The 57,671-nt window shown below is 59.0% G+C and carries 50 protein-coding genes, 1 tRNA gene and 2 pseudogenes (2 of these 53 cut by a window edge); 28 read left to right on the forward strand and 25 right to left on the reverse strand.

Annotated features, from left to right (window positions below):
- On the reverse strand, nt 1-94 hold the 5' portion of the coding sequence (locus BR41_RS13250; protein WP_035057460.1) for an RluA family pseudouridine synthase. 854 nt of this gene lie to the left of the window's left edge; the window shows 94 of its 948 coding nt (coding positions 1-94); the start codon lies at nt 92-94; the stop codon falls past the left edge of the window.
- Nucleotides 95-643: 549 nt separating this feature from the next.
- Between BR41_RS13250 and BR41_RS13255 the strand changes: the two genes are divergently transcribed.
- From BR41_RS13255 to BR41_RS13270, 4 genes are all read left to right on the forward strand, one after another.
- The gene (locus tag BR41_RS13255) at nt 644-3,769 is read left to right on the forward strand and encodes an Rne/Rng family ribonuclease (RefSeq protein WP_084187153.1); all 3,126 of its coding nucleotides are present in this window, start codon (nt 644-646) and stop codon (nt 3,767-3,769) included.
- Nucleotides 3,770-3,986: 217 nt separating this feature from the next.
- A complete protein-coding gene (locus BR41_RS13260) occupies nt 3,987-4,799 on the forward strand; it encodes an HDOD domain-containing protein (protein WP_035057463.1) in 813 nt (270 codons plus the stop codon).
- Nucleotides 4,800-4,984: 185 nt separating this feature from the next.
- Nucleotides 4,985-5,740 carry a basic amino acid ABC transporter substrate-binding protein gene (locus tag BR41_RS13265; RefSeq protein WP_156970688.1) on the forward strand — a complete coding sequence of 252 codons (756 nt, stop codon included), beginning with the start codon at nt 4,985-4,987 and terminating at the stop codon, nt 5,738-5,740.
- Between the two features lie 126 nt (nt 5,741-5,866).
- Nucleotides 5,867-6,667 (forward strand): amino acid ABC transporter permease, encoded by an 801-nt coding sequence (locus BR41_RS13270; RefSeq protein ID WP_051710907.1) that lies wholly within the window; start codon nt 5,867-5,869, stop codon nt 6,665-6,667.
- A gap of 103 nt (nt 6,668-6,770) precedes the next feature.
- Here BR41_RS13270 and BR41_RS13275 read toward each other — a convergent pair whose 3' ends face one another.
- From BR41_RS13275 to rlmD, 3 genes are all read right to left on the reverse strand, one after another.
- Nucleotides 6,771-8,021: a DUF3443 domain-containing protein gene (locus BR41_RS13275; RefSeq protein WP_035057684.1), complete on the reverse strand. Its 1,251-nt coding sequence runs from the start codon at nt 8,019-8,021 to the stop codon at nt 6,771-6,773.
- A gap of 8 nt (nt 8,022-8,029) precedes the next feature.
- Nucleotides 8,030-8,476, reverse strand: a complete 447-nt coding sequence (locus tag BR41_RS13280) for a DUF2844 domain-containing protein (protein WP_035057465.1) — start codon at nt 8,474-8,476, stop codon at nt 8,030-8,032.
- A gap of 128 nt (nt 8,477-8,604) precedes the next feature.
- Nucleotides 8,605-9,906: a 23S rRNA (uracil(1939)-C(5))-methyltransferase RlmD gene (gene rlmD, locus BR41_RS13285; RefSeq protein ID WP_035057467.1), complete on the reverse strand. Its 1,302-nt coding sequence runs from the start codon at nt 9,904-9,906 to the stop codon at nt 8,605-8,607.
- A 212-nt stretch (nt 9,907-10,118) separates the two neighbouring features.
- Between rlmD and BR41_RS23000 the strand changes: the two genes are divergently transcribed.
- On the forward strand, nt 10,119-12,767 hold the full coding sequence (locus tag BR41_RS23000) for a hybrid sensor histidine kinase/response regulator (RefSeq protein ID WP_051710912.1): 2,649 nt from the start codon (nt 10,119-10,121) through the stop codon (nt 12,765-12,767).
- Complete coding sequence (locus tag BR41_RS13295; RefSeq protein WP_035057470.1) at nt 12,764-13,678, forward strand: ChbG/HpnK family deacetylase; 915 nt, start codon at nt 12,764-12,766, stop codon at nt 13,676-13,678. The genes BR41_RS23000 and BR41_RS13295 overlap by 4 nt, the downstream gene beginning before the upstream one ends.
- A gap of 143 nt (nt 13,679-13,821) precedes the next feature.
- Here the strand turns inward: BR41_RS13295 and nadC are convergent, their stop codons facing one another.
- The 4 genes from nadC to BR41_RS13315 form a co-directional block, all read right to left on the reverse strand.
- Nucleotides 13,822-14,676, reverse strand: a complete 855-nt coding sequence (gene nadC, locus BR41_RS13300) for a carboxylating nicotinate-nucleotide diphosphorylase (RefSeq protein WP_035057472.1) — start codon at nt 14,674-14,676, stop codon at nt 13,822-13,824.
- A 42-nt stretch (nt 14,677-14,718) separates the two neighbouring features.
- Complete coding sequence (locus BR41_RS13305; RefSeq protein ID WP_373278347.1) at nt 14,719-16,080, reverse strand: phosphomannomutase/phosphoglucomutase; 1,362 nt, start codon at nt 16,078-16,080, stop codon at nt 14,719-14,721.
- Nucleotides 16,081-16,098: 18 nt separating this feature from the next.
- On the reverse strand, nt 16,099-17,031 hold the full coding sequence (locus BR41_RS13310; RefSeq protein ID WP_245615891.1) for a YheT family hydrolase: 933 nt from the start codon (nt 17,029-17,031) through the stop codon (nt 16,099-16,101).
- Between the two features lie 264 nt (nt 17,032-17,295).
- The gene (locus BR41_RS13315) at nt 17,296-18,900 is read right to left on the reverse strand and encodes an ABC-F family ATPase (RefSeq protein ID WP_035057478.1); all 1,605 of its coding nucleotides are present in this window, start codon (nt 18,898-18,900) and stop codon (nt 17,296-17,298) included.
- An 84-nt stretch (nt 18,901-18,984) separates the two neighbouring features.
- On the opposite strand from BR41_RS13315, the gene BR41_RS13320 reads away from it, so the two are divergent.
- From BR41_RS13320 to BR41_RS13340, 5 genes are all read left to right on the forward strand, one after another.
- A complete protein-coding gene (locus BR41_RS13320) occupies nt 18,985-20,160 on the forward strand; it encodes a pyridoxal phosphate-dependent aminotransferase (RefSeq protein WP_035057480.1) in 1,176 nt (391 codons plus the stop codon).
- 115 nt (nt 20,161-20,275) lie between these two features.
- The gene (locus BR41_RS13325) at nt 20,276-21,817 is read left to right on the forward strand and encodes a cyclic-di-GMP receptor FimW-related protein (protein WP_035057482.1); all 1,542 of its coding nucleotides are present in this window, start codon (nt 20,276-20,278) and stop codon (nt 21,815-21,817) included.
- A 53-nt stretch (nt 21,818-21,870) separates the two neighbouring features.
- A tRNA-Ser gene (locus BR41_RS13330) sits at nt 21,871-21,960 on the forward strand.
- 548 nt (nt 21,961-22,508) lie between these two features.
- Nucleotides 22,509-22,775 carry a hypothetical protein gene (locus BR41_RS13335; protein WP_035057484.1) on the forward strand — a complete coding sequence of 89 codons (267 nt, stop codon included), beginning with the start codon at nt 22,509-22,511 and terminating at the stop codon, nt 22,773-22,775.
- Nucleotides 22,768-23,043, forward strand: a complete 276-nt coding sequence (locus BR41_RS13340; RefSeq protein ID WP_035057486.1) for a hypothetical protein — start codon at nt 22,768-22,770, stop codon at nt 23,041-23,043. The genes BR41_RS13335 and BR41_RS13340 overlap by 8 nt, the downstream gene beginning before the upstream one ends.
- Before the next feature lie 269 nt (nt 23,044-23,312).
- Here BR41_RS13340 and BR41_RS13345 read toward each other — a convergent pair whose 3' ends face one another.
- The 4 genes from BR41_RS13345 to BR41_RS13355 all read right to left on the reverse strand — a co-directional run bounded on the left by BR41_RS13345 (nt 23,313) and on the right by BR41_RS13355 (nt 26,503).
- On the reverse strand, nt 23,313-23,624 hold the full coding sequence (locus BR41_RS13345) for a hypothetical protein (protein ID WP_035057488.1): 312 nt from the start codon (nt 23,622-23,624) through the stop codon (nt 23,313-23,315).
- 143 nt (nt 23,625-23,767) lie between these two features.
- A complete protein-coding gene (locus tag BR41_RS24655; protein WP_169741304.1) occupies nt 23,768-24,070 on the reverse strand; it encodes a hypothetical protein in 303 nt (100 codons plus the stop codon).
- Nucleotides 24,071-24,087: 17 nt separating this feature from the next.
- Nucleotides 24,088-24,936 carry a glycoside hydrolase family 12 protein gene (locus BR41_RS13350; protein WP_156970689.1) on the reverse strand — a complete coding sequence of 283 codons (849 nt, stop codon included), beginning with the start codon at nt 24,934-24,936 and terminating at the stop codon, nt 24,088-24,090.
- Between the two features lie 94 nt (nt 24,937-25,030).
- On the reverse strand, nt 25,031-26,503 hold the full coding sequence (locus tag BR41_RS13355) for a glycosyl hydrolase family 18 protein (RefSeq protein WP_051710914.1): 1,473 nt from the start codon (nt 26,501-26,503) through the stop codon (nt 25,031-25,033).
- A 236-nt stretch (nt 26,504-26,739) separates the two neighbouring features.
- Between BR41_RS13355 and BR41_RS13360 the strand changes: the two genes are divergently transcribed.
- Nucleotides 26,740-27,627, forward strand: coding sequence for a helix-turn-helix transcriptional regulator (locus BR41_RS13360; RefSeq protein ID WP_035057492.1), 888 nt, complete (start codon nt 26,740-26,742; stop codon nt 27,625-27,627).
- 102 nt (nt 27,628-27,729) lie between these two features.
- On the opposite strand, the gene BR41_RS13365 is transcribed toward BR41_RS13360, so the two are convergent.
- Together BR41_RS13365 and BR41_RS13370 are read right to left on the reverse strand one after the other, a co-directional pair.
- The gene (locus tag BR41_RS13365) at nt 27,730-28,809 is read right to left on the reverse strand and encodes a glycosyl hydrolase family 18 protein (protein WP_211251743.1); all 1,080 of its coding nucleotides are present in this window, start codon (nt 28,807-28,809) and stop codon (nt 27,730-27,732) included.
- A 456-nt stretch (nt 28,810-29,265) separates the two neighbouring features.
- Entirely contained in the window at nt 29,266-30,531 is a 1,266-nt protein-coding gene (locus BR41_RS13370) for an ABC transporter substrate-binding protein (RefSeq protein WP_035057494.1), read from the reverse strand.
- Between the two features lie 496 nt (nt 30,532-31,027).
- Between BR41_RS13370 and BR41_RS13375 the strand changes: the two genes are divergently transcribed.
- From BR41_RS13375 to BR41_RS13395, 5 genes are all read left to right on the forward strand, one after another.
- Nucleotides 31,028-32,125 carry a substrate-binding domain-containing protein gene (locus tag BR41_RS13375; RefSeq protein WP_051710918.1) on the forward strand — a complete coding sequence of 366 codons (1,098 nt, stop codon included), beginning with the start codon at nt 31,028-31,030 and terminating at the stop codon, nt 32,123-32,125.
- Nucleotides 32,126-32,143: 18 nt separating this feature from the next.
- On the forward strand, nt 32,144-33,640 hold the full coding sequence (locus BR41_RS13380; RefSeq protein ID WP_035057496.1) for a sugar ABC transporter ATP-binding protein: 1,497 nt from the start codon (nt 32,144-32,146) through the stop codon (nt 33,638-33,640).
- 10 nt (nt 33,641-33,650) lie between these two features.
- Complete coding sequence (locus BR41_RS13385; RefSeq protein ID WP_035057498.1) at nt 33,651-34,628, forward strand: ABC transporter permease; 978 nt, start codon at nt 33,651-33,653, stop codon at nt 34,626-34,628.
- A 121-nt stretch (nt 34,629-34,749) separates the two neighbouring features.
- Entirely contained in the window at nt 34,750-36,360 is a 1,611-nt protein-coding gene (locus BR41_RS13390) for a glycoside hydrolase family 3 protein (protein ID WP_035057499.1), read from the forward strand.
- Nucleotides 36,361-36,569: 209 nt separating this feature from the next.
- The gene (locus BR41_RS13395) at nt 36,570-38,774 is read left to right on the forward strand and encodes a carbohydrate-binding protein (RefSeq protein ID WP_211251744.1); all 2,205 of its coding nucleotides are present in this window, start codon (nt 36,570-36,572) and stop codon (nt 38,772-38,774) included.
- A gap of 99 nt (nt 38,775-38,873) precedes the next feature.
- Here the strand turns inward: BR41_RS13395 and BR41_RS23005 are convergent, their stop codons facing one another.
- From BR41_RS23005 to BR41_RS13410, 3 genes are all read right to left on the reverse strand, one after another.
- Nucleotides 38,874-39,659, reverse strand: a complete 786-nt coding sequence (locus tag BR41_RS23005; RefSeq protein ID WP_051710920.1) for a helix-turn-helix transcriptional regulator — start codon at nt 39,657-39,659, stop codon at nt 38,874-38,876.
- A gap of 100 nt (nt 39,660-39,759) precedes the next feature.
- Entirely contained in the window at nt 39,760-40,428 is a 669-nt protein-coding gene (locus BR41_RS13405) for an amino acid ABC transporter permease (protein WP_035057501.1), read from the reverse strand.
- Nucleotides 40,429-40,497: 69 nt separating this feature from the next.
- Complete coding sequence (locus BR41_RS13410) at nt 40,498-41,280, reverse strand: transporter substrate-binding domain-containing protein (RefSeq protein ID WP_245615893.1); 783 nt, start codon at nt 41,278-41,280, stop codon at nt 40,498-40,500.
- Nucleotides 41,281-41,451: 171 nt separating this feature from the next.
- Between BR41_RS13410 and BR41_RS13415 the strand changes: the two genes are divergently transcribed.
- Complete coding sequence (locus BR41_RS13415) at nt 41,452-42,369, forward strand: hypothetical protein (protein WP_051710922.1); 918 nt, start codon at nt 41,452-41,454, stop codon at nt 42,367-42,369.
- 51 nt (nt 42,370-42,420) lie between these two features.
- Nucleotides 42,421-43,698, forward strand: coding sequence for a Bd3614 family nucleic acid deaminase (locus BR41_RS13420; RefSeq protein ID WP_035057503.1), 1,278 nt, complete (start codon nt 42,421-42,423; stop codon nt 43,696-43,698).
- 7 nt (nt 43,699-43,705) lie between these two features.
- Here BR41_RS13420 and BR41_RS25220 read toward each other — a convergent pair whose 3' ends face one another.
- The 5 genes and pseudogenes from BR41_RS25220 to BR41_RS13435 form a co-directional block, all read right to left on the reverse strand.
- Nucleotides 43,706-44,428, reverse strand: a complete 723-nt coding sequence (locus tag BR41_RS25220; protein WP_245615897.1) for an MFS transporter — start codon at nt 44,426-44,428, stop codon at nt 43,706-43,708.
- 58 nt (nt 44,429-44,486) lie between these two features.
- Nucleotides 44,487-44,987, reverse strand: a pseudogene (locus BR41_RS25225) (MFS transporter); the annotation flags it as partial.
- Nucleotides 44,988-45,201: 214 nt separating this feature from the next.
- The gene (locus tag BR41_RS24910; protein ID WP_211251745.1) at nt 45,202-45,741 is read right to left on the reverse strand and encodes an SRPBCC family protein; all 540 of its coding nucleotides are present in this window, start codon (nt 45,739-45,741) and stop codon (nt 45,202-45,204) included.
- Nucleotides 45,738-46,151, reverse strand: a complete 414-nt coding sequence (locus BR41_RS24915) for an SRPBCC family protein (protein ID WP_211251746.1) — start codon at nt 46,149-46,151, stop codon at nt 45,738-45,740. Before BR41_RS24915 ends, BR41_RS24910 begins: the two co-directional genes overlap by 4 nt.
- Nucleotides 46,135-46,491 carry an ArsR/SmtB family transcription factor gene (locus tag BR41_RS13435; protein ID WP_035057505.1) on the reverse strand — a complete coding sequence of 119 codons (357 nt, stop codon included), beginning with the start codon at nt 46,489-46,491 and terminating at the stop codon, nt 46,135-46,137. The genes BR41_RS24915 and BR41_RS13435 overlap by 17 nt, the downstream gene beginning before the upstream one ends.
- Nucleotides 46,492-46,681: 190 nt before the next feature.
- On the opposite strand from BR41_RS13435, the gene BR41_RS13440 reads away from it, so the two are divergent.
- The 5 genes from BR41_RS13440 to hepT are packed head-to-tail and all read left to right on the forward strand — an operon-like array spanning nt 46,682 to nt 50,574.
- The gene (locus BR41_RS13440; protein ID WP_035057507.1) at nt 46,682-47,839 is read left to right on the forward strand and encodes a trans-sulfuration enzyme family protein; all 1,158 of its coding nucleotides are present in this window, start codon (nt 46,682-46,684) and stop codon (nt 47,837-47,839) included.
- Nucleotides 47,840-47,862: 23 nt separating this feature from the next.
- Nucleotides 47,863-48,516: a hypothetical protein gene (locus BR41_RS13445; protein WP_156970691.1), complete on the forward strand. Its 654-nt coding sequence runs from the start codon at nt 47,863-47,865 to the stop codon at nt 48,514-48,516.
- Nucleotides 48,517-48,536: 20 nt separating this feature from the next.
- A complete protein-coding gene (locus BR41_RS13450; RefSeq protein ID WP_035057511.1) occupies nt 48,537-49,664 on the forward strand; it encodes a MalY/PatB family protein in 1,128 nt (375 codons plus the stop codon).
- Between the two features lie 54 nt (nt 49,665-49,718).
- Complete coding sequence (mntA, locus tag BR41_RS13455; RefSeq protein WP_211251747.1) at nt 49,719-50,168, forward strand: type VII toxin-antitoxin system MntA family adenylyltransferase antitoxin; 450 nt, start codon at nt 49,719-49,721, stop codon at nt 50,166-50,168.
- Nucleotides 50,158-50,574 carry a type VII toxin-antitoxin system HepT family RNase toxin gene (gene hepT, locus BR41_RS13460; protein WP_035057512.1) on the forward strand — a complete coding sequence of 139 codons (417 nt, stop codon included), beginning with the start codon at nt 50,158-50,160 and terminating at the stop codon, nt 50,572-50,574. The genes mntA and hepT overlap by 11 nt, the downstream gene beginning before the upstream one ends.
- Before the next feature lie 100 nt (nt 50,575-50,674).
- Here hepT and fosX read toward each other — a convergent pair.
- A pseudogene (fosX, locus tag BR41_RS25560) lies at nt 50,675-51,078 on the reverse strand (FosX/FosE/FosI family fosfomycin resistance hydrolase).
- A gap of 293 nt (nt 51,079-51,371) precedes the next feature.
- Here fosX and BR41_RS13470 point away from each other — a divergent pair.
- The 3 genes from BR41_RS13470 to fabI are packed head-to-tail and all read left to right on the forward strand — an operon-like array spanning nt 51,372 to nt 55,941.
- Nucleotides 51,372-53,993 carry a DUF3141 domain-containing protein gene (locus BR41_RS13470; protein WP_084187157.1) on the forward strand — a complete coding sequence of 874 codons (2,622 nt, stop codon included), beginning with the start codon at nt 51,372-51,374 and terminating at the stop codon, nt 53,991-53,993.
- On the forward strand, nt 53,990-55,168 hold the full coding sequence (locus tag BR41_RS13475) for an acetate/propionate family kinase (RefSeq protein ID WP_035057513.1): 1,179 nt from the start codon (nt 53,990-53,992) through the stop codon (nt 55,166-55,168). Before BR41_RS13470 ends, BR41_RS13475 begins: the two co-directional genes overlap by 4 nt.
- Complete coding sequence (gene fabI / locus BR41_RS13480) at nt 55,165-55,941, forward strand: enoyl-ACP reductase FabI (protein ID WP_035057515.1); 777 nt, start codon at nt 55,165-55,167, stop codon at nt 55,939-55,941. Before BR41_RS13475 ends, fabI begins: the two co-directional genes overlap by 4 nt.
- A gap of 18 nt (nt 55,942-55,959) precedes the next feature.
- On the opposite strand, the gene BR41_RS13485 is transcribed toward fabI, so the two are convergent.
- Nucleotides 55,960-56,751 (reverse strand): substrate-binding periplasmic protein, encoded by a 792-nt coding sequence (locus tag BR41_RS13485; protein ID WP_035057518.1) that lies wholly within the window; start codon nt 56,749-56,751, stop codon nt 55,960-55,962.
- A 327-nt stretch (nt 56,752-57,078) separates the two neighbouring features.
- On the opposite strand from BR41_RS13485, the gene BR41_RS13490 reads away from it, so the two are divergent.
- A complete protein-coding gene (locus BR41_RS13490; RefSeq protein WP_035057521.1) occupies nt 57,079-57,525 on the forward strand; it encodes a hypothetical protein in 447 nt (148 codons plus the stop codon).
- Nucleotides 57,526-57,616: 91 nt separating this feature from the next.
- Here BR41_RS13490 and BR41_RS13495 read toward each other — a convergent pair whose 3' ends face one another.
- A protein-coding gene (locus BR41_RS13495) for a LysR family transcriptional regulator (protein WP_035057524.1) crosses the window boundary here: on the reverse strand, nt 57,617-57,671 show its end. Its footprint extends 869 nt past the window's final position; only the last 55 of its 924 coding nucleotides appear in the window; its start codon lies off the right edge, out of view; its stop codon occupies nt 57,617-57,619.

Below are 57,671 nucleotides of genomic sequence, written 5' to 3' on the forward strand. Positions count from 1 at the left end.
TCAGGTGGCGCAGCAGGAAATTATCCAGCCGCTGACCGGCGACTTCCTCAGTGATTTCGATGAAGGTGACAGACGCTTTGCTCGTCTCAGTCATGTTGTCATATACTCTGTGTTGCGCTGCAGTTAAGACGATTCGTATGCAACGTAGCAGCTACATTCTGTGCTGCTTCGGCCAATCCGGCCTGAAAATCCCGCTCTTTTGGCTTTGTCGTGTCGCCAACGCTGGCGACTTGCCTTCCCGCCGCCCCACTGGGGCTCGTCCCGATTCACATCAACAAGGGATTGCACGCGCGGGTCTCGCCTGACGTCCGACTCGATCTGCCAATGCTGGGATGCGGTTAATTCAGCTCACCGCGAAAAAAAGTAGCGATGGTAATAGATTCGACCATACAACGCACTCAATCGGCTCTCCCTGCCTTGCCGTGTTTCAGGTTGCTGGATAGCAACTGGACCGGCGGGGCGGTCAAATGGCCCCTACGGCCTCGGCTTCAATCCATACAAGGATGTATACACTCGCGAACCCTACCGAATCCTGATTCGTCATTTTCGTCGCGCCGGCTTGTCCGTCGCGCATCGTGACCCGATTGGGTAGCTATCGCCCGTGCCGAGTCGCCCTGCCGTGTGAGTGCGTGCAGGAGCCTACATGAAACGCATGCTGTTTAACGCCACGCAAGCTGAAGAGCTACGCGTGGCGATTGTCGACGGTCAGAAGTTGATCGACCTCGACATCGAAACCGTTGGCAAAGAACAACGGAAGTCCAATATCTACAAGGGTGTCATCACCCGCGTCGAGCCGAGTCTTGAAGCGTGCTTCGTTGACTACGGCTGCGAGCGCCACGGTTTCCTGCCCTTCAAGGAAATCGCCCGCTCCTATCTCGGCGAAGACGGCGGCCGCGGCCGCGTTGCCGACTCCCTGCGCGAAGGCCTGGAAGTCATCGTCCAGGTTGAAAAGGATGAACGCGGCAACAAAGGCGCCGCGCTCACCACCTATATCAGCCTCGCCGGCCGCTACCTCGTCCTGATGCCGAACAACCCGCGTGGCGGTGGTGTTTCCCGCCGTATCGAGGGTGACGAGCGCCAGGAACTGCGCGCCGCCATGGATCAGCTCGAAACGCCAACCGGCATGAGCCTGATCGCCCGCACTGCCGCCATCGGCCGTGAAGTCGAAGAACTGCAGTGGGATTTGAACTACCTGCTGCAACTGTGGCGCGCCATCGAAGGTGCAGCCACCGGCCAGACCGGCGCTTTCCTGATTTATCAAGAATCCAGCCTCGTCATCCGCGCCATCCGCGATTACTTCCAGCCGGATATCGGTGAGCTGCTGATCGACAAGGTCGACATCTACGAGCAAGCCCGCCAGTTCATGAGCCACGTGATGCCGGGCAACGTGAACCGCGTGAAGATCTATCAGGATGACGTGCCGCTGTTCTCGCGCTTCCAGATCGAACACCAGATCGAAACCGCTTTTGCACGTGAAGTGTCGCTGCCCTCCGGCGGCGCCATCGTCATCGACAAGACCGAAGCGCTGTACTCGATCGACGTCAACTCGGCGCGCGCCACCAAGGGTTCCGATATCGAGGAAACCGCAGCGCGCACCAACCTGGAAGCGGCGGATGAAATCGCCCGCCAGATGCGTCTGCGTGACGTCGGCGGCCTGATCGTCATCGACTTCATCGACATGGAAAACCCGAAGAACCAGCGGGAAGTCGAAAACCGTCTGCGTGAAGCGCTGCATCACGACCGCGCTCGCGTCCAGACCGGCAAGATTTCGCGCTTTGGTTTGATGGAACTGTCGCGCCAGCGCCTGCAGCCGTCGCTGGAAGAAACCAGCCACATCGCCTGCCCGCGCTGCCATGGCACCGGCTTCATCCGTGGCACCGAATCGTCCGCCCTGCACATCCTGCGGATCATTCAAGAAGAAGCCATGAAGGAAAACACCGGCGCGATTCACGCGCAGGTGCCGGTTGAAGTTGCCACCTTCCTGCTCAACGAGAAGCGCAACGAGCTGTTCTCGCTGGAAGCCCGCCTCAAGGTCAGCGTCGTACTGATCCCGAACATTCATCTCGAAACGCCGAACTACAGCGTAACCCGCTTGCGTCATGACGATCTGAACCAGATCGAGGACGTACTGCCGTCGTACCGCATGGTCGAAGCGCCGCCGGAAGAAAGCTATCAGCCGGGCAAGGCCAAGGAAGAGATGGCCAAGCGTCCGGAAGCGGCCGTCAAGGGCATCACCCCGGCACAACCTGCGCCGATCCGCGAGGAAAAGCCGATTGCAGTCGCCAAGGCTGAGCCGAGCGAATCGCTGTGGGGCAAGATCGTCAGCTGGTTCCGTGGCACATCGGAAGCCGCGCCGGCACCGGTCGAACAACCGAAGCGCAACGAGCGCCCGCGTGGCGACGGTCGCCGTGATGGCCGTCGTGACGGCAATCGTGGAGAGGGTCGAGGTGAAGGCCGCGGTGATGGCCGTCGCGACCGTAACGAACAACGCGGCGATCGTGCCGAACGCCCTCAAGGCGAGCGCAATGAAAACCGTCGTGGCAGCAAGCCGCGCATCGAGGAAGATCAAGCCGCCCGCGCCGAACGCCAGCAGAGCCGTGATCGTGACCGCAACGAGCGGCAGGAACGCCAGCCGCGTGGTCAGCAAGCCGAGCGCCAGCCAGTAGAAGCGCAGCAGTCTGATCGCCCGCAAGCCGAGCGCCCGCAAGGGGAACGTAGCGAGCAGCAGCCACGCGCCGAACGTCAACCGCGCCAACCCCGTCAGCCCCGCGAACCGCGTGAGCCGCGTGAACAACGCCCGGTCGAGGCGCTGGAATCGCAAGTGCTTGAGCCGGTCGTCAACGCGGAAGGCGTAACGATCGAAGGCGCTCCGGTTGCACCGGCCGCGGAAGGTGGCGAAGGCCGTACCCGCCGCCGTCGTGGTCGTCGTGGTGGTCGTGGCGAACGCAACGAGTCCGTGAACGTTGAGGAAGGCACTGTCGACCAAGCCGAGCAGCAAGGCGAGCAAGCCCCTGCGGCTGCGCCGACTGTTGCTGCTGAACCGGTAGCCGTGGTCGCATCGCCTGCTGTCGAACCAGCGCCAGTTGCACCGCCAGCAGTCGAGTTGGCCCCGGTCGTAGCCGTCGCAGCAGTGGCAGTTGCAGCTGAAGCTGTCGTCGCCCAAGTGATCGAGCCGCAACAGGCTGTAGAAACGGTCGCTGAAGTCGTACCGCAAGCCGCTCCGGTTGCCCCCAAGGCAGTCGAAGCAGCGCCGGTCGAAGTCGCTGCTGTCGAACCAGCGCCGGTTGCAGCTGAAGTAGCTGCACCAGTTAAGGTTGAAGCACCGGTTGTCGTTGAAGCGCCAGTTGCTGCCCCAGTTGCTGTCGAAGCAGTCGCAGTCGTCGAAGAAGCCAAGCCGGCACAACCAGCACAAGCTGCCCTGCCCCTGGAAGCGCCAGTAGCAGCACCCGCTGCCCCGGCCCTGAAAGTGGCAACGCCGGAAGAAGCTGGCCTCGTCATGGTGGCAACACGTGCTGATGCCGCTCAGCCGGTCGTGGCAGAAGAAGTTGCAGCGCCGGCACGCCGCCGTCGTCGCGATAGCCAGAAGACCGCATCGGCAGCCAACGAAGCAGTTGAGCTGGTCATGGTCGAGACCGTCAACACTGCGTCGTCAGCCCCGGCTGAAGCAGTCGAAGTGCCGGCTCGCACCAGCCGTCGCGATGTCGCCCACGCCACCAACGCCGGCAGCGCTGCCGAGCCGCTGGTTCAAGTGGAAACACGCGATAAGTAAGTGACTGCACTCAGTCGCAGCAATAGAAAGCCGCTCTGTCATGGAGCGGCTTTTTTCTGGCCCACGTCATGGCAAAACACGCGCTGACAGCAGCTGAATGACCACATTCGCCACATTGTTTACGCGTGTGTTTGGCGCAGCCCGGGTTGCTGATCTAGCATGGTTTGTGCAGTGCACAGCTTCGAATAACACTGCCGTGAAAGGGGAGACAACAAGCATGAAACTCGAAGATATTTTCGAACAGACACACAAGCTGCCGACGATTCCAAAGGTTGTGCAGGAATTGATCGACAGCTTCAGCCGCGAAGACGTCGATATCGAATCGGTCGCACGCAAGATTTCGCTGGATCAGGTGATCACCGCCAAGGTGCTGCGCCTGGCCAATTCCGCGCACTTCGGCGCATCCCGTCTGGTGGGGTCAGTCAACGAAGCAGTCATCGTGCTCGGCTTCAACACCGTGCGTACGCTGGTGGTCGCGTCTGGCGTGACTGGCGCCTTTGTCGCCACGCCGGGGTTTGATCGCAAAGGCTTCTGGCAGCGCAGTTTCAAGGTTGCCAGCACCGCCAAGCACCTGGCCCGCCTCGCCCGCTTCAACCCGGAAATGGCCTTCGTGTGCGGCATGATCCACAACATCGGCGAAATGATGATTCATATCGTGGCGCCGGAAATCGCCGTGAAAATCGACCGCTATGTGGAAAGCGGTGGCAATCGCATCCTGCTGGAAGACAACAACATCGGCTTTGATTACGTAATGGTCGGCGAGGAACTCACCCGCCGCTGGAATTTCCCGGACGAGATTCAGTCGGCGGTCAAATACCAGAACAATCCGCAAGATCAACCCACGCTGACCAAGCTGACCGCCATCCTGTATACGGCGCTTTATCTGGTGGACCAGGAGGAAGATGAGATCAATTTGAGCGAGCTGCCGGCCAGCATTCTCGAAGCCTTGAATGCCACGCCGGAACAGATCGCGGAACGCTGGGAAACATCGAAATCCGAGCCCAGCGGGCTGGAAGAAATCGTGCTTTGATCCGTACCGATATAGCAATCCGGGCATACCCGTTATAACCATACAGCCGCCTAGGGTTTATCCCAATTGTGACCCCATACAGCGGTCCCTACCCTGCGTTCGGGCTGTAAGGTGGCTGTAGCATGTTTGCCACCTTCGCCGTGAACTCAATATCCAGAATTTCAACCTCGAGGGGATTTACCACCATGAAGCTGCGTCAACTCGGCCTCTTGGCCAGTGCATTCTGCGCCGCCGTACTCGCCACTAGCCCGGCCTTTGCCGCCGGCAAGCCGCTGCAAGTTGCAACCGATGCAGCCTATGCACCGTTCGAATCACAGAACGAGAAGAAGGAAATCGTCGGTTTCGATGTTGACGTCCTCACCGCCGTTGCCAAGAAGGCCGGCATTGAAGTGAAATTCATCAATACCCCGTGGGAAGGCATTTTCGCAGCGCTGGGCACGGGTGATCGCGATATCGTCGCCTCCGCCGTCACCATCACCGACGAGCGCAAGCAAACTATGGACTTCACCGAGCCCTACTTCGAAGCCAAGCAGCTGATCGCCATCGGCCCGAAGAGCAAGCTGGCCAAGTTCACCGACCTCAAGGACAAGAAGGTCGGCGTGCAAACCGGCACCACTGGTGATGAAGTGGTGCAAAAACTGCTGGGCAAGACCAACCCGAACATCAAGCGCTTCGAATCGACGCCGCTGGCCCTCAAAGAGCTGCAGAACGGCGGCGTTGACGCGGTAGTGGCCGACAACGGCGTGATCATCAACTTCGTTGCCAACAACAAGAGCGACAAGCTCAAGACCATCGATGATCCGACCTTCGCCAAGGAGTACTATGGCTTCGCGCTGAAGAAGGGCAACAAGGCGCTGGTCGAGAAGCTGAACAAGGGCATCGCAGCCATCAAGGCCGACGGCACCTACGACAAGATTTACAAGAAGTATTTCGGCAACTAAGCCAGACTTGATGTCCGATGAGAGAAGCGCAGACCGATCGCGGTTTGCGCTTCTTTTCTTGTTGGCGTCGTCGGCGACCCCCAACTTGCAAGCCTGCTTGCAATCAATTTTGAAAAAGAAATAAAGATGGATTTCATCCAATTCTGGACCAGCGTGCAGCACGCGGTTCCCTTGCTCGATCACTTCCAGCTGCAGATCATCTGGGAGTACCGGGAACTCTTCGTCAGCGGCATGAAGATGACGCTGGCCATTACCGTGATCGCCGTGGTGTTCGGTACGCTGATCGGCCTGATGATGGGCATGGCTCGCTTGGCGGAAGTCCGACACGGCCCGTGGAAATACCCGCTGATCGTCTTTGTCCGCTGGCCCGCCACCGCCTACGTGACCTTCTTTCGCGGCACACCGCTGTTCGTACAAATCCTGTTGATCCACTTCGCCTTGATGCCGGTGCTGGTCCATCCGGATGACGGTCTGTTGATCAGCGGCGACCTCGCCATCACGTTGCGCCAGGATTACGGCGCGTTCATGTCTGGCCTTGTCGCGCTCACGCTCAATGCCGGCGCATACATCACCGAAATCTTCCGGGCCGGCATCCAGTCGATCGCCAAGGGCCAGTTCGAAGCCAGCCGCTCGCTCGGCATGAACTACTGGCAAACCATGCGCTGCATCATCGTGCCGCAGGCATTCCGCCGCATGCTGCCGCCGCTCGGCAACGAAGCCATCATGCTGCTGAAAGACAGCTCGCTGGTCTCCGCCATCGGCCTGGCCGAATTGGCCTATGCAGCGCGCACCGTCGCTGGCGCGTATTCGCGCTATTGGGAGCCGTATCTGACCATCTCCTTCCTTTACCTGATCCTCACGCTACTCATGGCCAGCGGTGTGAGCCGGTTGGAGAAGCGCTTCAAGGCCAGCGGCGGGATTCATTGATTGCATCCGTTGCATGAGCCAATGGAGCAGCAAAAACGGCGGGATTTCCCCGCCGTTTTTTATTGCCTCAACACCGTCAAACGCAATCCATCTCGATCTATCTTCAATAGGCGAAATAAGGCCCCGTCTGCCCGCCGGCCATTCTGCCATTCAGCGCGGTGTAGACATTGCGCCCAAAGAAAAACGGCAAGCCCCAATCGAATTCACCGGCCAGTGGCCCGCCCAGGTTATTGAAAGCGGTGTTATTTGGGATGCTAAGCAAACTCACAAAATTCCCCACACTGAAATTCACCGGATTCGTGACCGCATTGGCCCCCAGCATCGTCGCCGACACGCTTTGGGTGCCGCTCGGGCAATACCATTCGCTATTGGGTGAAGCGCATACCGTCATGCTGCTGGGGAAGAACAGGCCGTTGGAGCCGCTATCGATAAAGCTGGTTGAGTAGTTCGTACCGTTGAAAAGGGTTGAAATCAAACCGGAGCCATTGGTCGTCAGCACCTTGGCATTGCCAAGTGCATTATTGGTCCGTGTGCCAATCCCAAACACCAGGGAACCCACCACATTGCTGGCCCCGCTCGCCGGCACCGCAGGCAGCCACAGCAGAACGCCATTGTTATCGGTGGCGAACTGCGCCACCGGGTTGATGATCTGCTTGGAGATGGGCACCTGTGCCACTTGGCAGGTCGACGACGTCGGGCAGTAGTAATAACCGCCGCCATTGGTCGGGCTCAGCGGTGTGGTGGCGCAGGCAGGGCAATCTTCGGCAAACAAGCCAACGCCCAAGACCCCGTTTACGCCAAATGCGGCCACCGAGTTGAGCGGCGTCCCCCCTGCGGCAGAGCACGCACTGGGAATGCTGGCGTAATTCTGGTCACCAATGATCTGGATCGGCAAGTTGCTGGCTTGCTCACCCGCCATGATCACGTCTGCCGTGCGCACGGAACCCCAGGTAAAGCCGGAACCGAACTGGGCGCACTCCGCCAGCGGCGAGTTGCCGCCGTTCGTGGCACCAGTCTGCTGGGGTAATGCAGACAGTGGCAAGGCATTGAACGTGGATGCCATGATGCGCAGACCATAAGACCCCGTATCGACCAACAGATGATCGATGGTCTGGCAGGTGTTGGTGCCCGGCTGGCAAATCGTGACCGAAGCAAACGGCCCGTTGACGTAATCGGCATTGGGGCCGCTATCGACAACGACCGACAAGACGTTCGGCCCGCCCGGCGGCGCAGTCGGGACAACCGTTGGGACTGGCGTCGGGGTTGGCGTGGTCGACGATCCACCACCGCCCCCACCGCACGCGGCCAACACAACGCAGATGGCGATAAGCCCGCTCAAGAATAATTTATGCATGAGGGCGCTCATCGCAGCGTTTCCGGATCGACGCCTTGCGGCACCAGTTGCGGCACATAGGCCCGGCCGCTCAGCGCGCCCATGTGGCCGCCCGATTGCAGCACCAGCCCGGATTGCTGCAGCCGTACCGGCCCGCGTCGGTGTGGCAGCTGATTGGCATTGGCGAACGAGGGAAAATAGCTGCCGAGCAGCTGCTGCATATCCGGCCGGGTCGGCCCTTGCCAGGTCACGGCAAAGACCACACCAGTGGATGACAGATACTCACGAATGATCTGACCGGAGCTGGTCTGGGTTTCTTGCACGCTGTATGGGGCAGCGCTGCCCGTTGCAGTGCTTCCTGCGCTACTCAGTACGCGGGCACTGCCCTGCACTGGCGATGCCTGCTGGCCCAAGGTGGCCCAGCACGGCAGACAACTGGCACAGAGCAACAAGGCCAGCCCAAGCGATTGCTTCATCACGCGGCGACTCCAGATTTGGCGAGACACCCGGCCATGTCGACCGGGTGATCCTTGCTTAACGCCATCAGGATATTCTACGCCGACCGGCCAGTGCACTCCGGCCTCAATCTCACCTCAGTCCCGGCTCAATCCTTCTCGAACAAGGCAATGCTTTCGACGTGCGCCGTATGCGGGAACATATTGATCACGCCAGCGGACTTCATCGTGTAGCCCTTCACATTCACCAGCACGTTGGCATCGCGCGCCAGAGTCGACGGGCTGCAAGACACGTAGACGATCCGCTTCGGGCCGTGCTCGATGCTGATCGACTTCACCAGCTCCATCGCGCCATCACGCGGTGGATCGATCAGCATCTTGTCGAACGAGCCAAGCTTGCTCAGCCATTCCTCGGTCATCTCGAACAGGTTCGCCACGGCAAAGTCGGTCAGATGATCCAGATCGTTATGCTTCGCGCCTTCAAACGCCCGCTCCACCAACTGCTTGCTGCCCTCCATGCCCAGCACCTTCGCGCCGCGACGCGCGATCGGCAGCGTGAAGTTGCCCAGGCCACAGAACATGTCGGCAATAGTCTCGCCCGGTTGCGGGTCCAGCAGATTGATGGCGCGCTCGACCATCACACGGTTCACCGCATGGTTCACCTGGGTGAACTCGGTCGGCTTGAACGGCATTTCGATACCGAATTCCGGCAGCACATAGGTCAGCGCCGGGGCATCGAGCGGATACAGCGGATAGGCGGTATCCGGGCCTTTCGGCTGCAACCAGATCTGCACGTTCCATTTGTCCGCATACGCCTTGAACAAGGCTTCGTCCGCCGCGTTGATGGCTTCCATATTGCGGAACACCAGCACGGTGACGTTCTCGCCAATGGCCAGCTCGATCTGCGGCATGCGGTCGAAAATCGACAGGCTTTTCACCAGCTCGCGCATGGCCGGCAACTGATCGGAAATCGCCTTGGGCATCACGCGGCATTCGGTCATGTCGGCAATGAAGCTGGAACGCTTTTCATGAAAGCCGACCAGCACGGTGCCCTTCTTTGCCACGTTACGGGCCGACAGCCGCGCCCGGTGGCGATAGCCCCATTCGGGGCCGTAGATGGCCGGTAGCATTGCATCCGGCTTCACGCTGCCGATGCGCTGCAGGTTGTCTTCCAGCACACGTTGCTTGGCCGCCACCTGAGCGGAAAACTCCATGTGCTGGATCGAACAGCCGCCGCACACGCCAAAGTGCGGGCACTTGGGCTGGGTGCGCATGAAGCTTTCGGTGTGGATTTCCATCGCCTGCGCGTTTTCGAACGCCGGCTTCTTGCGGTAGCTGCTATAGGTGACAGACTCGAACGGCAGTGCGCCGTCGATGAAGATAACCTTGCCGTCCACGTGGGCGACGCCGTGGCCTTCGTAGTCCAGCGATTCGATCTGAGCAATGGGCATGTTGCGAAAAATTCAGTAAAAACGGGCAATTATACGCGGCTATGCCCTATGCAGTTGTCTCGTGGCGTGCGCCCGCCCTGCCGACTGACAATCGGGGCCGGGCAGGCCCCGCAGGCATGGCAACTTGCTTATCACTTACCTAAGATGATCAGGTTTCCCCATCATTTAGAGCCCGCCCCCACCTTGTCACCGCTCGTTCCCTCAGGGCCGCCATGACCGAGTTCGCCCAGTTACACCACCTTGCCGTTCCGCAAGTGCCGGATGCATCCTGGCTGCATCTGGAACAATGGGTGCTGAACACCGATTGGGACCGGTTCTGCCTGGAACTCACCAGCCGCACCCTGAGCGTGTTTCAAGCCCGGCGCGTGTTCCTGTTGTTGCCGGAGGGCGATCAGCTCCTGATCCACGCCCAAGCGGTCAACGGCCAGCGCGCGCTCACCTTTGCCGAGGCACAGAACCCGGCCAACTTCTTTGGGCTTGCCCTCGCCGAGCTGGAACGCCAGCTGCGTGAGCCGGCGCTCTCCATCCAGCCGGTCGATTACTCGCCGCACGAGATTTGGGACGACCAGAACGAAGCAACGGTGACGTTGTATCGGGTCATCCTGCCGCTGCTGCAAAACAAGCAGCTGATCGGCCTGCTCTACATCGAATTCGGCGATCTCGATCATGTGAGTAATCTGCTCGATTCACCGGCATTCCGGCTCGAATGCGACACCGTCGCCATGCTGCTGGCCGAACGCCGCGAGGCCACGCGCCAAGGCCGCGTCAACTCGCCGGACGAAATCACCGAGCGCCTGCGCGCCAGCCTGCTGCATGCCGAAGAAGACCGGGCACAGCTGCAGAAGCTGCATCAGGTCACGCTCAAACTGACCGAAGCCACTGATCTGGATACGCTCTACCGGCTTGGCGTGACCATGGCGCTGTCTGAACTCGATATCGACCGCATGGGCATCTTCGAGATCGATGTCGACCAGAACGAAATGCGCGGCACCTGGGGCACCGACAACAACGGCGAGCTGACCGACGAACACTGGTTCAAGAGCCCGTTGCCGGTGCACTCGATGTTCGAGGAAAGCGTCAAGCGACCGGGCGAGGTCATCGTCAACGAAGATGCGGCCCTCTACTACAACAAGGTCGTGGTCGGACGCGGCTGGAATGCCATGGTCAGCCTGTGGATGGATGACAAGATGGTCGGCTGGATCGCGGCCGACAACTTTCTGCGCCGCCGGCCGCTGCAACCGTCGCAACGCGAAATGCTGCGGCTGTTTGCCGCCATCCTGGCGCAGCTGATCCGGGTGAAGCGGATCAATCAGGAAATCCGCGCGCTCAACCAAGAGCTGGCCGCCGCCCGCGATGCGGCCGAAGAAGCCAGCCGCGCCAAGAGCGAATTCCTCGCCACCATCAGCCACGAAATCCGCACGCCACTCAACGGCGTACTCGGCTTCGTACAGCTACTGCGCAATACGCCGCTGGACGACGAGCAAACCGAATACGTCGCCACCATTGCCTATTCGGGCGATACGCTGCTGTCGCTCATCAACGACCTGCTGGATTTCTCCAAGATCGAAGCCGGCAAGTTCGTGCTGGAAAACCAGCCGTTCGATCTACGCGTGGCAGCAGCCGAAGCCTGCGCCATGCTCGGCGCACGCGCAGCGGAAAAACGCCTTTCGCTCAAGCTCGTGATCGACCCCGCCTGCCCGACCGGTTACAACGGCGATGCGATGCGGCTCAAGCAGATTCTGGTCAATCTGATCGGCAATGCGCTCAAATTCACCGAAGCCGGCGAAGTGCGGGTCTCGCTGGAAGCCCACGCGAATGGAGATCAACAGGGCGTACGCATTGCGGTGGCCGATACCGGCATCGGCATCGCGCCGGACAAGCTCGACCAGCTGTTCCAGCGCTTCTACCAAGTCGACTCAAGCTCGACGCGTCGTTATGGCGGCACCGGTCTCGGGCTGGCCATCTGCAAATTGCTGGTCGAACAAATGAACGGCGAGATCGGCGTGATCCCGACCCCGGCGCAAGGCACCACGTTCTGGTTCACGCTCCCCGCCAATCCAGCCGATGCGGGGGACACCTGGGCCAAGCACTGGCAATCCAGGCCGGAAGAACTCGCCACACTGACTGGCCGCAAGCTGGCCTGGGTAGCCGCCAGCCCCTATCGCACCGAAATCGAGCAAGGTCTCGCCGACTGCGGAATCCAATGGGTGGAACCGGACGATGCCGAGCTGCTGCTGTGCAACGACGCCCCCATCGATGCCGGCGATGCGGCCCGGCTGATCCTGAGCTGGGATGTGCAGCATGACCTGCCCCCACGCACGGCGGCCGTCAAACTGCCACTGATCACCTTGCACCCGTTGGTGCATCAACTGGTTCGCCTGCTCGCACCACTGCCGGATCAAGTACGGCTGGCGCACACCATCGCCGTCATCGGCCACCGTCGCCGCGTGCTGCTGGCGGAAGACAGCCTGATCAACCAGCGCGTCCTCAGTTATTTCCTGACCAAACAAGGTTTTGACGTGGTGGTGGCAAATGATGGGCTCGAAGCCATCGACTGCGCCGCGCATCAGGATTTCGATCTGGTCTTGATGGATTGGCAGATGCCACGGCTCGACGGGCTCGAAGCGGCACGCCTGCTGCGTCAGGATGTGCGGACCAGCCGCTGGCCCATCATCGCCCTCACCGCCAACGCCAGTGCCGACAGCGAAGCACTGTGCCTGGAAGCCGGCATGAATGCCTTCATCCCCAAACCGGTCGACCTGGCCAAGCTGGATGCGATGATCCAGTTCTGGTTGCCACCGCTGCCGACCGATCCGCCCCAAACACCTTCAATCACCTCGCCCACCGAGCCAACTCAATGACCCGCCCCCTGCACGAACGCCTTGGCTATGCCGCCCACGACCGCCTGCTGATCTTGCATGCCGACGATGTCGGTGTGTGTGAATCCTCGGTCAGCGCATGGCGCGAACTGGTCGACTTCGGCCTGCTGACCTCCGCCTCCACCATGGCCCCCTGCGGCTGGTTTCCCGCTGCGGCCGCACTGGCGCGTGAGCTCGGCCCCCGTGCCGATCTTGGCTTGCACTTCACCCTCAACAGCGAGCGCGAGCTGTATCGCTGGGGACCGATCACCGGCAATGATCCGGAAAGCGGTCTGGTCGATGCCGATGGCTACTTTCATCCACGCGCCAAGCCGACGCACCAGCACGCCAAACCCGTCGCCGTGCGCCGCGAGCTGGAAGCGCAGATTGCCCGCGCAACCCGAGTCGGCGGAGCCGGTCTCGACCTCACCCATTTCGACAGTCACATGCTGACGCTCTGGCACCCGGCGCTGATGCCGATCTTTATCGAACTCGCCGTCCAGCATGCGCAGCCAGCATTGATTCCACGCTACAACGCAGCGCAAATCGCCGCGCAATGCGTGCTGGATATCGAAGCCGCCACCCAGATCGAAACGCAAATCCTCGCTGCCGAAGCTGCCGGCCAGGTGCTGTTGATCGAAAGCTGGGAGGTATTGCCGTTTAACCGCTATACCGATTTTCCGGAGCGGCTGGACTGGGCCTGCAATTACCTCGACACCCTTGGCGCAGGCGTGCATTGCCTGGTCGGCCACCCAGCCAACGACACGCCCGAGCTGCGCGCCTTTGCGCCTGACTGGCCCACCCGCACCGGCGACCGCGCGCTACTTGGCAGCGACGAACTGCGCGAGGCCATCACCGAGCGCGGTTTCAAATTGATCGGCATGCGGGAGATTCGGGATTTGCTGCGGGGTTGATTGGTACGTTTGGATGCAGCTACGTAGCTTGGACGGCTTGGCCTGCCGGAGCAATGATGCTGGCAGCCACTTATCGGGGCTAGCGCTACTATCCCCCCTCCCCCAGCCCCTCTCCCACAAGTGGGAGAGGGGAGCGTGTAGGCTCACCGCTCAACGCTGAACCGCATCGACAAATCCACCGCCTGTACGTCCTTGGTCAGCTTGCCGACCGAGATGCGGTCCACGCCGGTTTCCGCAATCGCCCGCAAGGTCGAGAAATCCACGCCACCGGAAGCCTCCAGCAGCGCCCGACCAGCGGTACGCGCAACGGCTTCGCGCAGCATGTCGAGGCTGAAATTATCCAGCAGCACGGCGGGCGCACCAGCAGACAGCGCCTCCTCCAGCTCGACCAGACTTTCGACTTCGATCTGCAAGGAAACATGGCTGGGGGCCAGCGCACGGGCCGCGCCCAATGCGGCCTTGATGCCGCCTGCCGCCATGATGTGGTTTTCCTTGATCAGGATGCCGTCATAAAGGCCAATGCGCTGGTTGGCGCCACTACCAACCGTAACCGCGTATTTCTGCGCTCGCCGCAGGCCCGGCAAGGTCTTGCGGGTATCAAGCACCTTGGCCTTGGTGCCGGCCACTACATCCGCATAACGCTGCGTGCAGGTCGCGACCGCCGACAGCAGTTGCAGAAAATTCAGCGCGCTACGCTCAGCCGTCAACAAGGCCCGCGCCGGGCCGGTGATCTCGCACAGCACGGTATCGGCAGCGACATGCGCGCCCTCCTGCACCTGCCAGTGGATCACGGCGTTTGGATCGACCTGGCGGAATACCTCGTTGAACCAGGGCTGACCGCAGATCACCGCGTCTTCACGCACGATCACCGTAGCGCGGCCCGCTTCGTCGGCGGGGATCAGGCGCGCCGTCCAATCGGCATCGCCGATGTCCTCGGCCAAGGCAGCAGCGACATTGGCAGCGATCAGGTGCTGCGGGGGGAGAATGGCTTGGGGCATGGTCAAATCCCGGATTGGATCGAATGGTTCACAGAGGGGTGGCTAACGGATTTCAAACGGCGGCAGCACCAGCGGTGCAATGGCTGCGGCAAGTTCGGCGCGAATGCGTGCCAGCGCGGCAGCATTGTCGGCCTCCAGCCGGAGCGTGAGCAAGGGTTGCGTGTTCGAGGCGCGGATCAGGCTGAACCCGTCGGCGTATTCGATGCGCAGGCCGTCGATGGCGGCCAAGCGCTGCGCGGTCGGGAACACGGCAGCTGCTGCGATCTGCGCCACCAGCGTGTGACCATCCGCGACGGGAATCTGCAACTCCGGCGAGGCCAGCGGCGTCGGCATGGCCGCCAGTTCCGCATCCAGATCGGCGTCTGCTGCCAACAGCCGCAACAGCTTGGCTCCGGCATACAAGGCATCGTCCACGCCCCAGCCGCCAAACGCGAAATGGCCAGACAGCTCGCCAGCGACGATGGCCCCCGTTTCCTTCAAGCGCTTTTTCATATGGCTGTGGCCGGTCGGAATCGCCTCGCAGCTGCCACCGTGCTGCATCACCCAAGCGGCCACGGCGCGACTGGATTTGACGTCGTACAGCACGTGGCCGCCTTCGTGCTCGGCCAGTTCGGCAGCGGCGAACAGCATCAACAGGCGATCACCAGGGATGGTCGCGCCGCGCTTCGTGACCACGCCGAGCCGATCCCCATCGCCATCGAATGCCAGCCCGATATGTGCTTTGTTCGCCGCCACCGCCGCTTTCAGATCAACGAGATTAGCTTCGTCCTGCGGATCGGGATGGTGATGCGGGAAATGACCATCGACCTCGCAATACAGCTCGATCACCTCGCAGCCCATGCGGCGATACAGTTCCGGCGCAAAAGCACCGGCAACGCCGCTGCCGCAATCGATCACGATTTTGAGCGGCCGTGCCAAGGGCAAACGGCTGGCGACGGCGGCGAGGTATTCATCGGCAATGGCCAGTGGCCGGATTCGCCCGTTGCCATCGCAAAAATAATCCGCTTCGATCCGGTCGCGCAGCGCCAGCAAGGCCTCGCCGCCCAGCGCGACACCGCCGAGCATGATCTTGATGCCGTTGTAATCGGGCGGGTTGTGGCTGCCGGTAATGACCGCACCGCAGCCATTGGCGGCGTGGTTGGCGGCGAAATACAGCAATGGCGTGGCGGCCAAACCGATATCCAGCACATCTACGCCGGACTCGGTCACGCCACGCGCCAGCGCGGCAGCCAGATCGGGGCTGGACAGGCGACCATCGCGGCCAATGGCCAGTTGCGCGAAGCCACGCGCCTGGGCCTCGCTACCAAGCGCCCGACCGATCAGGTAGGCAGCGCCAGGCGTCAGCAGATCGGTTTTGGCCCGGACGTCATAGGCTTTGAAAATACTGGCGGGAATGCGGGCGATCTGAGCCATGTTGCGGTGTCACCTCGGGCCGGGCGCATAGTGCAAAAAGAAGCGACTGAGCACATCCGGCAACCAGCCCAGCTTGCCCGGCGGCAGGCCGGTGACGAAGCCGACATGGCCGCCCTCTTTCGGCTGGATCAGCGTGACCCAGTCCGACACGTCCTCACGCTTGGGCAGGCTGGCTTCGGGAATGAACGGGTCGTTCCTGGCGTTGATGATCAACGTCGGCACGGCAATGTGCTTGAGCACCGGGAAGGCACCGGCGGTATCCCAGTAGTGATCGACGCTCTTGAAACCATGCAGCGGCGCGGTGACGAGGTCGTCGAACTCGCGCAAAGTCCGCACGCGCTTGACACGGGCGGGGTCGATGAAGGGGTTGCCGGTGACCTTGAGCTTGAGCAGCGTTTTGCGCTTGAGCGTGCGCAGGAATTCGCGCGTGTAGATATGGCGATTGACGCCAACATCGAGCGCCCGGCCGCATTCGGCCAGATTCAACGGCGCGCAGATGACCGCCGCCCCGCTCACCACTTCCGCCGCTTTTTCGCCTTGCTCGCCCAGCCATTTGGCCAATGCATTGCCACCGAGCGAAACGCCAACCGCGAACAAGGGCGAATCGGGATTGAAGTCACGGATGCGCCGCAGAATCCAGTCGATCTCGGCGCTATCACCGGCGTGATAAGCCCGTGGCAGGCGATTCGATACGCTGCCGCAGCCCCGAAAATGCGGGATCGCGCTGCGCCAGCCACGCGGATAGAAATGCTGGCTGATCGAGAGGGAGTAATGGCTTTTCGAGCCGCCCTCCAGACCGTGGAACAGCACGACAATGGGTGTGCCGACCCGGCCATCGACCCAATCGACCACGATGCTATCCAGATCAGGCGTCACCCAGCTTTCGCGCCGGTAGCGCATTTGGCGCTGCCATAGGAACAACGCAGGGAAAAGCGTTTGCATGTGCCCGCCGGGCAACCAGGCTGGCGCGTGATAGGGGGGCAGGTCGAGATGGCGTTCGCGATGCATGGCGGAAGGCTAGGTTTTTTCTAGAGGTCACACAAGGTTCACAAACAAGAAAGGCCACCAGAGGGTGGCCTTTCCGCACAGCGATGCTGTAGTTGATCCTGTAGGGCGGGTTAGCGGCTTGCCGCGTAACCCGCCGCATGTCGGCGAAACCACAGCGTCGTCCGGCGGGTTACGGCATACGCCTAACCCGCCCTACATTTATTCCACGCCCTTGCTGGCCAGATAGTCTTCATAACCACCAAGGAAGTGCTCATACGAACCATCGCCATGCAGTTCCAGAATCTGCGTCGCCAGCGAGGACACGAACACGCGGTCGTGCGAGACGAAGATCAGCGTGCCCTTGTACAGATCCAGCGCCAGGTTCAGCGACTCGATGGATTCCATATCCATGTGGTTGGTCGGTTCATCCATGATCAGGACGTTCGGCTTTTCCAGGATCAGCTTGCCGTACAGCATGCGGCCCTTCTCGCCGCCAGACAGTACCTTGACCGACTTCTTCACGTCGTCGCCGCCGAACAGCAAGCGGCCGAGGATGCCGCGAATCACCTGATCATCGTCACCCGGCTGGCTCCATTGCTTCATCCAGTCGAACAGCGTCTGGTCTTTTTCGAAGTCCGCTTCGTGATCCTGCGCGAAGTAACCAGGCTCTGCCTTGTCGGCCCATTTGATCGTACCGGCATCCGGCTTGAGCTCGTCCACCAGCAGCTTCATCAGCGTCGATTTACCGACGCCGTTGCCGCCGATCACCGCCAGCTTCTGGCCGGCTTCAAAAATCAGGTTGAGGCTCTGGATCAGCGGTTTATCGAACGACTTGGACAGATTGGCCGCCTCGAAAGCCGCGCGGTGCAGCTTCTGCTTGTCGTCCATATCGAAGCGGATATACGGGTTCTGCCGGGACGACGGCTTCACCTCGATCATGTTGTCCTTGATCTTGTCCGCCAGCTTCAGGCGCGACGTGGCCTGACGGCTCTTGGACTTGTTGGCAGCGAAGCGCGCGGCAAACGCCTGCAGCTCGGCGACCTTTTCCTTGGCCTTGCTGTTGTCGGTCAGCAGGCGCTCGCGGGCCTGGGTGGACGCCAGCATGTAGTCGTCGTAATTACCCGGATAAATACGGATTTCGCCGTAATCAACGTCGGCAACGTGGGTGCAGACCTGATTCAGGAAGTGACGATCGTGGGAAATGATCAGCATGGTCGAGTTGCGCTGATTCAGCGTTTCTTCCAACCAGCGGATCGTGTTGATGTCCAGGTTATTGGTCGGTTCGTCCAGCAGCAGCACATCGGGATTGGAGTACAGCGCTTGCGCCAGCAGCACCCGCAGTTTCCAGCCCGGCGCCACATCGCTCATCGGGCCATTGTGCAATTCGATGGGGATACCGGCCCCCAGCAGCAGTGCGCCAGCGCGGGCTTCGGCAGTGTAGCCGTCGAATTCGGCCACTTTGCCTTCCAGCTCGGCGGCACGCATGTAGTCGTCTTCGGTCGCTTCGAGGTTGGCGTAGATCGCGTCACGCTCGTGAATCGCCGCCCACAGCTCGGTGTGGCCTTGCATCACCACGTCGATCACGCGTTGCTCTTCGTAGGCGAACTGATCCTGCTTCAACTTACCCAGGCGCACGCCCGGATCGAGGCTGACGTTGCCGCCGCTCGGCTCCAGATCGCCGCCGAGAATCTTCATGAAAGTGGATTTACCGCAGCCGTTGGCGCCGATCAGGCCGTAACGGTTGCCGTCGCCAAACTTGACGTTGACCTTTTCAAACAGCGGCTTGGCGCCAAACTGCATCGTGATGTTGGAGGTACTGATCATGATCTTAAATATCCTTCGCGCCCAACCCAGCGCGATGCCGGGTGCAGCTAAAATGCCAAAATTCGAATCGCCGGATTCTATCACATGCCCCACCCCCGCCCTGCCCCGCTTCTGGCCTCGCGGCTAACAAAAATCGAACCGTTTCATGTGATGCGCATTCTGGCCGATGCCCAGGCGCTGGAAGCCGCCGGCCACGACGTGATCCACCTCGAAGTCGGCGAGCCGGATTTCCCCACCCCGCCCCCCATCATCGACGCCGGCATCCGCGCGCTGGCCGAGCACAAAACCTTCTACACCGGTGCTTGTGGCCTGCCACAGCTGCGCGCCGCCATCGCCGGCTTTTACGTCAGCCGCTTCGGCCTGCAGATCGACCCGGCCCGCATCATCGTCACGCCCGGCGCATCCGGCGCACTGCAATTGATCCTGGCACTGCTGGTCGGCCGGGATGACGAAGTGCTGCTGGCCGACCCCGGCTACCCCTGCAACCGGCATCTGGTCAGCCTGTTCGAAGGCCAGCCGGTGAACGTGCCCTGCGGGCCGGAGACGCGTTATCAGCTCACCGCGCCCTTGCTGGAAGCGCACTGGTCGCCCCGCACCGTGGCCGCACTGGTCGCCAGCCCGGCCAATCCGACCGGCACCTTGCTGGAATTGCCCGAACTCAAAGCGCTGGCCGATGCGGCAAACCGACATGGCGGCAACCTGATCGTCGACGAAATCTATCAAGGTCTTGTGTACGGCCGGCCGCATGAAACGGTGCTGTCGGTCACGGATGACGTGTTCGTGGTGAACAGTTTCTCCAAGTTCTTCCAGATGACGGGCTGGCGCTTGGGTTGGCTGGTCGCGCCCGAATGGGCGGTTGCTGATCTGGAAAAGCTGGCGCAGAACATCTTCCTCGCACCACCCACGCCATCCCAACATGCCGCCCTCGCGGCGTTCGAGCCGGCCACACTCGCCATTCTGGAAACACGCCGGCAAGAGCTGCAAACGCGGCGAGATGCGCTAGCCGCAGGGCTGGTCGAACTGGGGTTCGAGCTATCCGCCGTGGGCGATGGCGCGTTCTACCTGTGGGCCGATGCCCGCCGCTTCACCACCGACGCCGTCCAATTCGCCGAACAGTTGCTGCACGAAGAAGCCGTGGCCGTCACGCCGGGGGTCGACTTCGGTCAAGCGGAGACAATGCTGCGCTTTGCCTATACCCAAACACAGCCGCGTATCGAAGAAGCACTGGCCAGAATCAGCCGCTTCATTAGTCAACACTGATCCAGCCCGCCGTCCATCCTGAAATTGCGGCCTGCGGCAGCTTTGCCTAAGCTGGGAACAGCGAGTTCACTTACAATTCGCGCCTAATAAGAAATACTCTCAGGGACGGAAACCCATGTTTGACTTCAAGGGCTTGGTTGGCGCTTTGTTCAGCCGACGTGACCAGGAAGGCGTCTACGACTTCAAATCTGCCACGGTCATGATGCAGGAGCTGCCTGAGAGCGACATCCTGCAAGCGCAGATCGAGATCGTCAAAGCCCTCCGGCAACTCAACACCAACCCCAAGATCAGCCTGAAGGAACGCCTGAAAACCGTCCCTTACCTCGACGAAAAAGCCCGCACGCTGCAGCAATACCTGGTCGACGTCTATCAAGGCAAGGTGATGGACGAGCACATCGGCCCGCCGCACGTGCTGCCCACCCTGCTGGCGTTCTGGAGCGAAATGGGCGATGCCTACCGGATCACCCTCAAGCAAGCCCAGCAAACCAGCAACAAGCCGCTCGACAAGACCCTGCACCTGTTCATCCTGCGCGGCCTGATCTACTTCGGCCAGCAAGCCAAATGGGCCTGGCTGCGCTACATGGAGCTGGACACCAAGATCTGGCGCAACCTGAACCGCCTCTATCTGCTCGCCGAACAGCAAGGCTGCGCCGCCACGCCAATGCAACCGTATGGCGATGCCGAAATCACCGAAATACGCCGCGAATACATCCAGACGCAAATGCTCGCGCTGGCCAACCCGGAAAAGATGCACCAGGCGCAAATCGACCTTGTCGCGCAGTGGCTCAAGCGCTGGGCCAGCCGCATCGAACTCGAAGTCCAGATCAAACCGAACCGGCAGCTGTTCGCCATCAATATCGCCGGCTCCACCCCGCCCAAGCGCCTGCGGCGCGACATGGTCGGCGAAAACTGGCGCTACTGGACTACCGAACCGCTGGTGCAGCACATCCACGAAGTATTCGAGCAGATCAGCGTCAGCGACGCCGCGCCAGCCGCCCACGGCCTGCCGGAAGAATCGACCACCCCGGCCAACCTCGACCTGATGCAAACGCTGATGTCGCTCTGGTCGCGCGATTCCCCCGCCCCGGTCCGCAAGTTCGAGCGACGCAGCGCCAAGAAATCCATCCACGTCGTGCGTGGGCTGGACGACGTGCTGCAGTTCCTGCGCGGCGAGCGGCTCAGCCACGAATCCGCGCAGCGCGCCGCCGTCGACGCCGGCCGTTGGGAGCTGGAAAACGAAAGCGCCGGCGGCGTTGGCGTCGTGTACCAGACCAGCCGCGACGACAAATTGCACGTCGGCGAAATTCTTGGGCTTTCCGGCATCGGCAGCCATCCCTTCACCATCGGCATGGTCCGCCGGATCACCAAAACACCCGATTCGCTCGTTCACATCGGCATTGAAACGCTGACGCAAACACCCGTCGTGGTCGAACTGACCCCGCTGGGCAGCACCCGCAGCTTTCTCGGTCTCTACTCGCCCGATGCCACCTCGAACGCCCGCGGCCGCTTCCTGGTGATGCCGCAAGCCTTCTTCGCCGACAACCGCGAATTCCGCCTGTCCGCACAAGGCAAAACATATCGGATTCGCCTCTCCAACCCGCTGGAGCACACCAACACCTGCGCCCTCACCCGCTTCGCCGTGCTGGAAAAGCTGTAGCGCACAACAGGGACGAGACGCAACGACAACGGTTTGCTACAATCTCGGCCTTCGGAAGCGTGGCTGAGCGGTTTAAGGCAGCGGTCTTGAAAACCGTCGGGGATTCACGTCCCCCGTGAGTTCGAATCTCACCGCTTCCGCCAAATGCAAAAAACCCGACCAGCTCATGCTGGTCGGGTTTTCTTTTGCGCCGCATTTTTGTTCCATCCCGATCGTTCCATCCCGCTATGACGGTGGGCATGACCCACAGCCATCGCGAGCAAGCCCGCTCCCGCAAGATCGCATGAACCCGTAGCCCGGACGGCTTGCCGGCCGGGGAGCCATTTGGGCAAGTTTCACCCGACGTTGGATACATTGAGCCAATCCCGGCCGGCAAGCCGTCCGGGCTACGTGCGGTGGTGGCAGTTGATCCCTCAGCTTGACCAAGCTAAAGCCGGTGCGGAATACTTCCTCCCGTTGCACCATGCAGTGCAACCCGGGTTGAGAGCCGGTACATCAAGGCGGACAGCCGCCATTGCGCGGCATTTTTATTGTCCGTCAACACCTCTGTGCGTCCTCGATGGTCGGCACTAGGTGGGGGCATCTTCGGATGCGCCGGTTCCTTGATGCCGGTCTCTCAAACCTTGCCTAGTGCCGACCCCCTTCGTGTTGAGAGCGAAGGGGCAGGCTTAATGCTCATCAAGGAGGCTCCATGCCTATTTCCCAGCACTCGACCCCCGCACCACCCGACCCCGGTCATCTCATCGCGCAAGCCCGTGACGGCTTCGCGGAGCTAGACCAGATTTTTACCATCCTCACTTCCCTGATCGACCAGCGCAGCGTCGGCTATCAATTGGCACGCGACGGCCACCGGCTGGCAGAGCGACACCATGCGGCGATGCAGGCACTGCCGCTCACTGATCGCCTAACCACCTCACTCAGCACGCGTTATGCGCGCATCGGGGGTCGGCATGGCTGAACTTCAAAGCGCTCCCATCGCACCCAAGCTAACCATCGATGATTTCAACGATATCGCCGACATCGGCCTGGATCGCATCGCCCTGTTAGGCGGCATGTTCCGCGCACTGCTCGAGATCACCGAGCCGGAATCCCATCCGCACCAACTGGCAACGATCGGCGTGTATCTGTCGGAGGAATGGCATTTCGGGCTGGATACGGCCCGCTACGAGACCGTGCAACGCCTTGGAGTGAAGCCGTCCACGAATCGGACTACGGATCGGCGTTAGCCGCCATGCTGTGGATTTGATCAATTCGTTCTAATGGTATTGGATCAGCGCTTTTTAAAAAAGCGCCGATCCATTCATAAAGTTGTTTTTTCAACCGAAAGGCTGATGCGCCTTGTTAACGATCGACGTTAAATTTCATAACGCAAGAATCAATCGTTCAATTTCCTTCTCACTTGCGAAGCAAATCCAGTAGCAATTTTAGCAGGCAATTTACGGATATCCCGCGCGGGTCAAATGACCCGGCCTACACGGTTCCAAGAGGTTTCACCTCAGAGCTTATCTGCCAACGTTCGCCGTCCTTCTGATTTTTTCAGTCTTTCCAAGTCAACAAGACTTGCTCCAGCAAGACTCATTGTCGAATCATCCTCAAGGGACTCCTCAAGCTCTGCCAGCAAAAATCTTTCATCATCAAATTGCGGGTCAATTTCATATAGGTAATCACGCAATCCATCAAATGCCTCCAGAGTCAAATCCAATTTTTCGTGCACTGCCTTTAGTTGCAAGTTGAGATACCAGCCTTGAGCAAACCAAAGGGCAACTGCGGAGGCAATAACTGTCAATTCAACATTAGACACAGACATGAAAAATCCTTTCATCCACAGTTAATTGATATCGCAACACAACACCGAATGAGGCGATCTAAATTACTATACATTACGCTCAACCGATATTTTTCTCACACTCCCGTTTTTTGTCTCCCCCATTACTAATACCACCTTAGTATTCAATCGCTGTGAGGCTCTGGTACGTTGTGCCTGTCGGCATGCCCTACGTGACCAATGCTTGCGTTACCATAAGCATATGGCATACATGCTCCAAGCAGTCTACTTTGGAAGGTCACGATCTCTTCCGAGAATTTGATAATACAAAAAATCAAAGCATTAAAGAAACCTGAAAACAGCCGAGTAACTTCTCGCTGCTTCCACCAAATACAAAAACCCGACCAGCTCACGTTGGTCGGGTTTTCTTTTGCGCCACATTTTTGTTCCATCCGGGTGATGAGACGGCAATGGAAAAGTGCCCACACACCCTCAACTCGTTTTGTCAGTAAACGCTAACCTGATAATTCTTGTTGTAGAGGTGCCCGGAACCGGACTTCACTTCCGTTCCAGCCTCAATCATCATCACGTAGTAACTGCTCTGAAATACGTCAGCCCTTCTTCGCGCCGCTTCCGCAAAAAAGTATTTCAGATTCTTGCTGAAATAATGGGCATTAACGCGCTTTCGAAACTGCGTGACTGGCCAGCTGTTTCCGTTCGAAGTCATCGTCGCTTGCCAGACATCCCAGGTTTCTCCATCCAGCACGAAGCTGGTGGCGTCTTTGCTGCCCCAACCTGCTGTTTGCGAATTGGCGGAGGAATCAGGAATCACCATGATTTCTCCTTTTAGATAACTCGTATTCCAGATATTGGCTGAACGGAAGAAGACGTCGATTGCGTGGTTATAGGTGCCTGAGATATTGCCGGCTCCGTCGTAACCGGCGGTGGTGAAATCCCACAATACATCCACATTGGTCGAGTTATCACCAAATAAGTATGGCAAACCAGATACCCCTGGGTCGTTTTGGCTGTTGCTGGCACCTTGGCGAATACTTGGATACGCTTTGACGGAGGTTGTATCACCGCCGAGTCCAGTCCATTTATAGCCTGATCCATCCATCGAAGTGGTTGAGTTGGTGAATATGGTTTCGGACCACCCCGTCCCCGCGCCACTGATTCCCCACAGATTGGTGGATAGATCATATTGGTCAACATAAATATGCTTGTTACTTGCATTGGTCGGGCTGGCAGATACGGCCTCGGCTTGTACCTGATTGCAAATCATCAACCCCAAGGCCAAACCGGCGACGATTGCCTTTATCTTGCCAAGATTCAGGTTTTGAATCTGAGTCATTGCCATCCCCATTCATCAGCACTTGCAATTTAATAAACAGCGCATCCAGAGTCCATCTAATGGGCACTCGCCTTGCGACGAGTGCCCGTCGTCATTACTGCCCGATGTACCGGTTACCAATACCAAAATTCATGGCGTTCAGGATGTCGCCGTTATCTTGCGAGTATTCCCACGCGAAAATTCCAGCCAGCTGCTTGCTACGTACGTAGCGGCCCTTTTCCGCTACCGCTCGCGGATCGTCGTAGCCAATGAATACCTTGCTGGCCGCGTTCCACAGATTGTAGCTATGGCCTTGCGGGTCGTAGATCACCTGATAGCCGTTGATGCCAGCGCCAGCGCTGCCGATGTAGTTGCTATACAGCGTGCTGTACGTCTCTGAGCCATCGGCCCCCGGATACACCCCCGTCTTGCTGCCGCCAATAACGCTTCCTGCCGCCGTTGGCACCACACCGCTAAAGCCGCGCCCATACATGCCGGCACCAACGACGAGCTTATGAGCCGGCACACCCGCGTTGAGCAGGTTTTGCACCGCGCCGGCCACGTTGAGCTGCGCATCGTTATTGGTGTTGGCATACAGCGCCGTGTGGTTGCCCACGTTGCTGGACCAGTTGCCGTAGAAGTCGTAGGTCATCATGAAGATGTAATCCATCGACTTTTGCGCATCGCGGTAGTTGATCTGGCTGACCATGCTGCTCACCGTGTTGATTGCGGCGGTGACCGAATAGTGGCGACGGGTTTCGCCCCCCAGCTGATCCAGCTCCCCGCGCAAGTCATGCATCAGATCGGCAAAGCCTTGGCCATCTGCCGGCGTGCCTAGCTGCACACCATTGGCCGCCCAATTGGTGGTCGGGTTTTCCCAATCAATATCGATGCCGTCAAATGCCGGGTGCTTGCGCAGGAAGTCCTTGGCCGATGCCGCAAATACGGCGCGCTTGGCTGCGTCGTTGGCAAGGTAGAAGAACGGATCGGAACCACCCCACCCACCCACCGATGCCACCACCCGCACATGCGGAGCACGCTGCTTGAGCCGCATGAAGGCAGCGTTGTAGTCATCGTCCAACGATGAGGTGGCGAGCTGGAAGTCCTGCTTGCCCTGGCAAGCAGCGGCATCCGTGGGCAACTGGCCTGGGCCACAGATGTGCATGAAGGCATACAGCACGTGCGAGACGTTGTGGCCGCGCATTTGATCAACCAGCGAAACCGAGCGCCAGTTCGGCAGATACACGCCCACCACCTTGCCGGACGTTTGCAGGAATTTCACCGGGTGGCTGCCGAACGGGTCGTAGGGTGGCGTGGCGGGTAGATCCGGTGCGTCGTCATCGCATGTGCCGCCCCGATCCCAATGTGAATTGAGCAACAAGAGCGGGTTCAAGCCACTCCCGGCCGGTAGCGTATGGGCGAGCCGCGCAGTGTAGTTCTCGCCGTTGTGACTGACGACCTGGCCGACTGAATAAGTCGCGCCTTCCGTCCAGGGCGAGCAAGCCGCCTGAACATGGGTGCCGTACAAACCCAGCAGCAGGCCGCCAAGCAGCGTCAAATGCTTGGTCGATGGGGTGTAGCGCTTCATCTTGATTCCTCCAGTGATTTCTTTCGCAGTCAGTGCGGCGGGCCGGGCCTGCCGCGACAAGTCACTGCCGGGGTACGGGCAGGTTTCTTGCCTTCTTGTCGAGCCGGGGCCTACCCGTGGCGCACCGGGTTTTGTTGGTTCAGTGCGAACCGGCTCGATGAGGAAGAAAATTAAGCTATTGATCAATAAGGAGGAATGTCCGAGTATGACAATTCAATTTGTCTGAATTGCTCATCATGTCCACGATTTATCAGGAATTGTTCGAGATCGACCCCGAGAATGAGCAATCAAGCGTCGGGACACGTATTTTCCATCACCCACATCTGCATGCCCTGGCGGATCACGACGTCTTGCTGGCCGGGGTGTCGCATGTACGAGCGCCCCTGCATGTCGAGCGCATCGGCGCGCCATTCCATGTGGTGTTGGTCAGCGTGGAAGGCGCAGGGGAAGTGATCGATGGTGATGCTCGGCGGCCACTGGGTGCGGGGCAGCTGGCTGTGCTACCGGCCTATAGCCACAGCGGTTTTCGCTCAGACGGGCAGCATTGGCGACTTGTCTGGTTCCTGCTCAACGATGCGCCCTGCTGGGAAGCGTTGCACGGGACACAAGTCAGCATGCGGCCGGTGACTACGGTGGAAAATTTGTTCCATGCCGCGTCATTGCTTTGTCTGGAAGCAAAACAGGAACACGAAGCTTTCAGCGGTGCGGCCATGCTGCTGGTTGTCGACCTGTTGAAACGAATGCTGGCCAGCACCGAAGCGGGCGATGAAATCACCCGCAAGCTGCAAGCCTTGTTCAATGCGGTGAAACGCGATCCCGCCATGCCGTGGCGGGTTGAAGAACTGGCCACCCGCTATGGGCAAAGCCGCGCCCATTTCCAGCGCCTCTGCCTGCGCTATCTGGGCGTGGCGCCGCAACAGATGATCATCAACCAGCGCATGGCGCGTGCGCGCGAGCTACTGCTGGCGGGTTTCGGCAATGTAGGCGAGGTGGCGCAGGCGGTTGGCTATGAGGAAATCGCCAGCTTTAGCCGCCGCTTCAGCCAGCATTTCGGCACCGGCCCCGGCGAGGTGATACGCGAACTGGCGCGCGCGCCGAAGGAGATCGCTCCCCAACGTGACTAGGCGCACCGGCGCGGAATCACTGGGTCAGCGTGGCACTGATCGATCAAAAAACGGCTGCACCTCGTGATGAGGCGCAGCCGTTTTTGTGATGCCCGGGATAGCTTAGGGGTTAATCAACGGTTGCATGGTATTGGCAAACTGCCAGCCTTGCGCCTCATCCGTACCGATTTGCCAATCGAATCCGCCGTGGATGGTCGGATAGGCGGCCTTGACCTGATTCCAAGTGCTCACCGCTTGATCGATGGTCATATAGTTGGCGGCGTTGTTGACGCCAAAACCCACCACCACATGCGTCGGCCCCAGCAGCGAAACCCAATCGGCAATGTTGCTCGCCACATACGCCGGGTCAGCCAGATTCGGGCCGTCGTAATACTGCGGCGCGGCGTAGTCCATCGCCCCGGCCTGCACCATCGCTCGGCAGAAGGTCTTGTCGAGCGGGTTCCACGGTGCCGGTGGTGCGGTGATGATGAAGCCGGGATAGAGGCGCTTCAGCTCCAGACTGATCCAGATCATTTCGCTGGTATCCGGCGCTTGGGTGCTTTCGAAGGTATTCCAGTCCAGCCCGTCAAAACCGCCCAACTGCTGATAGATCGCCACGATGCTGTTCACGAAGTTCTGTGACTTGGTGCGATCCGGGAAGCTCATGCCGTTCTTGGCGCCACCCACCGACAAGATGATCTTGCGGCCCTGCACGGTGCGGGCGTATTGAATATCCGCGACCAGATTGGTTGCTGCGCCACGGCCATCCTCAGGCGGGTCCCAGGTTACTGCGCCCGTTGTGCCCGGCGAGCCACCAACTGGCGTCGCAGCAAACAGGTAGATCAGGTTGTAGTTCGGGTTCACATCGCGGATACGGATTTGCGAAGGTGTCCAACGAGGCCAGTAACCGCCGACGATGTTGTCGGACTGCGCCGCGCAGGTCGTTTGCGCCCAATAGAAAGTGCTGATCGTCGGATCAGTGGCATCGCTGCCATTGGTGCCTACGGCGATTTCCTTGTAGAAGTTGCCGTCGGCCGGGTATTGCACCACGGTGCCCAAGGGGTAATTGACGCCGGCAGTCCACGTGGTGAAGGTGCAACTCGCGGCGGACGCCGTGGTTGATGTCAAGGTGGCGACGGCAGAAATCATCGTGGCGGATATCGCCAGGGCCTTCATTAATGCAAACAGGTTCATGGGTTTCATCATTTGCCTCATTTATCCTTAGGATTTGATCTTTCCGACGGTCTTGCGCCATTAATATCTGGGCAATGGTTTGTTCCAAATGAAAAACGCAACCATCGAGACACATCGTAAGCCCATGAATTTTTTAGATAAATGTTCGAATGTGATTATTTGATTTGTCTGAATTAATCATTTACTCATATTGAAAAAAACGCCCAAATACGACGAAGAATCCCCGACCTGGCATGGCGGAACAACACACCGCAAACGACGGTTTCATGGAAAACGATTGGGCCGACAAAAAAGTCCATCACTTTCAATCGCTTATGTTTTTATTTTGGCCTGAGCGTTTTCACGGAAATCGCCAGCGCATCATCATCCTGCCGCCCTTGAATACGTGCCACCGGGCATAAAAAAACCCCTGCCTTGCGGCAGGGGATAGAGGACAAAGCTCGAGGATGAAGCAGTGAAGCGGGATTACTTCTTGGCCAGACGGTCATTCCATTTCTTGGCGGCGGTCTCAAGCGCTTCTTTGGCCGTTTTGCGGCCTTCGATCGCAGCCTGCATTTCGTCGTTGAATTCGATGCGCATTGCCGCTTCATCCGGGAAGTTTTCCGCCGGCAGAATCGGGGTGCGGGCATAAGCCATCGATTTGGCGGCCGTTGCACGGGCCAGGCCGACCGGATCGCCGCCATTGGCGCCCGACGAGAAGAATTCGCTCTCGTTGGCTTTCTTGCTGGACGGGAAGGTCGTGCCGGTGGCCTTGGCAAACGCCAGTTGCGAATCATCATTGGTCAGCAACAGACCCAATTTGGCAGCGGCTTGCGGGTCCTTATAGTCTTTCGGCATCACGAACGACATCAGCCAGCCACCCAATGCCATATTCGCGCCACCCAGCGGGAAAGGCATGATCGCGGTCTTGTCATACGCCATCTGGCTTTGCGCGCTCAGCTTTTTCAAGGCGGTCGGCGCAGTGGTCATCATGGCCAGTTTGCCGGAACCGTAATTGGCCACTTCCTGTTCGAATTCGATGCGGAAGCTGTCTTTCGGGATCACGCCCTTCTTGTACAGATCGGCAAACAATTCGACCGCTTCGATATGCTTCTTGCTGGTGAATGCGGCTTTGCCATTCTCGAAGATCGGCAGGCCCATATAGACAAACCAGGGAATCATGCCGCCATCGCCACTCTTGGTGGCCAGCTTGGGCGAGAACGCCGCAACGCCGGTCTTTTCCTTGATGACGCGCGAAGCCGCCACGAATTCATCAAAGGTCTTGGGGTTGTTCTTGATGCCGCTCTTGGCCAGCAAGTCTTTGTTGTAGGCAATCACCGAGACCGAGTTGTAATACGGGAAGCCATAAATCTTGCCTTTGACCGACAGATCTTTCAGCGCGCCCGGCAGGTAAACCGACTTGCCATCACCCATCAAATCATCCAGCGGCTGCAGCAGATTCTTGTTGGCGAATTCATGCGTCCACGGCACGTTGAAGTTAACCAGCGCCGGCGGCGAGCCAGCAGCAATGGCCGACACCAGCTTTGGCTGAATCTGATCCCAGTTCATATCCGTCCAGACCGCTTCGTGATCCGGATTGGCCTTATTGTATTTCTGCACCACGTCATTGAAGAACGGGGCGAATTGCGCCGTATTGAAGGTCCAGAATTCGACCTTGGTGCGTTCGGCGTGCGCAAAGGCGGAAGCCAGCAAAGCGGTCAGCAAAAGGGATTTGGTGAGGCGTTTGGACATCGTATCAACTCCAGTTTTTTTGATCAGCCACGCTTGGTGACATCGTCGGTATTGCCTGATCAGGCTCGGCAATCCACTTATTTTTAAGCAAAAACAGGGTAATAAATAGGTGCAACGAGCCTGAGTCTAGGTAGTTCAATTCGGCTTGTCAAAAACAAAATCGTGCCGTTATTCAAAAACAACAAAGCATGCATAGATTGTTGCGCCACCCACCCAGCACGCAGATCATCATCACCTATAGCAATGGCATACAATCGCCAGCCAAGGCCAGAAAATACAAGCTTCTGGTACGAAAGACGCACCAAGAACACCCTCACCACACTCCGTCATGCCCGACGACAAACTGACATAAGTATGCACACCAGCAAATCAAACAGCTGTTTTTCTGCTTACACAGTCTCGTTTCCCTGGCGAATAAATTTTTATGACAAACGCTTGACGACACCTACATATCACCCATAATAACCACCACACCACCCAGACAGAGAAGACAACCATGTCCGTTCGCCTCTCCATTCGTCGCCCCCTTCGTCTACTGACGACGCTCCCCGTCATCGCCGGCCTGTTGCTGGCCTCCCCCAGCTGGGCCGCCGTTGAGCACACGCTAGGGCCGAATGGCGAAACGCCGACGCCCTACACCCAAGTGACGCTCAGCAGCCAGGACACCGCCGCGCTAAAGAGCAAAGGCTTCAAGGCCGCGATCCTGATGCACACCAGTTCGGACTTCTCCAGCGCACTGACCGCAGGCGCTAAAAAGGTCTTTGACGAGTTGAACATTCAGGTGGTCGCCGTGACCGATGCGGAAATGGACCCGAAGAAACAACGCACTGATCTGGAAACCGTATTGGCACTCAAGCCGGATCTGATTATTTCCTTGGTGATTGACCCGGTTTCAGGCGCGGCCGCATTCCGGCAAGCCGCCGATAAGGGCGTCAAACTGGTCTTCATCAGCAATGCGCCGCAGGGCTTCAAGGTTGGGCAGGATTACGCCGGTATCGTCACCGACGATTTATTCGGCATGGGGCGTGCGGCGGCAGAAATGCTCGCCAGCAGTATCAATAACAAGGGTGATGTGGCGGTGATGTTTCATGCCGCGAATTACTACGTCACCAATCAGCGCGATCAAGCGGTCAAGACGGTATTGAGCAAATATCCGGGCATCAAGGTGGTGACCTCCAAAGGCATCGCCAACCCGAATGATGGCGAAATGATCGCCTCGGCCATCCTGACCCAAAACCCATCGGTAAAAGCGATTTACGCCCCGTGGGATGCCATTGCGGAAGGCGTTACCGCCGCCGCACGTGCCGCAGGCCGTAAAGACCTTAAAGTCATCACGATGGATTTGGGCGCGGCCAATGCGCTGGATATGGTGAAAGGCGGCAATGTGGCCGGCATCGTTTCCGACCTGCCCTACGATATGGGGCAAACGCTGGCGCGCATGGGGGCCTTGTCGCTGCTCAAAAAGCCGACCCCGCCCTTCGTGACGGTGGATGCAATCAAGGTAACGCCGGCGAATCTGGTCGATCAGTGGCAGAAAGCCCTGTATCGCAAACCGCCAGAAGCCGTTGTCAAAGCACTGCAAGTGCGTCGTTGATTGCAGGGAGCACAGGATATGCAACGCCCCCTTGCCATCAAAGTCAGTGGATTGAAAAAGCAGTTCGACGGCATTCCCGTACTCAAAGGCGTCGATTTCGAATTGGCACCCGGTGAAGTGCACGCGGTGGTCGGACAAAATGGTGCCGGCAAATCAACCTTGATGAAGATCATCAATGGCCTGTATCAGCCCGACGAGGGCGAGATTGAATTGTTTGACGAACCGGTGCGCCTGGCATCCCCCAGAGATGCCCGTGCCGCTGGCATTGCGATGGTGTATCAGGATTTAAGCCTGGTCGACAGCATGTCCGTCGCGGAAAACATGTTCATGGCCAACTGGACCGAATCGAGCTTCGGCCTGCTCGACCAACGCGCCATGAATCAGCAGGCGCAAGCGCTGCTGGAGAAAATGGGTATTGCCGACGAAATCAGCCCGGAACAACCCGTTGCCAGCCTGAGCATGGGCCAGCAGCAGTTTCTGGAAATCGCCAAGGCCATTTCGCAAAATGCCCGCATCCTGATTCTGGATGAGCCGACCGCCTCGTTATGCGATCAGGAAATCACCCGCTTATTCGAGGTGATCGAACGCCTGAAAGCCCAAGGCGTCGCCATCATTTATATCACCCACTATCTACGCGATATCTTCAAGGTCTGCGATTCGGCCAGCGTATTGCGCGATGGCCGCTGCGTGCGGCGCTCACTGATCAGCCAAACCAAAATCGAGACCATGCTGGCCGATATGCTGGGCCGCCATGCCGATAGCAGCATCAATTGGCAACGCCCGACCGTCACACCGAACGCGCAGCCTTTACTGGAGTTGCGCCAGGTCAGCACCAGCGATCTGGCTGCCGTCTCCATGCAGGTCTATCCCGGTCAGGTGGTTGGTCTGGCTGGCTTGCTGGGGAGTGGGCGCACCGAGATTCTGAATGCGATTTTCGGGCTGGATACCATCCGGTCCGGCGACATTCTGGTCAATGGTCACGCCGTCAAGATTCGCTCACCGCGCGATGCGATCCAGCAGGGCATCAATCTCGTTCCGGAAGACAGACGCGAGCAAGGACTGGTTCTGGATTTCAGCATTTCCGACAACATGTTAATGTCATCACTGCGTAAACTGGCCTCCCCTATCCTGCTCGACGAACATCGCGGGCAAGCCATCGTCATTGATTTGATTCAACGTTTGCAAATCAAAACCAGTGGTCCGCAACAAGCCGTGCGCTATTTATCCGGCGGCAATCAGCAGAAGGTCGTCATTGGTAAATGCATCGGCACGGCAGCACGAATCTTATTGCTGGACGACCCGACATTTGGCATTGATCTGGCAGCCAAATACGACATCATGCGCATCGTGAATGACTATGCAGCAGCCGGGAATGCCGTGATTTTCGTTTCCAGCGAATATAGCGAAATCGCCAGCTTTTGCGATACCACCTATATCGTCAACAAAGGACGAATCACCCGGCAAATGCAGCGCCATGAGCAAAGCGAAGAACAACTACTTGCCGCAGTGCAATGAGGAAAAAATAATGGAAATCGTCGTTAACGCCCCGGCGCAAGCCCCGAAGAAAAAACGCGCGGTCAGCTGGAATACCCTGTTGATCTATATCGTATTTGCCGTGATTTTCCTGTTTTTCTCCATCACCTTGCATGACAAGGGCTTTTTGCAAACCGCCAATTTGATGAACATCGCCCGGCAAACCGCGATGATCTCGATCATGGCGGTGGGCATGACCTTTGTTTTATCGGCGGCGGAAATCGATTTGTCCTTCTGTGCCATTGTGGCCCTATCAGCCGTCACCGTAGCCCTGCTATTGCCCTATGGCATCTTCATTGCCGTGAGCGCCTCGCTATTGGTCGGTGCCTTGTGTGGACTGATCAATGGCTTGTTCGTCTCCAAGGTTGGCATTCCGTCCTTTCTGGTCACCTTGGGCATGACCGGCATCATCACCGGCATTACCCGCTGGATTACCGGCCTGCAGACCATTCCTATCGATAACGAAACCTTTACCTTCATCTTCGGCTCCGGCGATTTTGGCCCTGTCTCCGTGCTGTTTGTCTGGATGATCGCCATCGCCATTCTCGGGCACGTGCTGCTGCGCAAAACCCGCTTTGGCAAAGAAGTGCTGGCGAGTGGCGGCAACAAGATTTCCGCCATGTATTCCGGTATTCAGGTCGGCCGCATCAAGCTCTATGTATTGGTATTCAACGCGCTGCTGGCAGCATTGGCGGGCATTCTGTATGCCGGCCGCCTGCAAAGCGCCCGCTATACCCTGGGTGAAAACGACCTGATGATGGTCATTGCAGCCGTCATCATCGGCGGCACCAGCCTGTTCGGCGGTAAAGGCACCGTGGCCGGCACCATGGTTGGCGCGCTGATCATGGGCATGGTCAACAACGGCCTGGTACTGATGGGGCTGAATATCGATCAGCAACTGATTTTCCGCGGCGTGATCATTATTTTCTCAGTGACCTTGACCATGGGTCATTTGCGCAAAAAAGCCTAGTTTCCTAGCTTAATTCCTCCCCCGTTTTGAAAAATTGCCCAATCGGGCAAGGGGGATTCTTGCGCCCAAAATTCGGCCAATTCGCCAATAACACCGATTTATCAATATGGAGTCAGAGATCATGTTCGAAGCCTTCCGCCAACAAGCCGCCAAGCAAATCTCGGGCTGGTCCTTGCCGGAAAAAGTCGGCCAGCTGTTTATCCTCGCCTTCCCCGGCAAAGATGCCGAAGCGGCCCGCCCACTGATCGAACGCTATAACCTGGGCGGCTGCTATTTAAGCCAGGACAACGCCGATACCTTTGCCGAAGCACGCACGCTGACCCAAGCAATGGCCGCAATGCGCCGCGCCGATTTCCCGCCACTGTTGCTGGGCGTGGATCAGGAAGGCGCATGGAGCGTGCTGTCACCCGAATCCACCACCGGCCCGGGCAATCTGGCCCTCGGCAGCGCGGCAGAGCCCGCTCTCACTGCGGCCATGTATCGCGTATTCGGCACGGAAATGCGCTCGGCCGGTTTCAATTGCATTCTGGGCCCCTGCGCGGATGTCAATCTGAAGCCCAATTCGCCCATTATCGATACGCGCGCCTTTGGCGAAATTCCGGCGCAAGTCGCCAGCCAAGTCGCCGCAGCAGTGCACGGTGCGCACGATGGCGGCATCGTTGCCTGCGCCAAGCATTTCCCCGGCCACGGCGATACTGCCAGCGATACCCACCGCGATATTCCGACGGTCGATAAACCGCTCGCCACCTTGCTGGAACAGGATTTGGCGCCATTCCAGGCGGCCATTCGCGCGCAGGTCGAATTGATCATGACTTCGCATATCCGCTATCCGCATATCGATCCGCAATACCCGGCCACCTTGTCGGCGCCCATTCTGCAGGGACTGCTGCGCGAGCAATTGGGCTTCAAGGGCATCGTGATTTCCGACAGCATGAATATGGGTGCAATTCGCCGCAATTATTCGCCGGTCGACGCCGCCCTGCTCGCCTTCAAGGCCGGCATCGATATGATCATGTTGTCGGAAGAGCATTACGACCATCAAAGCGATTATCTGGATCGCCAATTGGCGATGGTCGAAGCCATTGTCGCCGCCGTGCAGGATGGGCGCTTCCCGGAATCAGAACTCAACGCAAAGCTGGAACGCGTGGTGGCCTTCAAGCTGGCTCGCCTGACGGATATGGCGCTGTATCAGGATTTTGATCTCGCCGAGCATCTGCACATCGAGCAGCAACTCGCGCAAGCGGCGGTCAAGCTCCTGGCCGATCCGGGCCGACATTTGCCACTGCACCCCGATATGGAAGTGGTGGTGGTGCAAACAACGCCACTGGCCGATTACGGCAATCTGGTCAATCCGCGTGGGATTGGGCCGAATCAGGCTGCACCGGCATTCGATTACTTCGCTCGCACCATCAGCGCCCGCCATCACCACCTGTCGGTGCTGAATCATGCCCAAACGCAGATATTCCTGAAAACGGCCCAGCCCAGCCGTGGGCAAATCATTCTGGCCATCACTGAAAACTATCCGTTGCCGGGCGAAGACTTTGCGCAAGACGCATCAAATGCCTTGGTCAAGCAGTTGGCCGAGCGCTTTGGCGACCGATTGATCGTGGTGAGCTTGCGCAGCAATTACCAGCAATTACCGGCCGATATCGGCCAGCTATGCGCTTATTCAAGCCGCCCATGCAGTGCCGAAGCAGCGGCATTGGCCTGTTTAGGGCGTGCGTCGGCGTAAAAATCACCGGAATCCCCAGCAAATCCGAATCGTAATCTGAGGCAGTCAAGCAGGCCCATCGCAACCAGGAGGTGATACCCGTTGGAAAATGGTTTTGTGTGACGTCACCGCAATTGCTTTTACAACAAAAATATTGTTCATCCATTTATTTTCATATCCATCGTTAGTGCCGATCAATCGAATCAACACCCCCTAAGGAATATGTAAAAATGAAGCGACTCATGCCGTCCAAACCGACACTGCTGTGCATGCTGATTATCGCGGCGTCGATTAGTCATACAGCCCATGCAGCGTCCAATGGCAATTTCCAGACTTTCCTGGATACCTTGCGTGCTTTTGAATCGGGTATCGACCCGGCCAAATCCGCCCTTTATGCCCAGAATCTGGACAACCCCTCGTTCGCCACTTATGCCAAGGTCACCTCGCCAGGCCACATCGTGCGCGATCTTAAAACCGGCAGCATGATTTCCGAGCCGACGTCGGCGCGGCAATTCTTTACCAAGCTGGGCGTGATCGACCTCTATAGCACCAACCCGCCCGATCCGGCTGCCATGTTCCGCGCCATGCAATACAAGTCGCTCAATGCCTGGGGCTTTGTCGGTTACCAGCTGGGCGAAGGCGTGATGATTTCCGCCGGCTATTACAGCCCGAAAATGGTGCAGGTCGGCACCGAAAACCTGGAAAGCTATTACATCTATACGCCGGACAGCACCTGGGCCAATGGCGTGCATGAAGCACGTACGGAAATCCCGGGTTCGGGCGGCCACTTTGTGCTGGCGACCGATGTCAATCGCTGGGAAGGCACGTTTACCGGCAAGAATGGCGTGAACAGCTATCAAGACCTGGTATTGCCGGACAAGCAGGAACTGGCCATTCGCGATGCCATGCGTTTCAACTATGGCGTGATGACCGATCTGATCGGCAAGGCCAACATGACCTGGGCGCAAGTGCTGGCCAAGAGCTGGCCGGGCAAGGATGCCCAAGGCAATCCGATCCAGATCAAAGCCACGATGTCCGGCATTCTGGCGGCGGCGCATTTGACCGGTGCCTGGGGCGCAGCTGACCTCTTGACCAAAGACACCATCACTTGCGACGAAACCGGCACTTGCAACACCACTTATGTGCAGAAGTTCGGCGGCTTTGATACCACGTTCGATACCCCGGGCGATGACATCATCACCGGCAATATCTATGACGACACGCTGACCGCCGGCCAAGGCAACGACACCGTTTATATCGGTGGCAGCAAGGCCGTCATTCAGCTGAACCAGTTTGCCGGCGGCAAAACCACGATCAAGGATTTTGTCATTGGCAAGAACCGGATCATTCTGCGCAATTGGTCGATCGCCAATCCGCTGTCCAATCTGACCGTCGCCGATGGCCCGACTGGCGCAGTGCTGACTTTCGGCGGCCAAAGCGTGGTGCTGGAGAACGTTACCGCATCCGCAATCAATGCCAATATCCCGGCGGTGATCGCAGTCAGCCATCTTTTCCCGCTGGCATGGAGCGGCACCTCGGTTGCAGCCAACTTTGATCCGACACTGGATCAAATCCAGGGCACTTCGGGCATCGATTTCAAGAACCTGAAGATTTTCCAGGAAGGCAATAGCCTGTTCGTCGGCACGCAAGCCGCGGATGGCGGGATTTATTCGTGGGTTGAATTGCCGGGCGTCACGCGCGCGCAAGTCACGCCGAATATGTTCACCGGCATCTCGGGTGGCTTTGACAAGATCGAATACACCGTGCTGTTGAAGTCCACCAATTGGGGCTGGGGCGTTGCCAAGTCGGTTGATTATTTCCAGGCAGCCAATACCACCCTCAACCTCTCGGCCTTCCCGTATACCTTCGGCAATCTGAAACTGGCCAAGGATGGTAACAATACAATCCTGAGCCTCGCCGATTCGTATGCTGCGGGCGATACCAAGAAACTCACCTTGCTCAATACCAATCTGTCGGATCTGAGCGCGAAGAATTTCTTTGGTCTCAAGGGCGGCACGTTTGCTGATATCCAGATCGACAACGCCATTCAGTATGCGGTAACGGCATCCGTGCAAGGCACTGGCGGTACCATTTCGCCGTCGGGCACCGTGCAAGTGAAGGAAAAGACCAATCAAGTCTTTGCCATCACACCGAATTCCGGCTATCAAATCGACACGATTCTGGTCGATGGCGTTTCGGTCCCGGTGACCGGCAGCTATACGCTGACCAATGTGACTGCGGCGCATAGCATCGTGGCGAGTTTCAAGGTCGGCCAAAGCAATACATGCACGGCACCGGCTTGGGTCTCCACCCAGGTCTATACCGGCGGCAACACCGTGTCTTACCAAGGCTCGGAATACCAGGCCAAATGGTGGTCGCAAGGCAATATTCCGACTGCTGGCGATCCGTGGCTCAAGACCAAGACTTGCCAATAATCGGCCATAGCAATCCGCAATTCGCATCACGCCGTTGATGCAAAAAGCCCCTCTGCAACAGAGGGGCTTTTTTATTGCGCGCCGGCGCTGATCAAACCATCAATTCGAGATACTGATCAGGTAATTACGCAGGTTAATGCCTTTATTGGTAATACCCAGTTTTGCGCGCAAGCTGTTGCGATGGTTCTCAACCGTTTTGGAGGCCACGCTCAAGCTCTTGGCAATTTCCTTGGTCGACATGCCCACCTTGATGAACTTGGCGACCTGCGCTTCGGAAGGCGTCAACAATGCATACAGGCTGGCATCCAGATTGGCATCGTCGCTGACGGTGGATGACACGATGCCCTCGATCAGATCCAGGCACATCACCAGGATCGGGTCTTTGATCGATTCCTTCACATAGCGGATGCGTGGCAGGTGCTCGTGGCGAATGCGCTCCATCAGCTCATCCATTTCGCCGTTATCCTGCAGCTCCTTGAATTCAGTCAAGGTGGCAGTCAGGCTATAGAATTTCTCGAAATCCGGATTGGGGAAATGGCTTTCGCTTTCATCCTCTTGCGAACCCACTTCGATATGCCACAACTCATCCTGCACGCGAAAAAGATGCAGTTTCAGGTTGCGGTTATAGAATTTCCAGCCGTCATCACCCGTTACCGACGTTTTGACCAGCGCCTTAATCGCCGCCAGATTATCCGACCCGATCAAAAAGGCAAAGTTATCGATACTGCTTGCTTCTTCATGCGACGGGTAATTGTGATTAACAATCTCGCCGGTATTTAAAAAGCAGATGATAAAGATATTGCGGTAGGCAAGCACATGCTGCAAGGAGGCAATAGTGAGCTCCAGGCGCTGCTTGGTGGTTGAATCGGGGGCTTGCATCGTCATGCGGTTAATCTACGGGATATTCAAAATCAGTATACACAGCATAGGCGCTATTGACCTTCGTGATGCGACTGGTTTTGGGGCAGCTCGGGATACACCTTACTCAGCGCACATACATCCGGTTCAATCGCAGTTCCAGCCGCTTTTGCACCACTTCAAACGACGCACTCATTGCCCAGTAAATACCGGCCGCCGCGAGGTAGAGCGGAAATGGCTGAAACGTAGTGGCAATCACCTCCTTGGTCGCCAGCATCAACTCGCCGACCGCGATCACGGACACCAGCGACGTATCCTTGATCAAGCTGATCAGGCTGTTGGACAGGCTGGGCACCGCCAGCCGCAACGCCTGTGGGCCGACCACATGATGCAGCGCCTGTCCGTAGGTAAGGCCCAGACTCTTGGCCGCTTCCCACTGACCATGTGAAACCCCGTTGATCGAGCCGCGAATGGTCTCGGACAGATAAGCGCCCACATTGAGCGACAAACCGAGAATGCCGGCGCTGAAGGGCTCGAACTGAATACCGATACTCGGCAGGCCAAAGTAGATGACGAACAGCTGCACCAGCAACGGCGTGCCGCGCATGCAGCTCACATACAAGGCACTCAGTTGCGCCAGCACCGGCAGCTTCGCCAGCCGGATCACAGCCACCAGGGTGCCGATCAGCAAGCCGCCGATCATGGCGGCCACCGCCAGCAACAAGGTATAGCCAGCGCCTTTCAGCATCAGCGGCAGCGCATCGCGCAAAAGATCGATCAGGCCGTGCAAATCCATTCAATGACTCCAGTTAAAACAAAACCCCCAGCCAAAGCTGGGGGCATCGTGGCTTGCGTGACGCAGATTTTACTGCGCAACCGGCGGCTTGCTCACATCGCGATCGAACCACTTGGTCGAAATCTTCGCGAAGGTGCCATCCGCTTCCAGATCAGCCAGCGCCTTGTTCAGCGCAGTCTTGAACTTGGGGTTGCCCTTGGCGAACGGAATGCCGGATTTTTCCAGCTCACCCACCGGTGCGCCCGGCTTGAGCGGCAGCTTGGTTTTCTTGACGATGTACGGGATTAGCAGGCTGTCGTTCAGCGCAGCATCGATCCGGCCCAGCGCTAGGTCTTGCAGATATTCCTGCGCGCCCGGATAGGTTTTCACGTCGATGCCACCGACGGCCTTGGCCAGATCGGCGAAGTTGGTGCCCTGCCCCAGACCGAGCTTCTTGCCCTTGAGGTCATCCAGGCTCTTGAACGTGCGCTTCTCGTCCTTGCGGATGATCAGCTGCGGGCTGGAGATGGTGTATGGCTCGGAGAAATCGAACGTCTCCTTGCGCTTGTCGGTGATGCCGACCTGATTGATCACCACGTCATATTTGCCTGCCTGCAAGCCGGCGAGGATCGCGCTCCACTCGCTGGTGGTGAATTCAACCTTCACACCGAGCTTTTGCGCCAGCGCTTGTGCCAACTCGACTTCGAAGCCGGCCAGCTGGTTGTTTTCCTTGTAGTTGAACGGTGGGTAGGTGCCTTCTAGCGCCACCTTGAGCGTGCCACGCTGCTTCACGGTATCGAGCAGGTCCGCCGCTGCGGCGGTGAGCGTTACGCCGAGCAGAACGGCAGCCACGAGTACATTGCGCATTTTCATATTCAAATTCCTTATATTGATCATTTTTTAATATCAAAAACGAATATTAAAAAGACCAGCGATGCAGGTCAACGATTTACGCGAAAACGCGGGAAAACCCTGATCTTCCAGCAGGTAAAAATGATGTTGCTATGATGATCGCATACATCAACCTTGCAACAGGGGAAGCATATGTTTGGCAGTACCGTTCTGGAAGTCGCCGCTGGTGTCGTATTTTGCTATTTCGCCGTCAGCCTGATCGTCAGCTCGATCAACGAGTCGATCTCCTCATTCTTCAACTTACGCGCCAAGACCTTGCTCAACGGCGTCAAGCATCTGCTGAACGACCCCAACTTCACCGGCGTCGTGCGCGAGCTTTACAACCACGCCATGATCAGCCCCTTGTTGATGCAGCGTGCCAATACAGAGCAGGACATGAAGAAACTGCCTGCCTATATCCCCTCCAACCAGTTTGCCCAGGCCCTGCTGGAAGTAGTGATGCAGAGCGCTGCAGCCCCCGCCGCCGGCCAAACGCCCAGCCAGTCGCTCAAAGCCGCGATCGACGGGATTCCCGACCCGCAGCTGAAGCAACTGCTGCAAGGCATGTATGTCCGGGCCAACGGCCGGGTTGAAGACATCGAAAAAGCGCTTGCCGACTGGTTCGACCACGGCATGGATCGGGTTTCCGGCTGGTACAAGCGGCAGACACAGGCGTTGATTTTCATCATCGCGCTGCTCGTCTCCATCACACTGAATGTCGATAGCCTGCATCTGTTCAAGACGCTGTGGACGCATAGCGGCGATCTGGCGAAAGCGACGGCCGGCATCGCCGCGGCCAGTAATGCCAGTGCTGTCGCCAATCAGGCACCCGCGGTCAAGGATGCCATCGCGGGGCTGAACGCCTTGCCCATCGGCTGGACCGCAGAGACCTGGGATCAGCTCCAGCAAACCACACCGCTGCTTTTGATGTTCGCTGGCTGGTTCCTCACGGCCTGCTCCAGCCTGTTCGGCGCGCCATTCTGGTTCGACCTGCTGCAAAAGATCACCAACTTGCGTGGTGCCGGGCCCAAGCCGCAAACCCAGGCGCAAACTGACCAGGCTGCGAATTAAACGCCGTCAGCCCCGCTTTTACTCAACCGGTTCCATCTCAAGCGATCCGCCATGCCCCTGTCCTTGCATGAAAAAGGTCTTTACTTCGCGCATGCGCTCGCGGAGCTGACCGGCGCGCAAGTCGCGGTCTACATCGAACCCACTGGCGTCAAGGCGGGGGGCATCCGCACGGCAACAGACCAGTACCAGATTCGCACGGCGCTGGTGAATTTGCTGCGCAATGGCAATTGCGGGCGCGCTGGTTTGATCTGCCTGAGCTACGTGCCGGGCGAGCTGGATAAGGGCATGTTCCAGATGAACTCCGTGACTGGCGGGCTGTTCTGGGCCACCGCCACGCAAATCTACAAGGCAACGGTCGCCTCTTTCGTCTGGACTGCCGGCGTGGTTGCGTACTCGGACGACGCCCGCCCCTGGGTAACTTCCAGCGAGACCAACCGCATCGTCATGGCCAACACCTGGCTACGCTACAACTTGATGGACGGCAGGCCGTTTCATCCACCGATGGTCTCGACCGAACTCAGTGATATGCGCGGCCAACTGGTGCGCGAATACGCCTTCCCGCACAGCATGGTGGCCGTGCCGGATCTGACCGGCCCGCCGTCCGGCTACCGCCCCACGCCCTTGGTCGATGCCATCCTGATGAACCTTGCCTATGCCATCGTGCGCGTCTCTTGGGCAGAGGGCGCGATCAAGCGCAGGTCACTCGACAGCGAAACCGGCAGAACGGTCACGCGCAGCGACCCGTACGACGTATTCAGCGGCCACAATATCGGCAGCGTGTTGATCGATGGCAACGGCAAAATCTTTGGCTGGGGGCTCAATACCAACTCGCACGGCGCCAGCCTGCATGGCGAAACGATGGCGGTACTCACCTGGCAGCGCACCAACAGCGGCCCCATGCCGGAAGGCACCCGCGTCTACACCACGCTCAAGCCTTGCTATATGTGCGCCGGCACGCTGGTCACCGCCGCCCCCGGCTGCACGGTCATCTACGGCCAGGATGACGTCAACATCACCAACAGCGCGCTGGATCGGCGCGTGAATAACTGCACCACCGAAGTGCGGGCGCACGAAACCACCGGGCATGCCTTGCTGGCGCTGCAAACCGAACAGGACGAATCGACCACCGGCAGCCTGGCCAGCGACGAGGCCAGCTCGCTGATGGGCGATGCACTGAATGAGTTTTTCGAGATCGGCGTCAACATCCCGCCCTCCCGCTTTGAAAGCGACCTCTGGGGCCAGGCAATGGATCTGCTCAGCGCCATCAGCCCACATGCCAAAATACTGTACCGCTTTTACCTGAAAGGACTGACGGCTGGAACGAGCTAAACCAGCACTACCCCGGCAGGCGCGCCAGCCGGAACCGGATCACCGCCAAGCCCACCACCAGCGTGACCGCCAGCACGCCCACCACGCCAGCCCAATGCCCGCTGGCCCAAAACAGCCCTGACGTCGAACCGATCAAGCTCGATCCCACGTAATAGCTGCTCATGTAGAACGCCGCCGCCAGCGCCTTGGCCTGACCGGACCGCTGCCCGACCCAGCCGCTGGCAATGGCATGGCCGCCGAAGAACGAGAACGTGAACAGGATCGCGCCGACGATCACCACTGGCAGCGTGTGAAACAAGGTCAGCACCAGTCCGCAAAGCATCGCGCCCGTCAGGCCCAGCATGGCGCGGCTGCGGCCGAAACGCTGCGCCAGATGGCCGGACGTCACCGATGACACGACCCCCACCAGATAGAGTGTGAAAATCAGGCCGATCACGCTTGGGCTCAGACCGAACGGCGGCGCTTCCAGATAGAAGCCGATGTAGTTGTAGAGGCTGACAAAGCAGCCCATGAGCACAAAGGCCATCGCGAACAGCCACGGCAAGCCGGGGTCTCGCCACACCGTAACGACCGCCTGCCGTAACGCCGCCAACCCAGCCGGCGTGAATGGCAACGGCCGGGCAACAAAGTAGCGGGAGGCCGGCAGCTTGCGCCAGAACACCATGCTTGCCAGCAGCCCCACGCCCCCGACAAAGCCGCCTGCCATGCGCCAGCCGATGAAGTCGGCCACCAAGGCGGAACAGCCGTCCGCTCATGCCGCCCAGCACCGTCCCCGCGATGTAAAGGCCAATCGCCTTGCCGAGTGACTTGGCTTCGATTTCCTCGGCCAGATACGCCATCGCCACCGCCGGCAAGCCAGCCAGCAACACGCCAGTCATGAAACGCAAGCCCAGCAACACCCAATAGTTAGGGGCAAAGGCGGTCAGCAAGGTCAGCAACGCTGCCAGCGACATGGCGCTGTTCATCACCGGTTTGCGGCCGAAGCGGTCGGCGATGAAGCTGGCCGGCAACAGCGAAAGCGCCAATGCGGCGGTCGATGCCGACAACACTGCGCTGCTGGCAGCGGGTGACAGCGCAAAAACGCGAGAGAACAACGGGAGCAAGGGCTGCACCCAATACAGCAGCCAGAAGGTGGAAAAGCCGCCGACGAACATCGCGAGGCTGGTGGCGCGGAAGGCTGAGGTACCGGCGGAGATTTGCCCGATCGCCTGCTCTACCCGGGCCACGGCTTCGCTGCTCGTGGTTTGTCGGGACGTGATTGCCAGCGCTGCCGTGCTTTCTTCAGACATGGGATTGGATCGGGGTAGGCGTGAGGCAGCAGCATGGCCGGTCTGCGCGCAGGCCACAATTCGGGGTTGGCCCAACGGGTATGCCGCAGACGTTTGACCGGCCGCCTGGCAGGACGGGTTAGCACCTTATGTCGTAACCCGCCGAACGCCGCTAAACCCCGACGCCATGTTCGTCGTAGCTGGAAACCTCGATCAAATTGCCAGCCAGATATGCCTACGCTTGCAGCCAATTGCCCAGTGCATCGAGCAGAGCGTTCGAACCCTGTTCGCGTGAACCCGCGTCGTCATAGCCGTCGAGAAAAGCGCCATGCTCCGTCATGACGAGGCGCGTTCCGCTTCCCGCCGGGCGGAGTTCGAACGTGGCCAGGGAGACGGAAATCTTCCGCTCGTCCAGGTGCATCTCATAGGCGTAGACGATGCGCTCGTCCGGCACGACATCGTAATAGACCGCATCGAACGTTGACACCACGCCACTGCTCCAGCGCCCCTGCACATGCTCCCGACCGCCCGGCCGCACATCCATCTCGCGCGCCAGCAGGGTGTAGCCACCACCGCCGGCGAACCACTTTGCCTTGGAGGCTGGGTCGACAAACGCGCGGAACACCTGGGCAGGTGAAGCCGCATAGGTACGCTCGATGCAAAAAGTGCCGTGCACGACCGAGCGGCTGACAGGCGCCGACTTCTGGATGCGCGCCACCTCCTGTTCGAGCCGGTCCAGCGTTTGGCTCCAGCCTTGGGCTGCGCCTTGAATCATCGCTGCGGCCGACGGGTGGAACAGCGTATAGCGCTGGGTACCTCCAGCCGCGTGCCGTCGCCCTCGTCGGCAAGGCTCACCTCCGTATCGGCGCGGAACAACAGCGTGTTCTGGTCCCCGACGACGTTCATCTCGATCACCAATCGGGTGTGCGGCACGATCTCGACATACTGCCCCCGGATCCAGTGCTCCTGTCCTTCCGGCGAACGCATGCAGATATTGAAAACGCCACCGTTGCGAAACGCCACCTCGGCCTCGGGTACGCTGAAGCCAGCCGGGCAAAACCAGCGCTTCAAGTGATCCGCCGAACTCCACGCCCGAAACACCAGCTCGCGCGCGGCCGGGAAGGTGCGGGATACCACCAGCGGACGCAGCTGCGCGCCCAGCAGATTTTCATTTGCCGTTGTCATTGGATTCTCCTTCGGTTTTCATGGTTTCCAGATAGTCGCCGAGCCGATCGAGATGCTGCTCCCACTCGATTCGCCGCTGATTGAGCCATTGCTCGGCCAGACTCAACGCCTGCGGGTCGATCCGGCAGGTACGCACCCGTCCGACCTTCTCGGAGCGCACGAGACCGGAGCTCTCCAGCACCGCCAGATGCTGCATCACGGCCGGCAGCGACATCGCCAGTGGCCGTGCCAATTCACTGACCGTGGCCGGCCCTTGGGTCAGTTGCGCCAACATCGACCGCCGGGTCGAATCGGTAAGGGCCTGGAAAGTGAGATCGAGCAAAGCATTTTGGTTAAGCATGTCCTTAAGTATATTGCCGCAAAATACTTAAGCAAGTTCTTTATTGTTTTTTCTGCTGCGGCCATTCCCAATCATTCCAAACCGCCGGCAGAGGCCGATCCGGATTGCACGTGAGCTGCAGGAACCCAATCCGCACGCATCTGCGTAAAACAGCGATAATCCCTGCGAAAGATTCAGCCCCGGAACCGCCATGCCCCAGCTCGCCACCCTCCTCGCCCAAGCCGGCCGCCAGACCGACCCACTCACCGGCGCGATCAGCACACCGATCTACCAGACCGCCACCTTCGCCCACCCTGCCGTCGGCGAGAGCACCGGTTTCGACTACACCCGTAGCGCCAATCCCACCCGCAAGGCACTGGAAGACGCGATGACGGCCATCGAAGGCGGCGTCGCCAGCTTCGCCTTCGCCAGCGGCCTCGCCGCGCTTTCCACCCTCATTTGCCTGTTCAACCAGGGCGACCATCTGGTGGTGGCCGAGGGCAGTTACGGCGGTACCTACCGGCTGCTCGACCAAGTGTTCGCCCGCTTCGGCATCAGCGCGACCTATGTGCCGGTGACGGATACCGCCGCCTTTGCCGCCGCCATCCGCCCCAATACCCGCGCGCTGCTGGTCGAATCGCTCTCCAACCCCTGCCTCGCCGTGCCTGATCTGCCAGCGCTGGCGCAACTGGCGCGGGACAACGACAAGCTGTTCATCGTCGACAACACCTTCCTCACGCCCTACTGGCTGCGCCCCCTCGATTTGGGAGACGGCTTGGGCGCGGACATTGTGGTGCACTCGGCCTCCAAATTCCTCGCCGGCCACAACGACACCATCGCCGGCATCGTCAGCGTGCGTGATCCGGCTTTGGCCGAGCGCGTGGGCTACCTGCAAAACGCCGTCGGTGCTGTGCTGGCACCGCAAGATGCGTGGCTCACCCTGCGCGGACTGAAAACGCTGGCGCTGCGGCTGGATGCGCAACAACGCAGCACGCTCGCCATCGCCCGCTGGTTGCAAACCCAGCCGCAGGTCAAACACGTTTACTACCCCGGCCTGGAAGACGACCCCGGCCACGCCCGCCTGCAAACGTTCGCCTCCGGCTTTGGCTCCGTGCTCTCGTTTGAATTGGCCGATAACGCGGCCGTGGCACGACTGGTCGAAGGCGTAAAACTGATCGCCTTCGCCGAAAGCCTCGGCGGCGTGGAAAGCCTGATCACCATTCCGGCCGTGCAGACGCATGCGAATTTGTCGGCTGAAGAGCGCTTGCGTTTGGGAGTGACGGATACGCTGGTGCGGTTGTCGTTGGGGATTGAAAATGCGGACGATTTGATTACTGATATTGCTACTGCCTTCTCTTTGCACAAATAATCAGCAAGACAATGAGCCATTACGTGAAAAGAAACATTCTTATTGCCATTTTGTGCATACTCGCAAACCAAGAGGCGCTGGCCTATGAATGCAAGCCAGAAAAGCCATTATTAATAATAATTAGCGACATATCACCGGACCTCCCCAAAGACAGCTTTGCACGAAAACCAAAGATCATTTATCGATCGGGCATCACACAAGCCAGAGTTGAAGAATCCCTGGATGAAAAACTGAACCTGCAAAACTTGTACGTGATGAACAACCAAGACGCATGGATAGTCAACCTTGTGGACAAAAAGGGAAAACATTTTGTTGATCGAAACCCTCCATTCTCGGTAAGAATGCCTATTTTCATAGATTCAGACCCATCATTTCCTGCAGATCTCTTCAAAGAATTACAATTTGGATGCGAGACCGGATTTTTTAATTCCTACAATAGCCCGCAGAAAGAATTAAAAACCGAAAGCGGCACAATTTATGAGCAAGCAGTTGGTGCGAATCACTGGCTAGCCGTTCTCACCAGAGAAACACCAACTGGCGTGCCTAGCCATATGTTTTTGCTTCACGACAACAAAGTGGTAAGCACTTTGCAATACAACTCTTTCTTTGAACTACCAAAAATCAATCCCGACCTTTTCAAAAAACCCGAAAATGTGACATTCACTGAAGCCAATTAAGTAATTTGGATTATTTAAAAATGACCTTCAAAACCCCCATCGACCGCCTCCCCACCTCCAGCAACAAATGGAACAAATACGCCGAGCGCGACATCCTGCCGCTGTGGGTGGCGGATATGGATTTCACCAGTCCGCCATCCGTGATTGCGGCCCTGCAAGAACGCGTGGCGCATGGCGTGTTTGGCTATACCGATCCACCAGCCAGTCTGTTTGAAGCAGTCCAAACCTATGCCGCCAAACACTATGGCTGGCAGATCGAGGCGGATTGGATCGTGTGGCTGCCGGGCTTGGTGCAGGGCATCAATCTGGCGTGCCGGGCAGTAGGCGAACCGGGTGATGCAGTGGTCACCGCAACGCCGGTCTACCCGCCCTTCCTGCGTGCGCCGGGCCTGGCCGGCCGTGAGTTGATCAAGGTGCCGCTGGTGGACCGCGACGAAGATTGGGGCTGGGACTTCGCCGCATTCGATGCAGCCATTCCGCCGAACGCCAAGTTGCTGCTGCTGTGCCACCCGCACAATCCGGTTGGCAGGGCGTGGCGCAAGGATGAGCTAGAGCAAATTCTGGCGATCGCGAAAAAGCATGACTTGCTGGTCTGCAGCGATGAAATCCATTGCGACCTGTTGCTCGATGCCGATCTCAAACACACGCCATTCGCCAGCCTCGACCCCGATTTCGCCGCCCGCACCATCACGCTGCTGGCACCGTCAAAAACCTGGAATCTTGCCGGCCTTGGCTGCGCCTTCGCCGTGATCCCCGATGCGGCCCTGCGCGCCCGTTGCCGACGCGAAACGCTCGGCCTCACGCCGTCGGTAAACCTGCTGGGTTATACGGCGGCCGAAGCGGCTTATCGCGACGATGGAAAATGGCTGGCGGAACTGCTCGCCACCCTGCGCGGCAATCGCGAGCTATTGCGGGAATGGTTTGCCCAATCGAGCAAGCTCAAGATCACCCTGCCGGAAGCCACCTATCTGGCTTGGATCGACGCCCGTGCCATCGACCCGATCAACCCGCTGCCGATCTTCGAAGCGCATGGCGTGGGATTGTCGGACGGCCGCGACTTCGGCTTGCCCGGTTATGTGCGGCTCAACTTCGGTTGCCCGCGTGTGTTGCTGGAAAAAGCGCTGCAGCGGATGGAGCCGTTGCGTTGATACAGCACTCAGCGCAGGTACCATTGACGCATGCCACGCTAGGGACAATGCAAGGTGCCTAAACCACACGAACAGGTCACGCTCACGCCAGCGTTCGCCAAACTTCTCGCCTCGGATGGCCCTGTACTGGCTGCCATCCTGCCGGCATTGCCCCAAGCCTTGGCGGTCTACGCTTTCGGCAGTCAGGTGCAAGGCCACGCCGGGCATGAAAGTGATCTCGATCTGGCGGTGCTGGTTGCGGGCTACACCGACCCGTTGGTGCTATGGGATCTTTCCGGCACGTTAGCGGACATTGCCAGCTGCCCGGTGGACGTACTGGATTTGCGTGCTGCCTCAACGGTCATGCAATACCAAGTGCTGACCACCGGCCTGCGTCTATGGGCAAAAGAACCTGCAACCGGCTTGTTTGAAAGTTTTGTGCTCAGCGAAAAAACAGCGCTCGATATGGCTCGGGCAGGCTTGCTGGCCGACATTCAGAAAGAAGGAAAAATCTATGGCCGATGACGTGCTAATCAACAAGGCAGCTACCATCGAGCGCTGCGTCGCCCGCGCCCGCGAGGAATACGACCGCGACCCGGCAACATTCGCGACTGATTTCACCCGGCAAGACGCAGCCATCCTGAATATCCAGCGTGCCTGTGAAGCCGCGCTGGATATGGGCCAGCACCTGATCCGCCGCGAGCGTTTGGGCGTACCGCAAAGCGCGCGCGACGTGTTCGCTCTGTTGGCACAGGGCGGCTGGATCGAAGCGACACTAGCTGATTCGCTTAAACGCATGGTCGGCTTTCGCAATATCGCCGTTCATGACTATCAAGCGCTGCAATTGCCAATCACCGTCAGCGTGATCACGCTGCATCTGGATGAATTTCTGCTCTATTCCCAAGCCGTGCTGTTGCGCGACGGCAAGTAGCCCCGTAGCCCGGACGCGCTTCGCGGCCGGGGCGGCATTGCCCCTTTGCAGCCAGTCCCCTGCTGGCAAAGCCATCCGGGCAACGGTGCCACGGCGTATTTCACGATGCATAGCGCGCCAGTCGTTGCTCCAGCGTACCGGTGTGCAGCTCGAACAAGTGGTTATCGAAGTCATAGAAGTACAGCGACAGACCCTCACCTTCCACGCGTGGCCGGGGTGTTTTGACTTCGACCCCAAGCGCCTGCAGCCGCGATTGAAATTCAGATAGCTCATTTTCTTCGACCTTGAACGCGAGATGGCGGTAGGTGCGCTCGACCGGCGGCTCACCTTCCATGGCGGCCAGCCACACGCCGCCGAGCAGGAAGAACTTTTGCGGGAAAGAGAAAAGTTCTTGCCCTGGCTGTCGTACACCTCGACAGCGCCGAGCCCGCCGCACAAAAACGCAGTCATCCGCGCGAGGTCCCTGACAATGAAGGTGACGTGACTGATACCTTGGATAGGCATGGCGTGCGCTGTCTGTAATGCGGCCAGCGGGCCGCGTGTGGATGGATAGTCGGCGCGCAGCCAGCAAGCCGCGAACCCGTTTAGATTTCGCATATTGCCGTGTCTCCATGACGACGTGGCTGACAGGCCTCCGCCGCCCCCGGCTGGCAAAGCTATCGGGGCTATGATGCCCCGCAATTTTCAGCGCCCCGAACGCCACCCGGACAGCCGCAAACACCACGGTTTGTTTCATGCCGCATCGCACCAAAGCATGCTTATAATGCCTTGACACCCGATGACGCGGAGACTGTGAAATGCTGTCGAATTTCTTCCAACAAAATAATGTGCCAGCCAACGCGGTGCAGAACTATCTGGTCGATGCCTGGCAACGCAGCATCCTGTTCTGGGATGTGCTGCGCGAACGCGGCAACATTTATCTGGAGCATGCGCGGGAAGGCAAACCGCCGGTGCTCGTCTTTGATTACGACATCATCGTCGATGGCCGCACCCTGCCGCTACCGGCCAATTACGCGCTCGCCGCGATCAAACCGCCACCGGGCTACCCCGCAACTGATCAGCACAAACGCCCGTTCGTGGTGATCGATCCGCGCGCCGGTCATGGGCCGGGCATTGGCGGTTTCAAGATGGATAGCGAGATCGGCATCGCGCTCAAAGCCGGCCACCCGTGCTACTTCATCATGTTCTTCCCGCAGCCCGAGCCGGGCCAGACCATTGAGCGCGTCGCGCGGGCCGAGAAGGTGTTTCTCGACAAGGTGAGCGAGCTGCACCCGCATGCGGAAGGCAAACCCTTCGTGATCGGCAATTGCCAGGGCGGCTGGGCGCTGGCGATTCTGGCGGCCGCGGCGCCGGATTCGGTCGGGCCGATCCTGCTGGCGGGTGCGCCGATTTCCTACTGGGCGGGGGTCGAGGGCAAGAACCCGATGCGCTATTCGGGCGGCTTGCTGGGTGGCTCGTGGGCGGCGTCGCTGGCGGGCGACCTGGGCAACGGCAAGTTCGATGGCACGTATCTGGTCAACAATTTCGAGCAGCTCAATCCTTCCAACACGTATTGGACCAAGCTCTACAACCTGTACGCCAACGTGGATACCGAGCGCGAGCGCTTTCTGGATTTCGAGCGCTGGTGGGGCGGGCACTTCCTGCTCAACAAGGAAGAAATCGACTGGATCGTACAGAACCTGTTCATCGGCAACCGGCTCTCGGCCGGCGAGATCACCGACAAAGCCGGCGAAATCCAGCTTGATCTGCGCGATATCCGCTCGCCGATCGTGGTGTTCGCCTCGTGGGGCGACAACATCACGCCGCCCCAGCAAGCGCTGAACTGGATTCCCGATCTCTACGACAACGTGACCGATATCCGCGTCCACGATCAGACCATCGTTTATTGCTTGCATGACAAGATCGGCCATCTGGGTATTTTCGTCTCGGCTGGGGTGGCTCAGAAACAGCATTCGGAAATCGCCAACACCATCGACCTGATCGACGTCCTGCCGCCCGGCTTGTACGAAATGATCATCGAAGACCGCCAGCCGGATACGCCGGGGCAGGAATACGTGCAAGGCCGCTACGTGGTGCATTTCGAACCGCGTGAGGTGGAAGACATCCTGGCGCTGGACGATGGCCGCGACGACGAAAAAGCGTTCGAAGTGGTCAAGCGCGTGGCCGAGATCAATCAGGGCCTGTACGACACACTGGTGTCGCCGTGGGTGCGTGCCTTCAGCAACGAAACCACCGCGGCCTGGATCAGGCACTTGAACCCGGCACGGTTGGAGCGGCTGCTGTTCTCCGACCTCAACCCCTTCATGCTGGCGTTCAAACCCTTGGCGGAAACCGTGCGCGCGCAACGCGAAACCGCCCCGCCGGACAACCCGCTGAAGCAGGCGGAAAAACAAGTCTCGGATGGCATCGAGCGTTCGCTGGATCTCTACCGCGACTTGCGCGATGCCGCACAGGAGAAAACCTTCAAGGCCATCTACGAATCACCTTGGCTGGCACAGCGTGTGGGCCTGGAGCCGGACAGCCGCCGCAAGACCAAGCGGGATGCGTGGATGCGGGCCGAATTGATCCGGCTGCGCAAGATCGAACTGGAACATGCACTGGAAAACGGCACGCCGTTCGATGGCCTCGCGCGCACCATGCTCTATGTGGCGGTCGGCAGCCATCTGGCCGATGAGCGCCCGTTCAATGCCTTGCGCCGTATCCTGCGCGATACCGGCTTCAATGCGGAAATCTCATTGGTCGAACTCAAGGAAGTGATCAAGCGCCAAAGCCGCCTGGTCCGCCTGTTCGAAGCCCGCGCCCTGGCCGGATTGCCCCGCCTGATCCCGGATGCGCATGAACGCCGCCAATGCATTGGGCTGGTACGCGAATTCGCCGCGCTGTATGGGCCGATTCGGCCGGAGCAGACCAAACGGATCGTGGCGGCAGCGGCCGTATTGGGGGTCGAAGTCGATGTGGAGGGGCATCTGGTAGCGCCAAAATCCACGTCAGCGGCAGCGGCTACGCCGGTAGAACCCGTGGTCGCAAAGGCGAAGGTTGAACCAGTAGCGAAACCGGCAGGCAAGGCGACAGCCAAGCCGGCGACCAAAGCGGCCGTGACGACCAGCAAACCAGCCGCAGCGTCATCGACCAAAGCGCCGACCAATGCAGCAACAGCGCAATCTGAATCTGCAGTCAAACCGACCGCGTCGAAGGCCAGCGTTGCAAGTGCAAAACCGGCCGCAAAGCCGGCTGCAAAACCCGCCATCAAGACAGCCGCCAAACCTGCTGCCGCAAAAACCGTAGCCAAGCCCGTCCCCAAGACCAACGGCAGCGCCAAACCCGCAGCGGCGGCAAAGAAAATCACCGCCAAGCCTAAAGCGGTCGCCACCAAACCGGCCGGCACTGACAGCGAGGCACAAGGGAGCGAGCAGCCATGACCCAAGCGGTGCTGGTCGTTAACGCCGGCTCGTCCAGCCTCAAGTTCTCGCTGTTCGCGATCGAGGCTGGCGAGCTGACGCCGCGGTTGTCCGGCATCGTCGAAGAGCTGGCCGGGCACGCGCGTTTTCATGCCAAGGATGCGGTGGGCCAACCGCTGGATGAGCATCATTGGCGGGCCGAGCAACCGCCCGGCCACCGCGGTGCAACCGAGTTCCTGCGCGATTGGCTGGCGCATCACCTGGACGGGCTGCAGCTGATCGGCGTCGGCCATCGGGTCGTGCACGGTGGCACCCACTTTGCCCGCCCGGTGCAGGTCACGCCGGAGACCATTCCACAGCTGGAAGCGCTCACGCCACTAGCCCCGCTGCACCAGCCGTACAACGTGCTCGGCATCACAGCGGCCATGGCAGCGGCTCCCGGCCTGCCGCAGGTGGCCTGCTTCGATACCGCCTTTCACCGCAGCCAACCGGCACTGGCGCAGATGTTTGCGCTGCCGCGCCGGCTCGCCGATGCCGGTATCCGTCGCTACGGATTTCATGGCCTGTCGTTCGAGTACATCGCATCGGTCTTGCCGCGCTACGACGCCAAGGCGGCAGCCGGCCGCAGCATCGTGCTGCATTTGGGCAACGGTGCGAGCATGTGCGCCATCCACAACGGTAAAAGCGTTGCAGCGACCACCGGTTTCAGCGCAGTCGAAGGGCTGCCGATGGGCACACGCTCCGGCAGTATCGACCCAGGCGTAGTGCTGTATCTGCAGGATGAAATGAAGCTCTCTACCCAAGAGGTCGAGCGGATTCTCTACAAGGAATCAGGGCTGCTCGGCGTCTCCGGCATTGCCAGCGATATGCGCACACTGCTCGGCTCGGATGACCCGCACGCGCAGGAAGCCGTCGAGCTGTTCTGCTATCGCATCGGCCGCGAACTCGGCTCGCTGGCCGCCGCCTTGGGCGGGCTGGATGCCATCGTGTTCACCGGCGGCATCGGCGAGCACGCAGCGCCGATTCGTGAGCGCGTCTGCCAGCACGCGGCGTGGCTGGGGGTGCAATTCGATACCGTCGCCAACGCCACGCACGGCCCGCGCATCAGCCTCACCGACAGCGCCGTCTCCGCCTGGGTCATCCCCACCGATGAAGAACGCACCATTGCCCGCCACACCCTGGAGCTATTGTCATGACCATCACGCATCAACCTCTCGCCGGCAAGAAAGTGCTTATCGTCGGTATCGCCAACGAGCACTCCATTGCCTACGGCTGCGCCAAGGCGTTTCGCGAAATGGGCGCGGAGCTGGCGATCACCTATCTGAACGACAAGGCCCGGCCCCATGTCGAGCCGCTGGCACAGGCGCTCGGTGCGGAAATCTTCATGCCGCTCAATGTGGCGCATGAGGGCGAACTGGCAGCCGTGTTCGATGCGGTGAAGCACCAATGGGGCAAGCTCGATAGCGTGGTGCATTCCATCGCCTTCGCCCCCAAGGACGATCTGCAAGGCGGCCTGACCCAGTGTTCGGCGGATGGATTCGCGGTAGCGATGACCATCTCCTGCCATTCCTTCATCCACATGGCCAAACTCGCCGCGCCGTTGATGCCGGATGGCGGCACATTGTTTGCGATGAGCTATCACGGCGCGCAGAAAGTGGTGCCGAACTACGAAGTGATGGGGCCGGTGAAAGCCGCGCTGGAAGCCAGCTGCCGTTACCTCGCCTATGAACTCGGCCCGCAAGGCATCCGCGTGCATGCGATCTCGCCCGGCCCGCTCAAAACCCGTGCGGCATCCGGGCTGAAGGATTTCGATCTGCTGCTGAACGAGGCCGCCCACCGTGCGCCGCTGGGCGAGCTGGTGGACATCATGGACGTCGGTTTCACCTGCGCCTGGCTCGCGACACCGTATGCACGGCGGCTGTCCGGCAATACGGTGTATGTGGATGGTGGCGTGAATATCATGGCCTGACCGACCGCGGACTTAAGCCTAGCGAATCCCGGCGATCGCCACTTTATAGTCGTCGGATTCACGCGTTTGCTTGATCGCCGTCCACATCCTTTGCACAACGGCGGGCGATTTGGCGAAAAATTGCCGGCTGAAACTCAGGTAGTAATAGGTGCTGAAAAGCGGTTCGGGCAGCATTTCAATCTTGCCGCGAAATGCCGGGTCGGCCTGCAGGTTGCGGCCTTCGTTCAAATAGGCGATGGCCACGTCACCGCGATTCCCCAGTAGTTTCTGGAAGTTGCGTCGTAGATCCTTTGCGCCATCGTCGTATTTCACGCCGAGTTGCCGGGCAGCCTCTTGCATGTCTTCGTAGGCGCTCGGAATCAGCAATAGCGATACGTTGGAAAACCTTTTGCCATTCCATTCCGCCTTGCTGCCAACCCGGCGAAAGACATAAGCAGAGCTGCCCCCCAAAGCCGCGGTCGGGTCGATTTTGCCTTTGCGATTAGGAAACACCGCCGTCTGCAAGGTAGCCGAGTTCGCATTCATGGCCACCGCCGCATCATAGTTGCCATGTGCCACCCCCTCGCGACACCGGGCCCAGGGAACCACGTTGATCACCACCTGCAGATTGGCGCGCTTGGCCGCCATCTTGATCAACACCTGGAAAGTGCCATCCGTCTTGGCATAGGTGTAGGGCGAGAAATCGGCCTCATCCATGCACAGATCAAGGGTAGTGGCAGCGGCCGGGCCAGTGGTCAACAGCAACAAGGCAGCCGCTTGCTGCAATCGATACCGGGCACGCCGGCAAAGCATCTTCGTCACAATCGCCATTGGGTTATCTGGAGGTGTTGGGCAGAAACAGTGAGCCACGTTCTGCAGTTGAAGGATCAAAAGCGCGCGAAAGCAGTGTGTCCGAGGTTGATGCCGTTCTCGCATTTCTCCAGCAAAAACAACACTTCTTTGCAAACCACTTGTGCGTGCACTGGCCACCTTGCTAAGTTGGCACGCGGGTGCGCGCAGTGAATCGATGCCGAAGCGTTGCCTTTAACGCACTGCCGGGCACACGAACCGGTTGCATCAAACAAGATTTGCGAGTGCCCGGTACGACCTAGAGCCCCTTGATGTGGCCAAATATAAATTAGAAAGATGGAGCGAGTCATGACCAAAGCAATTGAATTCGGGGACGTGTATGCCGACGTTCCTGACGATCGCATTCTTGCCAATGCGACCACGGCCAACCCTGCCGCCCCGATCCATACAGAGCAAGTAGCATTCATTACCCCACCGCCAGAAGCGCTTTATCAAACCAGCACGCCATTTCAATCCAGCCTGGATCGAATTCGCGCAATGGCGAATATAGACAGGCTTGAAAAGCCCTGGATCAGAAATACATTCCTGTTTTTCTTTGTGATATTCCCATTCTGCTTTCTGGAATTCGCAGCCGTCATCATGATTCTGGATCGGCCTTATGAGCCGGCATGGCGACCGCTTTTGCTGACGAATTCAATCGCCCTCATTATTTGCGCTCCATATTTCATTTTATGGATTCGCACGCACCGGAAAACAGCGCGGAAGATCGCCGCGAGCCAGTCATTCAGCGTGTGAGGCAAATCGCCGGGCATTCGGCTGGCTGCAATGCCCCCGCATATCGCACTGCGTATCGGTGGCGAATAACAGCCTGCCTGCCGAGTTCATGTCACCAGGGTGCAGCGGTCATTTGGGAATCGGTACGGCGGGAAGAAAACCGCTCC

The organism is Andreprevotia chitinilytica DSM 18519 (assembly GCF_000711875.1).
In the GTDB taxonomy this organism is placed as follows: Bacteria; Pseudomonadota; Gammaproteobacteria; order Burkholderiales; family Chitinibacteraceae; genus Andreprevotia; species Andreprevotia chitinilytica.

Bases quoted from the DNA above. Each gene is read 5' to 3' on its own strand.
- BR41_RS13335 (WP_035057484.1), top strand. From the start codon at position 22,509: ATGCCTATTTCCCAGCACTCGACCCCCGCACCACCCGACCCCGGTCAT.
- BR41_RS13415 (WP_051710922.1), top strand. From the start codon at position 41,452: ATGTTTGGCAGTACCGTTCTGGAAGTCGCCGCTGGTGTCGTATTTTGC.
- fabI (WP_035057515.1), top strand. From the start codon at position 55,165: ATGACCATCACGCATCAACCTCTCGCCGGCAAGAAAGTGCTTATCGTC.
- BR41_RS13310 (WP_245615891.1), bottom strand. From the start codon at position 17,031: ATGCAAACGCTTTTCCCTGCGTTGTTCCTATGGCAGCGCCAAATGCGC.
- nadC (WP_035057472.1), bottom strand. From the start codon at position 14,676: ATGCCCCAAGCCATTCTCCCCCCGCAGCACCTGATCGCTGCCAATGTC.
- BR41_RS13470 (WP_084187157.1), top strand. From the start codon at position 51,372: ATGCTGTCGAATTTCTTCCAACAAAATAATGTGCCAGCCAACGCGGTG.
- BR41_RS13475 (WP_035057513.1), top strand. From the start codon at position 53,990: ATGACCCAAGCGGTGCTGGTCGTTAACGCCGGCTCGTCCAGCCTCAAG.
- BR41_RS13375 (WP_051710918.1), top strand. From the start codon at position 31,028: ATGTCCGTTCGCCTCTCCATTCGTCGCCCCCTTCGTCTACTGACGACG.
- BR41_RS13450 (WP_035057511.1), top strand. From the start codon at position 48,537: ATGACCTTCAAAACCCCCATCGACCGCCTCCCCACCTCCAGCAACAAA.
- hepT (WP_035057512.1), top strand. From the start codon at position 50,158: ATGGCCGATGACGTGCTAATCAACAAGGCAGCTACCATCGAGCGCTGC.
- BR41_RS13370 (WP_035057494.1), bottom strand. From the start codon at position 30,531: ATGTCCAAACGCCTCACCAAATCCCTTTTGCTGACCGCTTTGCTGGCT.
- BR41_RS13420 (WP_035057503.1), top strand. From the start codon at position 42,421: ATGCCCCTGTCCTTGCATGAAAAAGGTCTTTACTTCGCGCATGCGCTC.
- BR41_RS13280 (WP_035057465.1), bottom strand. From the start codon at position 8,476: ATGAAGCAATCGCTTGGGCTGGCCTTGTTGCTCTGTGCCAGTTGTCTG.
- BR41_RS13385 (WP_035057498.1), top strand. From the start codon at position 33,651: ATGGAAATCGTCGTTAACGCCCCGGCGCAAGCCCCGAAGAAAAAACGC.
- BR41_RS13485 (WP_035057518.1), bottom strand. From the start codon at position 56,751: ATGGCGATTGTGACGAAGATGCTTTGCCGGCGTGCCCGGTATCGATTG.
- BR41_RS13440 (WP_035057507.1), top strand. From the start codon at position 46,682: ATGCCCCAGCTCGCCACCCTCCTCGCCCAAGCCGGCCGCCAGACCGAC.
- BR41_RS13435 (WP_035057505.1), bottom strand. From the start codon at position 46,491: ATGCTTAACCAAAATGCTTTGCTCGATCTCACTTTCCAGGCCCTTACC.
- BR41_RS13320 (WP_035057480.1), top strand. From the start codon at position 18,985: ATGCCCCACCCCCGCCCTGCCCCGCTTCTGGCCTCGCGGCTAACAAAA.
- BR41_RS13360 (WP_035057492.1), top strand. From the start codon at position 26,740: ATGTCCACGATTTATCAGGAATTGTTCGAGATCGACCCCGAGAATGAG.
- BR41_RS13390 (WP_035057499.1), top strand. From the start codon at position 34,750: ATGTTCGAAGCCTTCCGCCAACAAGCCGCCAAGCAAATCTCGGGCTGG.
- BR41_RS13395 (WP_211251744.1), top strand. From the start codon at position 36,570: ATGAAGCGACTCATGCCGTCCAAACCGACACTGCTGTGCATGCTGATT.
- BR41_RS13265 (WP_156970688.1), top strand. From the start codon at position 4,985: ATGAAGCTGCGTCAACTCGGCCTCTTGGCCAGTGCATTCTGCGCCGCC.
- BR41_RS13350 (WP_156970689.1), bottom strand. From the start codon at position 24,936: ATGACTCAGATTCAAAACCTGAATCTTGGCAAGATAAAGGCAATCGTC.
- BR41_RS13355 (WP_051710914.1), bottom strand. From the start codon at position 26,503: ATGAAGCGCTACACCCCATCGACCAAGCATTTGACGCTGCTTGGCGGC.
- BR41_RS13270 (WP_051710907.1), top strand. From the start codon at position 5,867: ATGGATTTCATCCAATTCTGGACCAGCGTGCAGCACGCGGTTCCCTTG.
- BR41_RS13380 (WP_035057496.1), top strand. From the start codon at position 32,144: ATGCAACGCCCCCTTGCCATCAAAGTCAGTGGATTGAAAAAGCAGTTC.
- rlmD (WP_035057467.1), bottom strand. From the start codon at position 9,906: ATGCCCATTGCTCAGATCGAATCGCTGGACTACGAAGGCCACGGCGTC.
- BR41_RS13275 (WP_035057684.1), bottom strand. From the start codon at position 8,021: ATGCATAAATTATTCTTGAGCGGGCTTATCGCCATCTGCGTTGTGTTG.
- BR41_RS13405 (WP_035057501.1), bottom strand. From the start codon at position 40,428: ATGGATTTGCACGGCCTGATCGATCTTTTGCGCGATGCGCTGCCGCTG.
- BR41_RS13315 (WP_035057478.1), bottom strand. From the start codon at position 18,900: ATGATCAGTACCTCCAACATCACGATGCAGTTTGGCGCCAAGCCGCTG.
- BR41_RS13295 (WP_035057470.1), top strand. From the start codon at position 12,764: ATGACCCGCCCCCTGCACGAACGCCTTGGCTATGCCGCCCACGACCGC.
- BR41_RS13325 (WP_035057482.1), top strand. From the start codon at position 20,276: ATGTTTGACTTCAAGGGCTTGGTTGGCGCTTTGTTCAGCCGACGTGAC.
- BR41_RS13255 (WP_084187153.1), top strand. From the start codon at position 644: ATGAAACGCATGCTGTTTAACGCCACGCAAGCTGAAGAGCTACGCGTG.
- BR41_RS13365 (WP_211251743.1), bottom strand. From the start codon at position 28,809: ATGAAACCCATGAACCTGTTTGCATTAATGAAGGCCCTGGCGATATCC.
- BR41_RS13490 (WP_035057521.1), top strand. From the start codon at position 57,079: ATGACCAAAGCAATTGAATTCGGGGACGTGTATGCCGACGTTCCTGAC.
- BR41_RS23005 (WP_051710920.1), bottom strand. From the start codon at position 39,659: ATGACGATGCAAGCCCCCGATTCAACCACCAAGCAGCGCCTGGAGCTC.
- BR41_RS13345 (WP_035057488.1), bottom strand. From the start codon at position 23,624: ATGTCTGTGTCTAATGTTGAATTGACAGTTATTGCCTCCGCAGTTGCC.
- BR41_RS24915 (WP_211251746.1), bottom strand. From the start codon at position 46,151: ATGACAACGGCAAATGAAAATCTGCTGGGCGCGCAGCTGCGTCCGCTG.
- BR41_RS24910 (WP_211251745.1), bottom strand. From the start codon at position 45,741: ATGATTCAAGGCGCAGCCCAAGGCTGGAGCCAAACGCTGGACCGGCTC.
- BR41_RS13260 (WP_035057463.1), top strand. From the start codon at position 3,987: ATGAAACTCGAAGATATTTTCGAACAGACACACAAGCTGCCGACGATT.
- BR41_RS13410 (WP_245615893.1), bottom strand. From the start codon at position 41,280: ATGAAAATGCGCAATGTACTCGTGGCTGCCGTTCTGCTCGGCGTAACG.
- BR41_RS23000 (WP_051710912.1), top strand. From the start codon at position 10,119: ATGACCGAGTTCGCCCAGTTACACCACCTTGCCGTTCCGCAAGTGCCG.
- BR41_RS13340 (WP_035057486.1), top strand. From the start codon at position 22,768: ATGGCTGAACTTCAAAGCGCTCCCATCGCACCCAAGCTAACCATCGAT.